Raw genomic sequence first — 57,671 nt, 5'->3', positions numbered from 1 at the left:
CTGTAGGGCTTTCAATGATCGGTCTTTATTGCCACCCGAAAATGATAGCGTTCGCGATGGGAGCTTGGTATTTGGCCTCGTCAATGTCTAACTTAATCTCGGGGCAGTTAGGTAAGTTGGTTGCTGTTCCACAAGGGAGTACGGATAAAATTGGCTCTTTGCATGCCTACGCCGATTACTTTTTTTCGATGGGAGAAATTGCGATCCTTGCAGGTGTGGGCCTTTGCTTTGTGATGTATGTGCTGCAGAATGCGTTACGAAGAAGAAATATCTCTATTGCTTGTTAATTTCTTAAATAATTGTACGTAGTGAATTATGTAGAGCCCCTATATGGGGCTCTTTATGAGCTTTAGGGGATGAAGGGTATTCAAGTCGCTAAGATATAATTGGGTGGATATGAGATAGCCAAAACAAGAAGGTCTTGATACTCAGGAGTTGAACAATAGCGAACAACGTAGCAAAATGCCTTGATTCCAATCGACGAATCTATTCGTGACTGTAAAGGTAAGATACTAACATGGCTAGCACAGCAGCAGCGCTTCACATTCTTGTTAAGCACAAAGAACAAGCCGATGACATCCTAAAGCAACTAAAGAAGGGTGCAAAATTTCAAACACTAGCGAAGAAGTACTCGACGTGCCCGTCAGGTAAACGAGGTGGTGATTTAGGTGAGTTTCGTAAAGGTGCGATGGTTCCTGCATTCGATAAAGCCGTGTTCTCTGGCAAAGTACTAGAAAACCTTGGTCCAGTAAAAACCAAATTTGGTTACCATATCATCAAGGTACTTTACCGCACTTAGCTTGAACGCATACACCTTATCGCTTATTTCGCGATATGGATGAGCCCCTAAGTCAATGGCCTCGCTTTATGCGAGGTTATTTGTTTTTGCATGCCATACTTTGCTATTTCTAGATATAGAAATGGTTGCGTTTTCGCTTGGTTTTGATTAGAGGAAGTGGAGGTTAAAGCCTAAAAACATCGATGGCAGACGCTCTCAGGCTTTAAATAATGCTATACAGATGTCGGCATCATTTTTTGCAGTAAACGGATCATCTCATCTTGTTCTTTAGGTTCAAGCACATCAAGGATCTCTTTATTTACTTTCAAGGCAACAGGTTGCAAAGTGCCTTTCAAATCTCGTCCAGCCTTCGTTAAATAAATACGATATGAACGACGGCTGTTGGGATCGTCACGACGTTCAACGAGCCCTAATACTTCGAGTTTGTCAATAATGCGTGTCGTGGTGGAGTTTTCCACTTTGGCGATTTGGGCAATCTCTCGCTGAGTTACCCCTTCTTTTTCCCATAAGCACATCATGGTTGGCCAGAGTGAACGTGGAAAATCATGCTTTGCAAGCTCAGTTTCGAGGTTTTTGGCTGCTTGGCTTGCGACTACATTGATCATCCAACCAAAACTCTTTTGCCTATCAAATTGTTCGTCCATTATTTTTCTCTTATGCGAATGCAACTATTGCAATAGTAACGAATCCTGCGACAGTTAGCACGAGTAATGCACGTGCGTTAGACGCAAAATACAGTGTGTGAGGTGTTTCTCGTGTTTCTTTTTGATAGCCCGTTAACATAGCCATGACCAGTGGTTTAGCGCGTAATTTGTAGATAAGAATTGCACCAAGGTGCAAAGCGATCAGGACAGGCAATCCATTGGCTAAAAGAAGATGGATACCTTCTAATGCTGCAAAAACACTGTCTGTGAGCCAATAGTCAGAAAAAGGAAGGTTATCGAGCAATCCTGCAAGGGCTAGTCCTGAGATACACTGCAATAACAGAGTCCCTATCATACAAAGAACCATCCATCCTCCCAGTGGGTTATGGCCTGCTTTAGCGTTTTCTTTACCGCGCAAATAACGGAGCACACTTGATGGTGATCGTAGGAAATACGTAAACCGGCTGGTGTCACTGCCAACAATTCCCCAAATTAATCGCCACATAATCAAAGTAAACAACATAAGCCCAAGAGGGATATGTGCGTCTTTACCTGAAAAGCCAGATGCAAGAAGTAAGCAAAATAAAGTGGCTTGCAACCAGTGATAAATGCGTGCGGAAAGATCCCAAATTTTCATTCTATACCCTTAATCAGTGTTCGATGCGTTGATGCTCTATCTATACGATGGAAATAATTTACACAGCAATAGTTGCAATTGCAACTATTGCTGTGTAAATTAAAAAGCAAGCCAGCAGTGGCAACCAATCAAACTTGGAGAGAGTTATGAGAAAGCGAATGAAGAAAAAAGTATGTGCCTTGGTCTTGCTACCGCTGGTTATTAGTTTGCCAGTGCTTGCGAAGGCAGGTATTGATAGTTACGACCAAGCGATCGCCCAGCGTCAAACAGCCTTTAGCAGCATAGAAAGCGATTTGAAAACAGCTTCAAAAAGTATTGATGGTCAAGATTCTGATTGGCAGCAACTTGTTTTGATAAGTGAGCAACTTGCTGATCACAGTAAAGCGTTGATGACATTATTCCCTGAAGGAAGTCAAAGCGGCAGTAAAGCGAAAAAAGAGGTATGGAATAAGCCTGAAAAATTTAATGCTTTGTTGGCTCAAATGGATACGGGCTTTCAACAAATGCATCAAGCAAGCGAACAGCAAAACCTTAGTGAATTAAAAACAGGATTGTCGCAAGCCGAAAAGACTTGCCGCAGTTGTCACCGTAGTTACCGTTCGCGCTTTTAACCAATAGCCGAATTAGAAAGAACGTCAGCAAAATAAATATAATTAACCAAAAGGGTAGAACCATGAAAAAATTAATGACTATTGCCACTGTTATCTTTGCTTCTCTATCGGTAAGTACTGCTGTCTCTGCTGCTGATTACGGGGTTGAACTCGCATGGAACACTAATGACGCGAATGATGTACTAGCGACGATGTCGGAGCAACGTGCTGCTTTTGGCCAGTTAGTGAATAACGGTGAAATTAAAGATATGTTTGTCTTTGATAGCAGTATTGACGGTAAGCCGATGAAACTTATTCGTTTTGTTATTGATGCGACAGATGAAGCCAATGCCAAAGCGAAGTTGGCAAATTTGCCTCTTTATAAAAAAGAACTGGTAAAAATTAATAATGTACGCTTGCTAGGCAATAAATGGCTGGATAATACACCCGTACATAAAAATTATGGGGTGACATTTACATGGCGTGAAGGCATTGATGCACTCGAAATGGATCGTGTTTTAGGTGTCGATTTACAACGTGTTATTGGTTTAAATCAGGCGGGCCTCATTACATCTTCATACTTGAATACCCAAATGCTCGCTGATGGTGTAGAACGTCCAATTTATAATGTTTCCTTTTTAGCAACAGATGCACAGCATGCGCGTGAATTGAGCAAACAATTTGAGGCAGTCAACTTAGGTTATGCTACGGTTGAAGTGATGTATCTTGGCCATAAAGTACAACTTACTCAGTAAGCTATCACGGCATAAATCGCTGTTATATGAGATATAGAAAAACCGCCAACTTAGCCATTGGCGGTTTTTGAAGATTATGTTGTTACTCAGCAGCTGCGGATTAAAGGACTGTGATTACATCTTCAGCTGCTAGGCGAGATTTAGGTAAACCGTAGTTGTAATCACCTTCTGCAAGGCGATAGCCCATAGCTAGTGCAACATCACAAACGTAACCATCAAGCTCGTCTTTAAATACTTCACCAATTAACTTGGAGTCCACGCCTTCCATCGGTGTGGAATCAATACCGAGTCGTGCGAGAGTGTGTAATGTGTTGCCTAGTGCAATATAGGTTTGCGCTTTGGTCCAATCACCATTAAAGCCATTTTCATCTGTATTGGCTTCTGCGAAACCGTAGGCGCCATTGAGCATTGCGTCATATCTGTCTGCAGGTAAGTGCCCAGATGTAACTTCTACATCAACCACTTTCTTGTATTCATCTTTACTATAGTGCGGGTTATAAGCGAACAGTACAGTGTGTGATGCTTCTTTAGCATGCGGTTGGTTGAACTGGTGCATATTGGCAAAAGTATCATGGAAACGCTGCTTTGCTTCATCGCTTTCAATCACAATAAACTTCCAAGGTTGCGAGTTGATTGACGATGCAGATAGACGAATAGCTTCTTTGATGACATCCATATCCGCAGGGGAAATACGCTTGGTTGCGTCGTATTTTTTCGCAGTGTAACGCGTGTTTAGATCGGCGATGATTTGATGAGACATGGTGCTCTCCAGCGTTTTATTTGTACTAATAGAGTGACGGCTGTTTGAGTTATTAGCTTCAACCGTGTTGTTGGCAGCAAGAATAAAGGGAATGATAGAAAGGAAAAATAGCGGTTTGCTCCAATCATTATGGTAATAATTACCCATAATAGAGTGTGCACTTAATCATGTTTAGTGGTGAGTTGGCTTGTAATGGCGACGGTATTCTTGAATTAAGAGCACGCTTTTTCATTGACTGAACGCTATCTAACCACGGATGACGAGTAAAAATAGTGGTAAGAAGATAAAAATTAGGTGTTATTGATTCTTCTATTGTTATTAATATCAATAGAGTGGTGCATCATGACGAGAAAAACGGCATTATGGTGATAACTTCATTTTCAATCGTTTATTTACCCGAGGCGCAAAATGTTTTGTCATTTCCATCCATCTCCTTTAGGTAAGATTCGTTTACTAGCAAATGAACATGGCTTGACGGGGCTAACACTTGCGTCACAGCGTGAAGATGACGATATCGATCCTGATTGGCTATTAACACAAGAACCATTTACTGAATGTTGTTACCAGCTTGACGCTTATTTCTCTGGGACATTGACGCGTTTTACCGTACCTCTTGCCCCTGAAGGCACTGAGTTTCAAAAGCAGGTGTGGCGAGCACTTCGAAGTATTCCTTATGGCGAAACCTGCTCGTATAAGACTATAGCGGATGCGATTAACAACCCTAAAGCCGTGAGAGCTGTCGGTGCTGCGAATGGCAAGAACCCGATCGCTATTATTGTACCTTGCCATCGTGTTATTGGTTCTAATGGGAAATTAACAGGGTATGCAGGCGGCGTGGATATGAAGGCTTACCTATTAAAGCTAGAAGGCTCGCTTGTCAGCGACGATTAGGTGCTATGTAGACATTGTTGAAACTGACCTAGATGATCATCTTGTACATAAAACTGATATATCCCTTGCCGTGCTTTCGTTGAGGGATATTGTTGTTTTGGGGGCTTGTTTTCTAATGGCTTCCTGCTGTTTCTTTTGTTTAAGTTACTGGTAATTATGTTTTTTTTATCGTTATTCACTGTTTGATGATGTTGAGGTTGCAGGGAGTTCAAGGGCTCTAATGAAGACCCTAGTAAAGACTTACTTTGCTGTGGTGACAGCTCGAAATGCCCTTCATCTTGAAACATTAAAGATGTGATTTTATCAAAAGCTTGTTGGTAATTATCACTGCCTAACACCACAAGCCCACCTATTTGATGCTCTTTATTCAGTGGTTGCCAATAGGTTGTGAATACAGCAACAGGTTTATGCGCGCGTTGATATTGAATATTTTCGTATTGGGCTGATGTGTGCTTATTAAGGGGTATTTTGCGTTTTATAGCGACATAACGGCTCTGGCTATTTTTAGTGTACACCATGGCTAGTTGAATAATGGGTTCAAATTCTTGTTGCTGATTTTTCGCTAGATGGAAAAAGTCGAGGCGGCATTGATGGGCATCAATCGTGATTTTACTCGTCGGTAGTACGCCAGCTTGAGCGCCATAGCCGTAAATCGCCACGACGCTGACAGCATAGATGCCAGCGCGTTTTATGTATTTGATGACGACAAACAGAATGAACCACATAAGTGCCACCATTGCGTGAATGAATATTGACAGTGTATGTGGCAGTACGATTTTCCAGTGTATCAGCTGTTAGACAAATCTTACTTTCGGTTAACTCGCGTTATATATTTTTGCTTTTACCATGGTGCGATACTGTGCAGGAGTCATTGCGAAGGCTTGTTTAAATCGGGTCGAAAAATGGTACGCATCTTTATAACCCACTTGCTCGGCGACGTCTTGAATGCTCATTCCAAAATCCCGCAATAACTCTTGTGCCGCTTCCATCCGTATTTGTTGTAAGTACTGATGAGGGGCTTCACCGACTTGATCTTTAAATTTGCGACTAAAGGTTCGCAAGGGAAGTTCACAGGCATCTGCTACTTGCTGCGTGGTGATCACTTGCGATAAATGACGCTTCATCCAATCTTGTGCAAACGCAATAGACTCATCAAACTGTACCTCGCCACCAATTTGGTAAAATGGCTGCTGCGTTGACTTTGATATCTCATGGCCGTAGTGGGTTTCGATTGTGGTTGCGATTTTCTGACCGTATTGTTGCGCAATCAAAAACAAAATCATCTCTGTTTGGGAGTTGATACTGCCCGTGCAATAAAGGCCATTGGCGGCAGTAATCGATGCTTTACGGTTGAGTTTTACGTTTGGATAGCGAGCGGTGAATTTGTCGTAGAAGTACCAATGTGTTGTTGCGACTTGATGATCTAATAGTCCTGTTTCAGCCAGCAGCATAACCCCCGTTCCCGTTGCAACCAATTTAGCCCCTTGACGATACTGCTCAATTAACCAAGGTATTAGTGCGGGAGTATGGCTTAGTGCTGACAAGGGGTTTCCCCACATCGGCGGTAAGATGATTACATCGAAAACAGCGGGATCATCGAAGGTGATATCGGGCTCTAACCGCAACCCAGCAGTTAATTTAGGTGAAGTTAAACTCGGGGCAATTAGCTGAATACTAAAGGGATCACTGCGTTGTAGTCGTCTCTCTCGTAAGCTTGCTGCGCTACTGAGCATCTCAGCGGCGAGAGATACACCTGTGATCAGGGCGCGATGATAGAGTACAAATCCGACTTTCATACATATTGGTACTATTTTGGCGTGAATGACAGTGATTTTGGCATAAATGCAGGGTGATAAACCAGTGCAAATTGGTAACCTAGCCGCAAATTATTGTTTTGTAGTAGGCGTCAAATGACAAAGTTACCGCTTATCGTGGGTTTTGGTGGCATTAATGCTGCTGGTCGTAGTTCTGGTTTCCATAGTTATAAGCGTATGGTGTCGGATGTATTATCTGCTGATGTAATGGCATCAACATGGCAAGATCTTGCGTGTCGAATGGGATTAAGCCAAGAAGATAATCTTACCGATGAGCTTATTGAAGCGATTAAAGCGGGCACACTAATCCGCCGTATTGATTCATTTGACCCTGACAATATTTTGCACCAGTACAAAGCGACGATTAACAGTGGTAGCGATACCATGACGTTCACGGTGCGCAAATCAAAGCTGCCAACGAATATTCCAGAAAACTGGTCGCTAGAGCCGCAAGGTAGCAAAGTGAAAATCACAGTCACAGGTGATCTTGCTGCCTTGTTAGAAGATCGTACAAGTTATCCAGTAACCAGTGGTGGCAACATCCCTGCAGGTTTTGATCCGGGTAGTTTATATAATTCACGTTTTCACCCTCGTGGCTTAAAGCTAACGGTTTACGGTGCATCTGATGCACTGAACTCTATGGGTGTTGATTGGCAAGAAATCTTAAAACACATCCAGCCAGACGAAGTCTCTGTTTATGCAGGGAGTGCATTAGGCCAAATTGACGATCAATCACTCTCTGGCATGATCGCTGCGCCCTTGATTGGCAGCCGTGTGAGCTCAAAAATGATGGCGCTTTCTTTTGCAGAAATGCCTGCAGACTTTATCAATGGCTACATGATCAATAGCGTGGGTACAACGGGCACCAATATGGGCGCTTGTGCGACTTTCCTTTATAATCTGCGCCAAGGGATGTACGACATTCAGCACGGTAAAGCGAAGGTTGTCATCGTCGGTAATGCTGAAGCGCCTGTAGTGGCTGAAGTGATGGAAGGCTTCCGTGTGATGGGTGCGCTAGCAGAAGACGAACAAATTAAAGCGCTGGATCAAAGTGAAACCGTGGATAATCGCCGTGCGTGTCGTCCATTTTCAAGCAACGCAGGTTTCACTATGGCTGAGTCATCACAATTTGTGGTGCTGATGGATGATGAACTCGCGCTATCTCTTGGCATGAATATCTATGGCTCTGTCGCTGATGTGTTTGTGAATGCCGATGGAAATAAAAAGTCGATCTCGGCACCGGGCGTGGGTAACTATGTCACGGTAGCAAAAGCGACAGCACTTGCCAAAGCCATTTTGGGCGAGCAAGGCGTGAAACAAACGTATGTACAAGCGCATGGTACAGGGACGCCGCAAAACCGTGTAACAGAAAGTCATATTCTAAACGAAGTAGCGAAGACATTTGATATTGCGCAGTGGCCTGTAACCGCAGTGAAATCTTATCTTGGGCACTCTATGGGCGCGGCAGCTGGCGATCAACTTATTGCATCGCTAGGGGTGTGGCAGTATGGCTGGGTTCCTGGCATTACTTCGATTGATCACATTGCTGAAGATGTGCACCAGTCAAACCTCAATATTCTGACTAATCACCAATTTGCCGGTGAAAAGGGCGAAGACTACAAAGCCGTTATTCTGAATGCAAAAGGCTTTGGCGGAAATAATGCAACGGGCTTAGTACTTTCACCTGCTCAAACTGCGGACATGTTAGTGAAAAAGTATGGAGCCGAGGCTTTTGCTCAATACCAAGCGAAAAACGTGCCTATCAGCCAAGCTGTGGTTCAGCAAGACCAAGCAGCTTGCCACGGGGCAGAAAATATTCGCTATGATTTTGGTGAAAATGTGATGGATGAAAGCTCAATCACTATGACGCCTGAAAGTATGAATTTGTCAGCATTTGGCCAAGCGATCCAATTACCAACTGAGAATCCGTATAGCGATTACGCGTAAGCGCAAAATTGATGTATAAAAGCCATGTTAAGGAGACTTAGCATGGCTTTTTGCTATTTAAAGCCAGTGCGCTAGATTGAGTTGAATGAGGCCGTTATGAAAGGGTAAAGCGAATGGATGAAAAATTGATAGCACAGGGAATGGCAGAGTTAGCTTTGCTTGATGCCGATATTGCGAAGGCATGGCAGGAATATGGAAACCCGCCACCGCGATCGCTAACGCCACATTTTGTTTCGCTGTTGTCGATAGTGGTCAGCCAGCAAATCTCAACTCATGCCGCAAAAGCCATTATGACCCGCGTCACCGCACTGATGCCGACGGTGACCCCTGAGCATTACTTAAGCTTGAGTGAACAAAGTATTCGCGAAGCTGGCTTATCTGCCCGAAAGGTGCTTTATACACGCGGGCTAGCACAAGCAATTTGTGATGGGCAATTAGATATCGAGCAACTTGCCACCTTAGATGATGCGCAAGCGATAACCAAGATCATGGCCTTAAAAGGCTTTGGTCGCTGGAGTGCAGAGATATTTCTGATGTTTGCACTGACACGAACAGACGTGTTTCCAGCGGATGATTTAGCTTTACAAGTGGCATTAGGGCGGCTAAAAGGGCTTGATGAAAAGCCCACAGCAAAAGAGGCACGCACAATAGTTACCGCATGGGCACCATGGAGAACAGTTGGCTCTTTATTTTTATGGCATTACTACCGTGGTGCGCCTGCTTAGTGTTTTACCCTAATGGGTACCTTGCTGATAGCATGATTTGACCATCTTCCAGTCCGCTGATATTTAAGATAGCGGCAAATGAGAATGTAGGTGTTGGGTGAAAGCGATAATAAGTTTGAAGTTTTAATTTTTTATCATCGTCAGAAATAAGGTAAGAACCCACACTTGCGCCAACCTCTGAAACAGGGTTAACCCATGTCGATGCATCGAGACTTAACTCGGTAAAAAAGCGGCCAAAGGTATTTGTTGTTTCTTTGTTCTTTTGCGAATGTATTTTTAAATATCCACGTAGATCCGCAAATTGTGATATCGGCGCATTAAAACCTGCACCCGCTGTTATTAACCAATCATTTTCGAATGCACTTCGTGCTTCTGCAACAATGTGGGCATTTTGATGGATCAGCATTGAACCGCCTAAGCCAAGGCCACCTGGATTTATCGGAACAAGAACCTCTCCGTAATTGTAATTAAAATTATTAGCATGTGCAGTAGCAGGAGCAATAATATAGACGAAGGTTAATAGTAGGGAGGTGACAGCTTTATACATAATTAAATCAAATCTTATTTATTTTTAGATTTGTAGTTTATATGTATCAAGCCAAAAAATCAGCCATTAGTAAGCATTATGCTGCTTCTTAATAGCTGAGACTTTGAGTTTAGGGTTTTTCTGGGGACACTTAACCGAGTGGGTAACGGGCTGATAGTAACATTTGCCCATCATCTAAGCCGCTGAGGTGAAGTTCAACACCAATGGATATAGCGCTAGTGGCATGATAACGATAGAAGAGGTGGAATTTATCGATCTCTTCCTCTTCTGGCATGAAATAGGTGCCAATTGATGCACCAACTTCAGATTGTTGATTTGCCCAAATAGAAAAATCGATGCTGAACTCTGAAAATGTCTCGCCCCAGTCACCTGTTGTTTCATCGTTTTTGCGTGAGTGCGCTTTCAAATATCCGCGTACATCAGCACGATCTGCGATAGGGGCATTAAAACCAACGCCACCAGTGAGCAACCAATCTGAATTAAAAGCCGTTTGTGCGTTGTAAACAACATGGGCGTGTTCGTGGAAAGGAATACTACCTGCTATGCCAATACCACCAGGATCAGTAATTACCTGCGCTTCAACATAATTGTATGAAAAGTTATTAGCATTGGCATGGGGGATCGTAAAAATGGCGAATAAACCAATAGCATACAGTGAACAAGAATTTCGAAAAGAACGCATGAGTAATAACAGATATTGTTTGATTTATAACTATCTGCATTATGACATAGAACATAATATTTCTGGTAGATAATTAAACAGTTTAGAGGCAGTTTTGTGCAGTGGGTGTGAAGCTAATTCGTAAGTTAAAGTGTGAGGTTTCGTGTCATACATGTTGTTTTCTTCTGCTATTGTTCGTGTTAGTAGTAAAACAGCAAGGATAAAAACGTTCTGCTACTATGCTTGCACACTGCAAACTGGTATTGTGCGCAGCCTTTAATGGGAATAATCCATAAATTATCCATCCTAACTCTTTATACGATAGGACATGACCTTGAGCCAGACCGCCTTCTCTACACTTGAACTGAACCCTGCTTTGCTGGAAAACTTATCATCTATGGGTTATGCCGAGATGACGCCAATCCAAGCGCAAAGTCTGCCACATATGTTGGCAGGTAAAGATGTGATTGCGCAGGGGAAAACTGGTTCAGGTAAAACTGCTGCATTCGGTTTAGGTTTACTTTCTAATTTGAATGTTAAGCGTTTTCGCGTGCAAACCTTGGTTTTGTGCCCAACCCGTGAGTTGGCTGACCAAGTTGCTAAAGAAATCCGTAAGTTAGCACGTACTATCCATAATATTAAAGTATTGACACTTTGTGGCGGTATGCCGTTTGGCCCTCAAATTGGCTCATTAGAACACGGTGCTCACATCATTGTAGGTACGCCAGGTCGTGTAGAAGAACACATCCGCAAAGGTTTCTTAAACTTAGCAGAATTAAATACCCTAGTGTTTGATGAAGCTGATCGTATGATGGAGATGGGCTTCCAATCTTCTATTGATGCGATTGTTGATGAAGCGCCACGCGATCGTCAAACCTTGCTATTTAGTGCGACGTATCCAAAGCAAATTAAAGAAATTGCTGATGATATTATGCATGAGCCGGTAATGGTGAAAGTGGAATCAACCCACGACAACAGCAGTATCACGCAGCACTTTTTCAAAGTGGATGATAATGAAAGCCGCATGACGGCATTGCGTCTTCTACTTCAACAGCACCAACCAGAATCAACCGTTGTTTTCTGTAACACCAAGCGTGAAGCGCAAGAAATTGCTGACTCGCTAGATATGTATGGCTTTAGTGCTGTCGCACTTCATGGTGATTTAGAGCAACGTGAGCGAGATCAGACCTTAGTGCGCTTTGCTAATAAGAGTGCTTCTATTTTGGTTGCGACAGACGTAGCGGCACGTGGTCTTGATATTGATTCACTGGATGCTGTGATTAACTATCACATTGCGCGTGATACTGAAGTACACGTTCACCGTGTTGGCCGTACAGGTCGAGCGGGAAGCAAAGGCATTGCTTGTTCACTGTTTAGCGATAAAGAGCACTACAAGGTTGCACTGCTTGAAGATTACCTTGACCGTCCAATTCACGGTGAAGAATTACCGGCTATGGACTTGTTAGACAAGCCAACACGCCGCCCATTAATGACGACACTGCTTATTGATGGTGGTAAAAAACAAAAAGTGCGTGCTGGTGATATTCTTGGTGCGTTAACGGGTGAAAATGGTATCAACGGTTCACAAGTTGGTAAGATTCATTTGTTCGATAACCGCGCTTATGTTGCGGTGCACAGTGATGTTGCCCGCACTGCTTTGCGTAAGCTAGAAAAAGGTAAAATGAAAGGACGTAGCTTCCGCGTACGCCCTATTAACCGCTAATCGAGCGGTAAAACATGATTTAGCCTGTAAATACCTGTCAGGCTAGCGGTGAGTGACAAAGTTCAGAATAAAACCCCAAACACACAGACGTGTATTTGGGGTTTTTTATTAGCTGTTTCTTTCATTATTTGTGCTGTCTATCGATGATTATTAGCTTGGGATAGTCATGACTTTCTCAATTTCTTCAGTTGAGATTGTTTTTACTGCATATTGCTTATGCCAGCCCCCAATGGCACTTTTTATTCGTAGCTGAAGCCCTTTATGAAGAGGGGCTTCGGCTTTTAGTTTTGTCAGTACTGATGGTGGGACTATGACCGTCATTTTTCCATTTGGTTTACTGGTAAGCACTTCGCTTTGCCAGCCATTGGTACGTGATGACGTGGAGTCACCAGACACGACTAAGCGATAAGTCCGGTTTTCCTGCCACAATTGGAAGTTTGAAAGGGTGAAATCAATGGCAAGATCTGAGCCGTCATTTCGTAGGGAAATGTTGGAGAACTCTGGGTTGAGATTCAGGGATGTTGTTGCTGTAGAATCTTTTGGCGTTTCAATTTGATAAGTGGTTTTATACCATAAATGATCAGAGACAAAATCTCGTTCACCATAAAACGGTGTTCCCTCTGTGTTTACCATTATCCCTGAATGTGGGTCGCTCCATTGATAAGTATCATCTTCACCATGAGGGCCTTTGAAGTAGGTGTTTGGGCGAGGGCCAATAATCGATGCGTCGAGTAATTTAAGGTCGCTATGGTTAGCACTATGATAGATGTAATCAATACGGTCGCGATCGTCTAAAGTTCGACCACACTCTTGGCTATAGGAAGCACCTTGTGTCCAACTATCTTTTATATGGAAAGGCCAAGTAATACCGGGATGAGAGACGGGGTTGGGAAAAAGTGCACGGTAAGAATCAATAAGTCCTGCCTCACGGATCATTTTGTGTGTACTGAAATCGTAAATTGTGCCTTTATGATCGAACATATTGGCGGTGTCTGCTGTCCAATCGAGCCCTGACGCCTCATTAAAGTCACCACCAATGAATATAGGGGTGCCATCGGCAATATAGGGGGCAAGTTTGTCGAGCATGTACTGTGTTTGCGCTGGGCGTTTTGATTGCGCGTTCATGGCATCTAATTGAGCGGTATCAGAGATGGGTAAACAGCCAGTATGGGCTTGCCAAGATACGCCGTTTCCACCTCGTGCATCATAGGTGATGTAATGGGTGTAATCGAGATGGTTTGCCCAAACAACCACATCACGTCCATTTACATCAAGTACAGCCCCAATATTGCCACTTTGATCATAGTTAGCTTCGGGTTTATCGTTGAAAACAGATTTTATAGGGTACTTAGATAAAATTCCCGTCGTGGTATGGGAATCATCGCCTTGCCAATAGTACATTCCCAAAGCTTCAGCGAGGCGCGCGCTGATTCCTGATGCTTCTGACAATAATAAAATGTCAGCGTTTGCATATTTAAATTCTTCAATGGCACGGTGAAACGCACTTTTATGATTGAAATTTTGGCTTAAGCTCAGCCAAAGGTTAGCGGTGACAATATTGAGCTTGGTGATTTCTGTTTCTTTGGGCTTAACGTTTGATGAGTCATCATCATTGTTGCAACCCATTAAAGTTGTAACTAAAACCAACCCTGCAAGTGTATGTGTTTTCATCTTTATGCCTATGAGTGAATGAATGTGCCCATAGATTAAGCAAAGAGCATGACATTGTTATCACGTAGCTACCAACAAATAGCAGGGAGACGCATAACGAAAACTTACTGTCCTTTTCATCTAACTGTTACATGAGTAAATGTTCTGGAGTAGTCACTATTATGTGGGGTGGGTGGGGGAGGGATGTAGTTATGAACTGTCTCGTCCTAAAATACGTTGACGATTTTAGTAAGCCAGTAACGCAAGTTGCTGGCTTTTTTCATGCATTTTATTTGGCGTATCCATGCCAAGGCTAAGATGCGGCCTCATTTCGTTATACGTATATATAGACTCTTCAACAAGCGTTTTTAACTCGTTAAGACCTTTGCACTGAGTAAGCAAGAACTCTTGCTTGAGGATACCATTGACCCGCTCAGCTAACGCGTTTTGGTAACAGTCATATCCATCCGTCATTGATGGTATTATGCCATGCTTTTTAAGCTTCTCTTGATAAAGGCTAGAGCAATACTGAAGTCCTCTATCTGAATGATGGATTGTCGCATGACGATAACATCGAGTCTTTAGCGTCATATCTAAAGCCTTCACAACATCACTCGCTTTCATTTCATTACTGACTTCATACCCCATAATTTTACGACTGAAGGCATCGGTAACTAATGATAAGTAGTGAACGCCCTCGCTCGACTGAACATAAGTGATGTCGCTCACCAGAACCTCTTCTGGTTTTGACGGAACGACTTCTTTTAGCAAGTTCGGATGTTTTTTCATCCAGTGCCTGCTGTTCGTTGTTTTGGTGTAACTCCGTTTCGGCTTAACGAGTAAGCGTTCTTCTCTGAGGTAATTAAACAAAGCATCACGACCAAGTTTTATTCCCTTGGCTATCAGCTTAGGTTTCAGTAAGAAATAGAGCTTACGAGTTCCTAGTCGAGGCATGAAGCGTCTTAGTTCCAGTACCATTCCTCTCACAGGAGCAAGCTCAGCCTGACGAGTTGCCTCACGCTTTTCTCTCTGATAGACACATTGACGAGATATATCGAGCAATGAGCAAGCTTTACTTAAGCTTACTTTCCTCTCTTTTTGAAGGCTTCTTGCTCCTTCGCTATATACTTTTTTCTTAGCGACATCCCATGCTCAGCGTCAAGAATATCGACAACTCTGTTGAGAAGAAGACATCTAAGGCGTTCATCTTCGAGCTCTTGTTCAAGTCGTTTTATTTTCTGGGCCGGCGTTTCATTCGCTCTTGGTGACTTTGGCATCGTGTTCTTCCTTGGACAGGTAGTCCAATCCAATTTTCCATGCTTTCTTAACCAAGTAAGAACGGTCGAACGACCTTGTATGCCGTAAATTGATTGGGCTTGTTTATAGGTCATGTCGCCTTTTTCGATGGCGTCTACAACCTGTAATTTAAAGCCTAGTGTGTAATCACGCTGAGTGCGCTTAACGTAGTGTTTATTTGGAATGGTCATCATTAGTCCTCAATGTGTAAACACATTTCAGGACGGGACAAACTTTAAATATAAGCCACTTTTTATAAAGTGGCTTTATGCTTAGCGGTGAGTATTGGTTATGCTACAAACCCTGTTTTCTAGCCTCTTTTTCTAATAATTTTCTTTCTTCATCAATTACTTTTGTAAGTTGTCCTTGAACTTGTATCAGTTGGGACTGGAATGATTCTTTTAACTGCTTGGTCGCTTCACTATCGAATTTAGATAAGTTTTTTATTTGCTTTACAAGCTCTTCAATTTTCTCATTGAGTCGCTCTTTAAGTTTTTGGAGTTCATCTTTTCGGTTCTCCTCTGGTGTTAAGGCTTGTTTTGCTTTTTCGGCGGTACGTTTCATTTGCGCATGAAGATTTTTATTATGATCGATTGCATGAATCGTCGTTTTGCTACTTTCTACAATAGGTTTAACTAACTGATGCGTGTTTGTGGCGGATGGGCTGTTTGTGTGTGCTTGCTGATAGTCAAGAATCGACATAGAGGGGCTCATTGTTACATCCATTTTTTTTGCTCTTTTTGTATGCTCTATAGCTATATAAAGCGGCAGCAACTGAACGTTGTTAAATTAAACAATGCAGATGGTTGACTGAAAAAGTAAAAATGAACTTGGATGTATTACCAGAGGATTTCTTCCATGTCATAGCTATAAAATTTTCCTGAGTCTTCGGGGCGTAATTGTTCAATCAGTGCGACGAGCCGAATTGCAGTTGTTTTTGCTGAGTGAAGTTGTGATGTAGGGACATTGCGCTGAAAAGGTTTGGAAAATGAGGTATCAGTAGTACCTGGATGAAAAACAACCACGCAACAATGTGGGAGCTTATACCGCCATTCAATACTGATGGTTTTCATGGCCATATTCAATGCTGCTTTAGAGGTTCGGTAGCTGATCCATCCGCCAAGATTGTTGTCTGAAATGCTGCCTATTCGAGCTGATAAAGCGATAAAAAAAGTAGGTGTTGAAGCCTTTAGATGGCGAGAAAAATATTTAGCAATACAAATACTTGGTGTCACATTTGTTTGGATGTTTTTTTGAAAAAACGCAAGATCGCATTCATTCACCGTTTTCTCTGGCGTATGGGCATCATCATATAAGATACCGACAGTATTGATGATGGCATTGAGTTGAGGTAACTGCTCTGCAAGGTTTTTTATCTCTGTTTCTGAGGTGACATCAAGTGCTAACCAGTGCAACTTGGTATCGAGGCTTTGTGATGATTTGTGCTTGAAGGTAGTGGGAATCGCTGTTCGGTATGTGGCGTAAAGCGTCGCTGCTGGGTAAAGTGTGCGAAAGTGAGCAATCAGAGCAGATCCAATCCCACCTGAGCCGCCAATAATCAAAATGTGCATGCTATCTATTACCTGACAAACATTAAATCATGTAATTACTCATACTGGTAAGCATGGGAAACAGTTCATTAGTTGATGAAAATAAACATCACCTTACTTGGCTGTTAGGAGGCGCAGAGTAAACATCTTGATATAGAAAAGCCCTCAATACGAAAGGTAAATACCGTAATATTGAGGGCTTAATATTTAGTTATATAACTGGGAAAGGTTGTTAGCCGACTTTGCTTGCAACATTTTCAGATGTTGCCAAGTGCAGGAAGTGCATATGACGTTCATACTGGGTAATTGCATCAGCAATGATTTGTTCTTGGGTATAACCTAATACATCGTATTGTTGCCCACCTTGTAGCAAGAAGACTTCTGCACGGTAGTAGGTGCTTTGTTCTTCGTTAACATAGGTTGGCAGTACAAAGCGGCGTAGACGAATACCGTAAGCAAAATCTTCAACACCTTCTTTCTCTATCACCATACGTACACGTTCTGGATCTAGAATTTGAATGCGGGCAGCCAAACCTTGTTTCTTCATTTCGTTCGCTAACGATGTCAGTGCAGGTTTCGCCGTATCATCAATAAAGGCTTTTGCTTCTGTTTTCTTCGGGTGGTTAACCAACGAAGAAATCCGATCTTTCCAGCTTACACTTGCTTTCGTGTATTGCACCGATGTGTTGTGGTTTTGCACACTCGATTGCAGTAGATAGTCGTTACGTAATGCAATAAACAAGCAGTAACAGAATACCAAAAGTAGGATCATGATAGGAAAAGCACTGGCTATCGTCATGGTTTGCAGGGCGGATAAACCACCAGCACCAAGAAGAGCTGCTGCGACCAAACCTTCAGTTAATGCCCAGAAAATACGTTGCCATACAGGCGGTTCTTCTGCACCACCAGAGGTTAGGGTATCTATTACCAAAGAGCCTGAATCCGATGAACTCACGAAGAAGGTAATAACCAGTAAAACCCCAACCATGGATAGTAGGCTAGACAGTGGCATGTGTTCGAAGAACTTAAACAGTGCAACGGGTACGTTGCTGCTAACAGCCTCGCTGAGGTAAGTCGCGCCATGATTCATGATTGCATCAATAGCTGTGTTACCAAAAGCGGTAAACCATAGGAAACCAAATAGTGATGGTAGCAGTAGTACACCGATCAAGAATTCACGAATAGTACGACCACGTGAAATGCGCGCGATGAACATACCGACGAATGGTGACCATGAAATCCACCAACCCCAGTACAATAGCGTCCAACCTCCGATCCAATCTTCTTTAGGTGCATAAGCAAATAAGTTAAAAGTCTTATTCACAATATCGCTTAAGTAACTGCCTGTGTTTTGGACGAACGATTGCAGAATAAGTACCGTTGGACCAGCAATAATGACAATAGTGACTAGCAGGATGGCCAATGACATATTGATGTTTGACAGGCGTTTGATACCCCCATCAAGACCCAACACGACGGATACTGTTGCAAACAAGGTGATGACAGCAATTAACCCCATTTGTACTTCGGTCGTTTGCGGCAAGCCAAATAAGTAATTGAAGCCAGCATTAACTTGCATGACACCAAAGCCAAGCGATGTTGCTACACCAAAGAGCGTACCGATGACGGCGAAGATATCGACAGCATGACCAATTGGGCCATAAATTTTATCACCGATCAGAGGGTGTAATACTGAGCGTGGTAGCAGCGGTAGCTTATGGCGGTACGAGAAGTACGCGAGTGAAAGTGCGACAACGGCATAGATAGCCCAAGCATGTAAGCCCCAATGGAAGAAAGTGATCTTCATGGCTTCACGAGCAGCTTCAACCGTTTGCGGATCACCAACAGGTGGTGACATAAAGTGCATGACTGGTTCAGCCACGCCGAAAAACATTAGACCGATCCCCATGCCTGCAGAAAAAAGCATGGCTACCCAAGAACCAAAAGTGTAATCAGGTTCGGAATGATCGGGGCCCAGTTTGATATCGCCCATGCGACTGCACATGACGAATACGAGGAAAATTAGAAAGATGGCGACAGATAAAATGTATAGCCAACTTGCTTGTGTTACGAACCACTTCTGTATCGCACCAAAATAATTTTGTGCGGAGTCAGGCCAAAGTACGCCGACAAATGAAAGTAATGCAATGATTACTAGTGAAATGAAAAAAACGGGTTTATTGATATCTTTTTGAAAACTCATACATCCTTCGATATGACATTGTTACGGGCTTATCCTTCTTGTGTCGAGCCTATTCGACGATGAAACTGGCCGCACCCAGTGAGCGCAAAATGCGCATGATTTTCTCCTGTTAGTTATCAATTTGACAGTATGCTAACAACTAATTGTTTAGAGTTCAAAAGAAATTGAGGTGAATGATTCGTTACAATTTAGGGTTTAAGCAAATTAAATGCTGTGTAGTTGTGGGTGTTTGGGTGTTGATGATGTGTAACAGGAAGAAAATAACTAGCTAATTACTTAGAGTTCGATGCGTTGAATGTTAAAGAGAGCCGTGAGTGAGGATGCAATGGGATGGCAAAGAGGGAATTGGCAGTATCACTATAAAATTCATAGGGATACTGCTGAGATGATTAGGTCGTTGATGGGGGGTTAGAGCTCAGTTGCGGCGATCAATAAATCAAATCGTTCATTGCCGTGTAGCATTTCAAAATCGGCTTCGTCTGCGGCAAGATCGCGCATGAGGGCGCTTTCTGCAATAGAGCGCTCTAAATCAGAGATAGCTTGTTCGTCTACGCCAAGACGGGCATAGGCACAAGCACGTTGATAAAGCGCGTGCGCATTGGAGTCATCAACTTCCAATACACGATTACATAAACTGAGTGCCCAGTGGAACTCGCGAATTTCCATTGCGGCATCGGCTTTGTGGGTTAAGGCTTCTAAATCACCAGGGCGGATTTTTAGAATCTCATCATAGATTTCCATTTTTTGCTCTGGATTTTGGAAGTTTTGTGCGCGAAGCCAGAGGTTATGAACCTCGTTAATTTTCTCAATTTCTTTGTTGTTGTCACTGATGCTTCGTGTTTTACGGCGAAGCTCGCGCTCTAATGCTTGGAATTTTTTCTCATATTGTTCAGCGATTTCTTGTAGCTGTTGATCCGCCATTTTCTTGGTATTTACACGCATCTCTCGTAATGATTGCCAACCTATAAGCGCAATCAGAGAGGCGACACCTGCAATGATATAGAAGAAATAAGTTACCGTGACGTTAGCGTAGTTTAGTGATTTATCAGCAACAGCTAATTCTCGATCCGTGATTTCTATGATCATGCGGCGCTCAAGATCTTGCTGATTTGCACGCAATGTTTTTAATTCATCTAAAACATAGCGCTCCATAAGGGGTTTGTCGTATATGCTGAGCTCAGAATAGGGCGGCTCACTCTTAGGTTCTTGCTGCTTATCTTGGTTAGATTCAGCAAGGGTGGGAAGGGTGATGCCTATCAGGCAAACGGTTAGAAACCATTGTCTTAGTTGCATTGTAGCGTCCTACTTCTGATGTTGAGTGCGTACACACCCTAACAGATTATCAGCATGAGTATCGATGTTTATGCCCGAGAGTCCATAAGTTGCCAGTGGGGTTTGTATTAAGATGTTAATAAGTTCATAACTAGAAGGTAGTTAAGACGTATTGACGTTTCAAGTTCGTACCCTGATGTTTTCAGGGACTATTTGTAGTCAATACGCTTTATTTGGCGGGTTGGTATAGCGTTACTTTTTAGGGGGATTCATGGCTGTTTGTGTTTTAGGCTAAGTTTTTCGCCTCTCGGTATAAAAACATAGGTACAGCGGCTTTATTCTTTTTGGCTATTTTTTGCATTAACTCAAAGCTAGGCTGCTGAATTTTAAAGTCGAGGTGAAGATCCTCAAGCATCTGAATCCACAGCTTTGCCGTCATTTCTGAGTCCGCTAATGCTCGGTGAAAAACGCCGTCTGTTTCTATATTTTTATATTCAACAAGGCTGCCTAATTTATGATTAGGTGCGGATTGATATAAACGACGTGCGATAAGCATAGAACAAGCGAAGCTGCCACCATATTGACGGCCGATAATATCGAGTTCAGCATCCAAAAAGCGCTGATCAAAAGACGCATTGTGTGCAACGAGATTGGCGTCACCTATAAAATCTGCAAACTCGTCCATTACTTGTTCGCAAGAAGGGGCGCTACTTAGCATTGCATTGGTAATCCCCGTATAGCCTTCAATGAAGCTACTGACGCGGCGACCTGGGTTCATGAGTTGCTGGAACTGCCCTGTAACAATACCGTTCTCTAATTTAACTGCACCAATTTCTATAGCGCGATCGCCTTGGTTAGGCGAAAGGCCTGTTGTTTCGAAATCGAGTACGACGACGCTATTGGCGAGAGAGTTAGCCATTATATTCACTTGTTCACTACGTTTAGATGTTCGATATTATATAGATACACAGCCGAGAGGCAAAAACGAATAAACCTAGCATACAAAAGAAGGATAAATGTTATGGCAGAGCAACTGAGTGTTATCCATGATCATGAAGGTCAGGAATACCGCATCGAATTAGCTCCTGATTGCTGGGGGAAGCTGAGTTACAAACGTGTCGGGAATGTAGTGCATGTGGACCATAGCTCGGTGCCTGATGCTTTACGGGGGCAAGGTGCTGGTGGGAAGATGATGGAAGCCGTTTTACCGAAAATCGAATCTGATGGTTTCCTTATTGTGCCTATTTGTAGCTACGTTGTTCATTACCTCAACAAGCATGAAAAATGGCAACATTTACTGGTGAGTAAGTAACGTTATTTACAAGATAAGTACATGATTATGAGTGATTTATAAATTACAAAAGTTAATCCATAATGACGTGATCTTGATCGGTATTTATTCCTCATGAGTATTGACTGGTGCTTTTAAACGCATAGAATTACCACCTGTCAAATTTTTGTCGAGAACTGGTGTGAAAAGTAAAGGTTTTACTCTAATAGAGCTAGTGGTGGTGATTGTCATTCTTGGCATTTTAGCCGTTACGGCGGCTCCTCGATTTATGAACATGCAAGTCGACGCGCGAAACTCAGCCTTACAGGCAATGAAAGGGGCAATTGCTTCATCCTTAGAGATGGGGTATGGCGTATTGGCGATGCATGGTTTGGAGAAAGTTCCTCAGCTTGATAATAAAAAGCAAACTGTACCAATCCCTAAGTGTGAAAGTGGCGTTTCGTGCGATTTTAGATACGGTTATCCAGCACCAGACTCAACAACGATGACGAGCTTGGTAGATCATTTAGGTGACCGTCATGGAAAAGAGGACTGGGCATTAATTCGCACTGCATCTGATAATCAAGATTATTCGGTAACAATTACTACATCTGATAATGTTGAGAAAACTATCAATGGTAATATCGAGTCATTAAAGAATGAAAATTGCTATATCAAATACTATGCAAGCAAAGCTATAGATCAGCCCTACCGTTTAGAAATCACACCTTGCCAATAAGTTGTCGATAGTAAGAAAAAAGCCAGATGCATTCATCTGGCTTTTTTGATTCCTGTTTTTTGCACCATTCTTTAATAACCCTTCCCAAGCAGTCTGATTAGCGCTATTTTACTTCTAATGTTATGAGACTGACTTAGTTTCCTTTCCCTTTAAAATCACTTTAACGATAACTTATTGTACAGAAGGAAAGTGTTGATATGGCTAAGTTTCAGTTTTTCCGTCAAGGTGACAACGAAAAGGCGTTTACATTTTTAAACCCTGAATCAGAGACCTTCTTAGAAGAAAAAGAACAATTACTTGAACAAGGCTTTGAGGTGGAAGGCGACTATATCTACGCTGATACTCAAGAAGAAGCGATAGAGAAGTTTAAGTCTAACTTTGGTTACTTAACAGAGGAGTACGCGGCTTCAACAGAGGCTGGAGGGGTTTATTTCTTCTTTTCTGAAGCTTATAAGTATCTAAAAGCGGCAATTAAGAAGTAAGGCTTGTACGCTAAGTAATGAAAAGCCCCTGTACGAGGATTAGTGGTACAGGGGCTTTGATGTTTTAATCGAGATTAGAGCTAAACCTGTACAGGCTTATTCCCAATCTAGGATTACTTTACCAGATTTGCCTGAGCGCATTGCATCGAAGCCAGCTTGGAAGTCATCAATCTTGTAGTGGTGAGTGATGATAGGTGCTAGGTCTAGGCCTGACTGGATCAAGCTTGCCATTTTGTACCATGTTTCAAACATTTCACGGCCGTAGATACCTTTTATCACCAAGCCTTTGAAGATCACTTGGTTCCAGTCGATACCCATATCTGATGGTGGAATACCTAGTAGGGCAATCTTACCACCGTGGTTCATGCTGGTTAGCATGCTGTTGAATGCTGATGGGTTACCAGACATTTCAAGACCCACATCGAAGCCTTCTGTCATACCAAGGTCTGACATTACGTCTTCTAACTTCTCGTTTGCAACGTTAACAGCGCGTGTTACGCCCATTTCACGAGCAAGATCTAGACGGTATTCATTCACATCTGTGATAACAACGTGACGTGCACCTACGTGGCGTGCAACTGCAGCTGCCATGATGCCGATAGGACCAGCGCCTGTGATCAGTACGTCTTCACCCACTAGGTCAAAAGACAGTGCTGTGTGAACAGCATTACCAAACGGGTCAAAGATAGATGCTAGATCATCAGAGATCTCTGCAGGAATTTTGAATGCGTTGAATGCAGGAATTACCAAGAACTCAGAGAACGCACCAGTGCGGTTTACACCAACACCTGTAGTGTTACGACAAAGATGAGTACGGCCGCCACGACAGTTACGACAGTGACCACATGTGATGTGACCTTCGCCAGATACGCGGTCGCCAATGTTGAAGCCGCGAACTTCTTGGCCAATACCTACTACTTCACCTACGTACTCATGGCCTACAACCATAGGTACTGGAATTGTTTTTTGTGACCATTCATCCCAGTTGTAGATATGAACATCAGTACCACAGATAGCTGTTTTCTTGATGCGAATAAGCAGATCGTTATGACCCATTTCAGGTTTTTCAACCTCGGTCATCCAAATGCCTTCTTCTGGCTTCAATTTAGACAGAGCTTTAATTTTCATGTTATTTCCCTTACTACTATCTGTGATTATTTAATGATTGCCATATCGCGGCCAACTTCGATGAACGCATCAATTGCGCGATCAAGTTGCTCACGGGTATGTGCTGCAGACATTTGGGTACGAATACGTGCCTGACCTTTTGGTACTACAGGGAAAGAGAAACCTACTACGTAGATGCCTTTCGCCAATGAACGCTCAGCAAATTCTGCTGCTACTTTAGCATCACCTAGCATGATTGGAATGATCGCGTGATCAGCGCCGCCCATAGTGAAGCCAGCCGCTTCCATACGAGTACGGAAATGCGTTGCGTTTTCCCATAGTTGTGTACGTAGATCGCCAGACTCAGCAAGCAAATCAAGTACACGAATTGAAGCTGAAACGATTGCAGGAGCAACAGAGTTAGAGAATAGGTAAGGACGAGAACGCTGACGTAGCCAGTCGATCACTTCTTTTTTGCCTGATGTGTAGCCGCCTGACGCGCCACCCATAGCTTTACCTAGGGTACCAGTGATGATATCGATACGGTCGATAACATTGTGGTATTCGTGTGTACCCGCACCGTTTTCGCCCATGAAGCCCACAGCGTGAGAATCATCAACCATCACTAATGCGCCGTGCTTATCTGCAAGGTCACAAATAGCTGGAAGGTTTGCAACAACGCCGTCCATAGAGAATACACCGTCAGTCACGATAAGCATGTGACGTGCGCCTGCTTCTTTTGCGGCGATCAGTTGTTGCTCTAGCTCTTCCATGTTGTTGTTCGAGTAACGGAAGCGCATCGCTTTACATAGACGAACACCATCAATGATAGAGGCGTGGTTTAGGGCATCAGAAATGATAGCGTCTTCTTTACCAAGAATGGTTTCGAAAAGACCCGCATTGGCATCAAAGCATGATGTGTAAAGAATTGTATCTTCTTTACCTAGGAAGGTAGATAGCTTCTCTTCAAGCACTTTATGTGAATCTTGTGTACCACAAATAAAGCGTACAGATGCCATACCAAAACCATGCTCATCCATACCTGCTTTTGCTGCTTTTACAAGCTCAGGGTGGTTAGCAAGGCCAAGGTAGTTGTTCGCACAGAAGTTAAGTACTTCTTCGCCAGTCGAGATTGAAACAGCTGCTTTTTGAGCTGAAGTAATGATGCGCTCAGATTTGTACAAACCTTCACTTTTTACTTCTTCAATTTGATTCTGGATCTGTTGATAGAATGCAGAGGACATAATCCTATTCCTTCCTAGTCATTATAGTAGTAACGTCCTGGTCGTTACTGTGTTGTAGGGACAGCTAAAAATGCTAATACCTAGCGTTTGTCAGCTATTCCACCATTCTAATTCATTGCTATTAAGAGGATTATCCCTCAAGATGGAAAAACATTAATGAATCCAAGGCACAAATAAAAATGTGTACTGAGACGTAGAGCACAGAACATCATGATTAGTACCAAACTCATCGCGTTATTACCCGATTTAGCCGCTTTTATTCTAGTTGTGAATGAAGGGAGTTTTACTGCAGCAGCCAAAAAACTGAATGTAACGCCATCGGCTTTGAGTAAATTGATCACACGTTTAGAAAAAGCCCTATCCGTGAAATTGTTTGAGCGTACTACCCGTAAGCTCATTATCACCCAGTCAGGACAGCGGGTTTATGATCAGAGTGTTTTGATGGTAAATGCTGCCCAACAGGCAGTTGAGTTATCTACCTCAGATCACACAGAACCTGCGGGTTCAATCACGGTTGCGGCACCAGAGGCTTTTTTAAACTCGGTACTACAGCCGTTTGTTGTTCCCTTTTTAAAGCGCTACCCTGAAATTCAGTTAAAATTGCGTGCCGCCGATGGGGATATTGATTTGTTTAAACACAATGTTGATGTTGCGTTTAAGCTAACGGATAAGCCTGATGAAAATTTGGTGTTGAAGGAAATTGGTAAAACGAACCTAGTGCTGTGCGCGAGTCCTGCTTATATCGAGGCGAAAGGGTTTCCTCGTCATCCCACTGAGTTGGTTGAGCATGATTGTTTATACCTTGCTGAAACCGAGCGTGATCATATTTGGGACTTTTTGAAAGATGATGAGTTTCACACGGTTGCGATCAGTGGTCGCTATGCCGTGAACCATTCACAAATGCGACTGAATGGAGTTAAAAATGCATTAGGGATCGGTATTTTCCATGATTTTGTGATAGCGGATGCGTTAGCGTCAGGTGCTGTCGTACCCGTTCTCAGCGATTGGACCATTAAAAGTAATTATCATGGTGCGATTGCCATGCAATACCCGCAAACGAAATATATGCCAGCACGTTTACGGGTATTTATTGATTATATGAGCAGGCATTTACCCCTATAAAGATAGCGCGTTTACCTTATTATTAATCCAGTTCTTAGCCCTGATTTTATATAGGGGCTTACATCTCTAGTACGATTTTTCCTACAGCGGTGCCAGACTCTAAATGTTGGTGAGCTTGAGCGACTTGCCAGATTGAAAAACGTTTTTCGTCTAGCAGCGGTTTGATCTCACCATTGTCTACGAGCTTGGCAATGTTGGCTAATATTTGGCCGTGGCTGGCGCGGTTTTTACCATGTACCAGTGGGATCAACATCAGCACGCTATGGAAGCTGAGGCTTTTTAGTGCGACTTGTAGTACATCTGCAATGGGTAGCGTTGTTGCGACAGCACCATTGAATCGGGCAGCTTCAAAGCTACGCTGAATATTATCGCCTGCAACTGTGTCGAATATTGCGTCGAATCCTTCTCCATCTGTGTACTGGTCGACATAGTCAGCAACACTGGATTGCGTGAAATCAATGATGTTATCTGCACCAAGCTGGTGTGCTATGGCTAGGTTCTGAGGCGCTGATGTCGCAGAAACGTTCGCGCCAAAATGTTTCGCAAGTTGAATCGCGACGTGGCCGACACCACCTGTTGCACCGTGAATAAGCACATTATCATTGGCTTTTACTTTTAATTTATCGTGCAGTGCTTCCCATGCTGTAATAGAAACGAGAGGGAGCGCAGCTGCTTCACGCATTGACAGTGTTTTGGGTTTTAATGCGATTAGGTCTGCATCTACCAGCATGTACTCGGCAAGTGCACCATCTGTACCTGCAATCCCCCCTGCACAGCCATATACTTCATCACCAATATTAAATTGGCTTACCCCTTCACCTACCTCGGTCACTATACCTGCTACATCGCCATGAAGAATACTTGGTAAGTTTTCGGACCAAGGTGTATCGCTAGAGCGGAGCATGGTGTCCAGTGGGTTAACGCTGGTGGCCTTCACTTCAATAACAAGGTGGCCGGGTTTGATACTTGGCATCGGGTAATCGACTTGTTGGAATACGTCGCTAGCGCCTAATGTGTGAACAACCATTGCTTTCATAATATTTGCCTTATAGGTGACTTTGTTCGTTTCGATGGAAGCCATCATACGTTTTGCGTAAAAAACAAAAATACATCTATAGACAAGTCTGTTTTGCTTTATAAGCAATAAATGGGTAGGGTTAACTCAGAATTAAGCATAAATGTAGGTGTAATGGCATGATCACTCGGCTTCAGTATTTCAATTGTGTTGTTGAGACCGGCAGTATTTCTGAGGCCAGTCGACTGTTTGATATTCAGCCATCTTCTATTTCTCGACAGTTAGTTGCTTTAGAGTCTGAGTTGGGTGTGCGTTTATTAAACAGAACGACACGAAGTGTTGGGTTAACAGAAGCAGGACAGACGTTCTATCGTTATTCTCAGCGTGTGGTTGCAGAGCTTGAAGAAGCAAAAAAGGCGGTTAATGATCTTCAAGAAAGCCCAAGAGGGCATTTGAAAGTCAGTATGACGGTAGGGTTTGGTGAGTGTGTTGTCCTGCCTTTGTTAACGAAGTTTCGTCAGCAATACCCAGAGATAAACGTTGAGCTTGAGTTAACAGAGCGTGTTGTTGATTTTGTTGATGAAAATATAGATATCGCCATTCGCAGTGGACGTTTACCTGATTCCAATTTAATTGCGAAACGTTTAGCCGATAATAACTTTTTATTATGCGCATCTCCTGAATATCTGGAAGGTAAAGAAGCACTGAAGTCGCCCACACAATTGATTGATTTTGATTGTATTCGCTATGGTTACGCAGGATGGCGAGATTGGTTCTTAATGGAAGATGACGTACCGACACGCTTAACAATAAACCCAAATTTGACGATTAATACGGTGAATGGTCAAAAGCAGTTGGTATTAAATCACGCTGGTTTGGCGTTATTACCATTATGGGCCGTGCATGATGAGTTACGTAACGGTACTCTGATCCAAGTATTGCCCGATTTTGTTTTTAGTCCTTATGATGTAATGAGTGCTACCTATGCGCTTTATTTAAAGCGTGAATTGGTTTCTCCAAAAATACGGGTATTCATTGATTTTATTAGCTTGCATATTGATGGGTAATATTTGACTCACTTTAAAAGTGAGAAGGTGGCAATATTTAATCCATAAAGGATTTAATTGTTCGTTATTTGTTTACCTTGATATTTTATATTTCAATATCTGGCATAAGCATCACAATTAGTATCAATTAATTATTATTATCAACAGAAAATAGTCGCTATAAGCAATATAGTGCAATGCTATCTAAGGTGATTCAGTCTCCCTGACACCTTTAGACAGTTTAATTCATTGCGTAATCCATTGTGGCAAAATTATGATGCGAGTCTATTTATGAAGAAAATGATATTACCGCTAACTTTCTTTTTTACTACCGCGCTAACAGCAACAGGGGCAACAGCAAGTGATGCTCTTGTTACGCCGGAAAGTATTTCTTATGCGCAAGTTCAAAGCGTTCAAGGTGCTGAAACGTATACTTATGTAAAGTGTTGGTATCGCCCGAGTACAACTCATGATGACGTTGCAACAACATGGAAGTGGGCATTAGATGAAAATGGCGATTACTTTACGCTTCCTGGTTATTGGTACTCTTCTGTCTCATTTAAAAACATGTTTTATACCGATATCCCGCAGTCTGAAATTAAAGCGCGTTGTGACAGTACTGTAGGTATGTCACATGAGACGGCTGATATGACGTATTTCGCCGCCGATACCCGCATGTCTTATAACCACTCAGTTTGGACGAATGACAAGACAGCAAAATCTGGCCATATTAATAAAATCATTAGTTTTGGTGACAGTATTTCAGATACGGGCAATTTATATAATGGCTCTCAATGGATCTTTCCTAATCGCAACTCATGGTTCTTGGGCCACTTTTCAAATGGTTTTGTATGGACTGAATATTTAGCTGAAGCGAAGGATCTTCCACTATATACATGGGCTGTGGGTGGTGCTGCGGGTACAACAAAATATGTTGCTTTGTCTGGTATTCATGATCAGGTTGATTCTTATTTAACCTATATGAAAATGGCTAAGAACTATAATCCACAAAACAGCCTATTCACGATTGAGTTTGGTTTGAATGATTTTGTGAATTACAACCGAAGTGTTAGCGATGTAAGTAATGATTTTGACCGTGCGTTGAAGAAGCTAATTGCTAACGGTGCAAACAATATTGTGGTGTTAAATTTACCTGATGCAACCAAAGCGCCACAATTTAAATACAGCGATCCAGAAGAAGCGAAAGTGATTAAGGCTAAAATCACCGCGTTTAACCAGTTTGTTGCTCAAGAGGTCATGTTATTCCGCATGCAGGGTGTCAATATTACACTGTATGACACCAGCACTTTGTTTGAGAATTTAACGAAAGATCCTGCACAATATGGTTTTAGAAATGCGCAAGATGCTTGTATGAATATTAATCGCAGTTCGTCATTCGATTATTTGATAAGCCATTCTTTAACGAATGATTGTGCAAGTTACGGTTCTGATAGCTATGTTTTCTGGGGTGTTACACATCCTACAACTCAAGCGCATAAAGTGATTGCAGAGCAGGTTGAACAATCTGTTTTTAAATATTTTAACTTTAAGTAGTAAGTATTAGTCAAACAACGGATGGAAAGGGGGAACGTAAGTTCCTCCTTTTGTTTCTATGGAGCTTTCACTGCACCAATCTGTTATTGGTTGGATTGGGGCGCAGGTGAAGGCGTATGTGGTTAGGTTGTACTATGTGATACCGGTTGCGTAAATTGGCTTCCGTTTTGATATTCTTATCATTGAGTTATAGGTTAAACCTACCCAAAAGGAATCGAGGTAGTCACGTAGCGATTGAACGGATATTAGGATTGGCATTACGACAAGGATAGATGTGTGCTTATAACCTTATTTTATACAGCTTTCGGGGCAATGCTTGGCACGCTGTTATTGCTTCCTATGGGGGAGATGTTTGGGGCTATGCTCTTGGTGCTGCTTGCGAGCAAGTACCACCACTCGATGTCTTTACATCATCATGTATTAACGTTTATTCAAATAGTTCTTGGCATCAGTGTTGGTAGCCTCGTGAAAACAGGGGAGTGGCAAAGCCATTTATCACTTGGTGTGTTATTCGGATTGATAACTTGCATGACAATACAAACGCTCGTGGGGTATTGCTGGTTAACTCGAATAGAACAATGGTCGAAAAACGATAGTTTATTAGGTGCTGTACCTGGTGCGATGGCCGCAATTTTGGTGATAACTAATAGCCAAGAGTCCCCCTCTCAAAAGGTCATTTTTACTCATACGGTACGCTTAGTTTCCTTGATGGTTTTAGCGTCAATTATTGCATACACAGCAGAGACGCAAGCCGTCGCTGCTTCATCTTCTTATATTGAAAATTTTTTGCAGACGAATCCTTTAGGGCTGGCTGTAGCAGTATTAGCCGCGATTGGCTTGGGTATTATGTTGGAACGTTTGGGGATACCTGCGCCCTTTATGATTACGGGTCTATTGGTAACCGCTGGTGGCAATACTGTAGTGCCAGCAATGCCAATTGCGATGCCTGATATCTTGGTGTCGATTGCGATGGCTTTACTGGGCGCACTTGTTGGTATTCGCATTAAGTTGGTTACGCTGCAAGAAACACTGGCGTATCTAAAGGCTGGGGTGTTTATTACCGCACTTGGCTTGATAGTCACCTTAGTGATTGCTGGTGTATTTAGTACCTTACTGGATTTGCCGTATTTAGTTTTGGTGATGTCTTGGGTTCCTGGCAGTATTGAGGCGATGACAGTCACTGCTTTATTACTGGGCTTAGAGCCCGGCTTTGTGATGCTTAATCATATTCTTCGTCTGATGCTTTTACATTCGTTACCTGCATTTTTACTGGCGTTAAAAACAAGGCGAAGTGCTGAAAATCGAAAATAAGATCGATATGAAATACGCAGCGCCGAATAACCGTAAATGTTAGCCATTACTTGATTGGTCTTGAGTATTGACGTGCGCATATCGACATACTCCAAGTGCTAAGTAATCTTTACAGCCTTCAAACTCGGCTAAAGACGCAACTTCGGACTCCATTATTTGGTCTTTATTGAACCAGAAGAAACCATCCAATTCGGTATACCACAAGATAAGTCCATTCTGGCGAAACAATATATAAGCCAGTGCGTTTGAATCATTGTTGTAGTCATTATTTATACGTTTTTCTAATTGTCCAGCTGGGCCATCACTTAACTCTTCGATTTCATTATTAGTTAAAAAAGTATGTGTGCAGGTTGAATGGGCAACGGCTTTTGCAATAAAAGGCGCTTTATCTGTTGCTGATAAAGTAACGTCGCCGCCATTAAATGCGAGCGGGGTGAATCGACCTTTATTGTTGAATTTTCGATAATATACAGCAGTATAACGCCAATTCAGAGGGCTAGTTTTTTGAAAGTAATACTGATTGAGGTTTGGGATGAATTTCCCATTATCGATATACAAGTTGTACGACTTAGCGGCATTTTGGATATTCTTCTCATCATAGAGCAGTGGCACGCTTAAGTCCGATGCCGTTCTTTTTTTTGCTAATTCTTGCCAAAATAAATTGATGTCAGTGTGACTAAAAGATATCGCTTTTGCTGTTGATGGAATACACAGGCCAATATCATTTTTGTCACAGTAAGCAATAGAGTAGCTATCATCCATTTTCGTGATAAAGAATAAACGCTGCCCCAATGCCATTGGTGTTATGTATGCATTGCTATTGCTCTCTATGAAATCCAATTTATCTTGCGACTTTGTGAGATAAACAATACTGCTGTTATCTTTGTTATGGCTGACATGATAAAAATAATTGGCTTCAGATTTATTATTCCACGTTGAATATACAACAAGCATAGCGATCAGTAAGGTTAAGCTCAGAAAGCTACCCAGCAATCGTTTTATTTTGTTATTTGAAGGGAGCGGATCTGGGGAGCCTACATTGGGCTCTGTGGTATTTATAGCAGCTTTAGTTGCTTCGATCTGATAGCCCACGCTAGATATAAGCGCAATGAATTCGCCTTTTTCTGTTTCTCTTAATTTTATACGCAGGTTGCGAATCGTCTGAAATAGCGAGGTGCGCGACACAGTTTTATGTGGCCACCCTGCAAGTAGCAATTCATCGAAAGACACCACTCTGTGAGCATTTGTGATTAAGCAATGTAAAACTTCTCGCTCAGCGCGATTTAGGCTTACTTCTTGCTTTGATGTAGAGAGAGTGCGTGTTGAGCAAACATAAACAAACTCAGCACCTACTTGGTAATTATAAATTTCTGGTTCTTTATCAAGCATGTGATTCATATTCTTGTCACGTTAAGGTTTGATGGAAAATGCAAGGATAAGCTCATCATGCAAAATATGAATAATGAGAGCCTTGAATAAACATCTTGTGAATATGATACCACATCAAACCTACATTTGTGTAATGTTATCATTAATGAATCAAAAGTTGTCTTCATCGCTTCGTTTAAGGGCAAAAATATTCAGAGATTTTTGACTTTGTAATTCAGCGCCTTGACATCATATGTCGCCAAAACGAGACGGCTATTCGGGGCTGTTGTTGATGCTGGCAGGCGAGTTTGTAGGGCTGAGACTATGCTTAATATGTTACTTTTGCAGTTAATATTTTCACATGAAGGTGAACATTAAGATGTACCTAATAGGCTCGATCACATCTTAGATTGTTGAAGTAGTTCGATATATATGCACCAAAGAGTGCAAAAAAATTCAATGTGAGTTGAAGTCTTTTTAGGGGCGCGAATATGAACTTTCACAGTGTATACCTGCGTGTACCATTAGCATGGTGTTGTACCCTGTACACAATGGGGGTCGCCGCAGAGGATGATACGAGTATGACTGAAAGTGTCTATAAGGCAATTTCGTTAGGGTTAAAAGGTGCGGTTGCAGACTTTCGGCATGATGAATATCAACCGAGTGCCCAACACTCAACATCTTCGCTCTACAGTCGATCAGGTAACATTAATAATTCACTTTTACCTAGCGATACGTCCTCTCTATTTCCATCGACTTATCAATCGACAAACTTATCAAAAGCTGTGTTGTACAGTGATGGTGGCTATGGGCGTAAAGAACAGTCTCGACTTGGTGCCTATGTGCGCATTGATCAAGATGTCCGCCCCAATCAGTCCTCCACCAATGTGCAATTCGAAGACGGTTACACGGTGACATTAGGAGGGGACTATCTACTGAATGAGCATTATTTATTTGGTGTTGCGCTAGGATTGCCATACTACCAAGGGGATGCGAATCAGAATGATGTTGAAATTGATGCATTAGTTGCATCAGGCTATTTCAGTTACTTTCATGACGACTGGTATATTGATTTTAGTGCAAGTTATGCCGTGGTTGATACGGATATCGAACGTCGAGTATCTAGCTTAGATAACAGTGTTTTTTCTCAACAAGAAAAAGCAGATTCAGATGTCTGGGTGTTTTCATTAGGCGCGGGTTATTTAATTAGCCACCAGTATTGGGATATTGCACTTGAAAGTTCACTGCAACATATACTCTCTGATACCGACCGTTACACTGAACGCCCTTCGCGTGGCAATTCGAATTATCTGCTATCGACGGTTGAAGACGTGAATGCGTTGGGTTCAAGTATGCTGATTTTAGGTGCGAGTTTTACTTATCCTTTCCGCACCAGTGTCGGATTATTCCAGCCTTATGTACGTGGCTATGTACATTATGATTTTGATAATGGTGGACAAAAAATCATTAGCCAACTGCAAACAGAGCAGTATGGGTCATCGTTACCTATAGTGGTTAAGTCAGACGATAAGGTTTTTGGCCGCGTACATGTAGGAATGGCTGGTCGATTTAACGAAGATTGGTATGGATATGTAGAAGCCAGTTCATTGGTTGGTTTAGATGAACTGGATGCACAGCGCTTCACGCTTGGTATCCGCTTTCAACTTAAATAGCATGAATACCAAGCATGATGATTATACGGTTAAGCTGCGATAAGCATACGATCTTGATAGTTTTGCGCGATCAAAATGAATTCACTTTCACAAGCTATAAATGCCTCGACGACAAGTGGATCGAAATGCGTTCCTTTCCCTTGCAGTATAATGTTTCTGGCTTTCTCATGGCTAAAAGCTGGCTTGTACACGCGCTCTGAAATTAAGGCATCGTAAACATCAGCTAATGCCATCAGACGGCCAGAAAGTGGGATGTCATCTGCGCTCAACCCAGAAGGGTAACCACTGCCGTCCCACTTTTCATGGTGGGTAAGGGCTATCTCTCGAGCTAGCGTTAAGAAACTGGAGCTCCCTATTTGCTTTTCAGCTGTCGCTAATGCTTCTGCACCTATTGCGGCATGCGTCTTCATTATTTCAAACTCATTGTCTGTTAACTTGCCTGGTTTCAGCAAAATAGCATCGGGGATACCGACTTTTCCGATATCGTGAAGCGGAGCTGATTTATAGAGTAGTTCAATGCGTTCTTGAGTTAAATAATCACGAAAATTATCGTGATGCTTTAACTTGTTAGCGAGTGCACGAACGTATTCTTGTGTGCGTAGAATATGTGCCCCGGTTTCATTATCTCTGGACTCTGCCAGCGCCGATAGGCCCACAATAGCAACGTCTCGGGTTAGGTTGATTTCGTTATAACTCTGCTCTAATCGGATCAACATTTGGTTGGTATAGTGCGCAATTTCACCCATTTCGCCATGTAGAACGACAGGAACCCGAACTGATAAGTTACCTTGAGCGGCTTGCTGTAATACCTGTTGTTGGCTAACTAAAAGTAAACGTAATAGTTTTAACCATTGATACATGATGGAAATGGTGTAGCCCACTAATACCATGGCTACATAAACAAACTCTTTTACGATGCTAATAATGGCTGCATGGGGACCGGTAATCGCAATATTTTCAACAAGCCAATGTACATCTTTAAACATGAGTAGGCTTAGTACCACTGTAAGTAAAGCCACAACAAATATAACGGTTGCGGCCATTTTGAAGGCGAGTGAGTGGCGATAGCTGCGAATGCTAGCCAACTGCGCAACATCAATTTGTTTCGGATAGTGGATGATTTGCCCGTAAAGAGAAAGATCTAAGCTGATCAATACGCCAAGGCTTGCGATACCAAAGAGCACTTTTAAGCCACTTTCGACAGGAAAGTCATGGAAAATGCGGTACCACAGCGATAGACCTATGGCACCAGCAGAAAAAATGATCATATTTTTAGTCACGCAACGTAGGCTGTCATCATCCTTTAGCCAATGTGAGCGAAATAAAAACATGGCACTAAATGTTACAAATGCGTAAAAGCCTGTTTGCCAACCTGAAAGGGAGTCAAGGAATGGGCACACTCGTTCACCGTATAAGCTAAAAAGACCTGCTGCAAGTGTGTAGTGGAGCGCTGTCCGTGCTGTAAGCTGCTGTTCTTTATTCATTGTTGATTGTTATTAGTATGAAAGCGGGGCAGTTTAACGAAATGTTAACCTGAATGCATGCAATAAACGCCTTTTAAGTACTATTGTCTAACTGGCGAGGTCTGGGCTGAATGGAGGCTAGGGAAGCGTCATATCGGACTTGGCTAATGCTGTCGTGTCATTCTTGTGGCATTTTGCCCAATAAATTCCACATTATTGTTTGAAGGTGGGTACATTCAACTACACTTACCTTTAACAAAAAAAAGCATACACGCAAGTCTATGTTTTTATGGTTGGCATCTACAAAAAGGTACTACCAAACTGTATAAGCCTTTATTTATAGTGTGCTGAAAAGATTGTAGATCAAAGGCTTACTTCACTTGGTGTCGATGGATTTATCGCTGAGGTTAATATGGATAGTTCAGATCATGATGGTATCAAGCGTGACATATCAATAACGGTTACAGATATATTTGATAGTTTTGAGGAGGAGAATAACCGCCTTCCTACCATGGAGGAGTTTAGGACTATTTTCTCAAGTCATGCCGAGCAGTACATAGGTCCAATGGATGAACTAGCAGTAGAGGGCATCCATCAAACATTAGATAAACACCAACATCGAGAACAAAAACTGTGGCGAGCAGCCACTGAACTTGAATCAGAACAGCGCTGTTTACGTTCTGATTAACAAGGCTGAATAACATAGCGACATCTTGGCTCTTGGCGGTACTCCCAGTTACCGCCTTTTTTGATGGAGCTAGATATGGAAAAGCCGAGTAGTAACTCATACTCGGCTTTTAATTTTATGGATTAAGTGTTAAATCTAGATGCTAAACCTTAGGTTAACTGTATTCCATTCATAGACTTTACGAATTTTACTTTGAGCATCCGCATTGATGGACTCTAGGTACCCTTTTTTATCTGCATCTAGTTTATGGTATTGAACATATGAACCACCTGTTGGGGTATCAATAAACTCGCGCTTACCTTCGCGGTAGATAACAAGTGGATTGACTAATTCCCACTCACCAGATGTTAGTAGGCGGCTATCTAGTAGAGTAAACTTAGTAAAATAGTTGGCTCGTTCTCCTTCTGTTTTACAGTCGTTTTGTCCATCAGTATCAAAGTTGATCGCCATATCTGGCATTAATGCACTGCTATCAGAGTAAGTTGATTTACAACCATCATAACGGTTAATTACAACACGAACAGCTTTTCTTGCTCTGATGTCATCGTTGTCAACTGGTTTGACTTTTAGAACGGTATAAATCCCATTACCGTATGTTGCCAATTCAGTCTGTGTTGGTAAGTAATAGCTGTTATAACCTTTTAAATACAACGAACTTCGTAATAGCTGACTATAACGGGGGCTATTGAGTTCACTTTCAATCACTTGAGACTGGTTACTGCTAGAAAATGTTAGTGTGTAATCTTTATCTGAAGCACCTGCTTGTGGAGAGTTAATGCGAATAACACCTTGATCTGCTTGCTCAGATCCATTTATTGCAGCTTGATACTTTTGACTTTCACTTTCTGTGACTGCAAAGCCAATAGAAAATGGATAATCTTGAATGTCAGAAATAGTGCCTAAACGAGTGTTGAAGTTATAACTATAACGCGAGCCCGGTGATCCTGATTGGATAAAGGTTCTTGCACCGTATTGCTGAGACGTCACTTTTACCGATTTCTTTTGCTCTAATGGGGTGTAATACACATCAAGATTTTCCACCTTAATACCAGGGTGCACTTCTTTTAGCACTTTAAGGTAGATTTGCCCACGTACAGCTTGGTAGTTGCGAGAGCTACCATTATAAGAAATATATACATTGCCTGGAGACTTTAATTCGATGTAACCGTTTGAGCTATTGGTTACTTCGGCAACTGAAGTATTATCAATGGTGAAGTTAAGCGTCCATAAATTACGTGAAATTTTAGGGTGAATGAATTTATCACCACCAAGAGCGATCTCTGATGGATATTCAACAACTAAATCAGCTTTAGCTGGATGAACAGTAGCTGTAAAAGTTGTTTTAGACTCAGCAAAGTTTTCATTGCCACTGTCGATAACTTCAATGGTTGTATTACCCGCATTGTTAACTGTCATCAGACCTGATGAGCTGTTAATGCTGACAACATCTTTTGGGCTGCCACTTTTTATACGGTAGGTAACCGTACCTTTTTTACCTTCAACTTTAGGTGCAGCAATCGTTTTTGTATCAATTTGGTAGGTTGCTGATACTGAGCGTGTTGCAAGTTTTAAGCGGTTATCTGCTGGTGTGATATTTATCTCAACAGTTTTTTTGTCTGATTCTTTATATTGGTTATCTTGTGGCCAATATAGCTCCAGTGTTGCTGAACCAGCTTTATTAATCTTTATCGTTTTATTGCTTTGGTTTAATGAAACAGCGCCATCGGTATTAGCTTTTATGTTAATAATTGGTGCCGTCATTACAGCTGCACTATTTTCTGAGTAGTCGTACAGATCCGTAAATTTAATTGAGTTTGCGGAATATTTCTGATTGATCGGCTTAACTGAAAATGTACTGCGGTTTGCATGTTCAACATTAACAGTTAATGTTGTTGTGGCAGTTTTGTAAAAATCAGATGTGTCTGTAACTTCAACAGTCGTTGTACCTGCTTTCAAGCTTGTAAGCTTATTACCATTTACACGTAAGATGCTGGTATCTAGAGGCTTGAGTTGTAATGTGCCTTTCTGGCCAGGAATCGTGACAGAATGCTCAGAGGTTGAGTAAGTGTAATTAGTCACCTGAGGTGCCAAAGATGGATGATCTGCTTTCACTACCTCAAAGGTGATGAGATCAGATGCATCGACATAGTTGTCACTCTTGTCTGTTACTTTTATTTCAACTGTACCCAACCCGGTTGTTAGGAAAGAGCCATTAGTGTTGCTGAAGTTTCTGATGCTATTACCAGATACAAGCTCGTAGCTTAACTTACCAGTTTGATTTGTCAGATGTAGTTTAGGTTGCTGGCTAAGTGTCGAGTAAGGAAGTTCTTGTGCCATTGTTGCGTGAAAAGTAGTAGGACGATCACCTTTTACAATATTGACATAAAAACCATCATGGATTGCTGCTTGGTTTGAATGGATAGATTTATAAGTAACGTCAACATAAGTTCTACCCACTTTTAGAGCTTGGATAGTACCAGATGCCTGATCGATGCTAATAATTTCAGGATCATTTGCCTGGAATGTGTAAGTGGCTTCACTACTTAACGTTTGATGAAGTGGTTGTGCACCAAACTTCATTTCTATATCAGAGAAGTTGTTAGTAATAGCTTTTTTAATATCTATCTTAAATGGGATTTTGTAGCCTGCGTAGTTTTGGTTACCTGCATCAACAATAAACCCAGTAGCAACGCCTGGATTTCTAGGGGTGATTGCAAATCTATAACCACCTACATATTGAAGATCAACAAGTGTACTGGATCCAGAATCAAGCTCTATGCTTAAGTTTCCGCGAGAATTATCAACTGTAAAATATCTCGATGTATCTTTTTGATCAAGGATGACTTCTTTTAATAATGGGGTAGGTGCTTGTGCCTTTTTAACTTTAACAGTAAAGGTCGAGCTAGAAGTTTGGTAGTCATCACTTGTGTCAGTTACTTTATAGGTAAGTTTACCTGCATTAAGTATAGATAATGTATTTGATGAAGGATCAAGCTCAGCAACATTATTACCCTCTGTACTCACTAGTTCGTAGTTCAGGCTTCCCATTTGGTTTTGGATCAAAAGTGTAATGTCACTTTTTTCACCATAGGTGATCTCAACGTCTTTAACATTGAGTTGCATCCGAGGCTGTTTGGATGGCTTAGCATCGGGTGTAGGTAGGGTTGTGGTTGGTTTCGTTGGCTCTGGTGTAACTGATGGTGATGTTGTTTCATCACCGCCTCCACCACCACAGCCGCTAAGGGTAAGGCTGGTGGTTATTAGTACTGCAAGTGTTTTATATTTCATAGAATAAATTTATGTTGTGGAATCGTTGTGTATTTAGAATTGGATGTAACATTTGAACAGTGTTCTTATTGGATGGTGAATTTATTACAAAATGTAAGTATTCTCAATGGGTATACCGCTATTATTACTATTTATTTATAGATAAGTGGTAATATTAATAGGTGCATTATGTATGGTTGTTTTGGTATTTATAAAACTATCGTTACTTTATGACTTTTATTCAGTTATTAGGGCATTATTTAATTCTATTTGCTTAATAATGCTAAAGAGGTATTTGATAGAGGGGATACATCTAATTCTCTACAAATATCCCACCCAGCTTTTGCCACCATTTCTAAATCCACACCTGTTTCTATGCCTAGTCCTTGGCATAAATATAGAACATCTTCTGTTGCGACATTACCGCTTGCTCCGGGGGCATACGGGCAACCACCTAATCCCGCTACACTTGAATCAATGGTCGCCACACCCATAGTAAGTGCTTGATGCACATTGACTAATGCTTGCCCCCAAGTGTTATGGAAGTGCACCGCGACTTGGTGGCGAGGTATGACATTAAGAACGGCATCTAGCATGCGTTGGATTGCGACGGGAGTACCTGTGCCTATAGTGTCACCCAGTGATATTTCATAACAGCCAAGCTGCAAGAGTGCTTGTGCTATTTTTGCCACTTGCTGTGGCGAGGTTGCACCATCGTAGGGGCAGTCAATAACACAAGAAAGGTAACCACGGACTTTAATGCCGTCTTGCTTTGCTTGCTCCATCACAGGGATAAAACGTTCTAGGCTTTCTGATATGGAGCAATGGATATTGGATTGGCAAAAGCCTTCAGAAGCTGAAGTGAATATCGCTCCCTGATCAGCATGATTAGCCTTTGCTTGGTTATAGCCTTGCAGGTTTGGGGTTAAGGCTGAGTAAGTGACATTTGAATGACGAAGGATATGGGTGAGTACTTCTGCTGAATCTGCCATTTGAGGAACACGTTTGGGTGAAACAAAAGCGCCAGACTCTATATGGGTCAGTCCGCTTTGGGATAATGTATTAATGAGGTCGATTTTTGCTTGAGTGCTTACCAAGGGCTCATTTTGCAAGCCATCCCTTGGCCCCATTTCTGCAATATGAACACGGTCTGGGTAATCACTCATGGTTGTTCCCCTTATTTAATTCTTTCGTTTTCAGTTCACTGGACAACTTAAGCTGTTGTTGCCAGCTTGGAGTGCGTTTCTCGAAAAAGGCATTAAGCCCTTCTTGTCCTTCTGGTGATACACGCAATGTTGCTATCATTTCGCTGGTAGTTTGGCGTAGCTGATCATTAATAGGTTCTGCGTTACAGGCGTGACACAAAGTTTTTGCGACTGTGAGGGCAATGGGGGCATTGGCGAGGATCTGTTGAAGCCATTCGTCGCGGGCTTTGTCGATATTGGCTGTTGAAAGGTGGATCACTCCAAGGCTTTGCGCAGCTTGGCTTGTTATTTTTTCTGCAGTAAGCATGTAACGGCGTGCTTGGCGTATACCTATTGAGCGAATGACATAAGGCCCTATAGTGGCGGGTATTAACCCTAGTTTCACTTCACTTAGGCAAAACTGAGCGTCAAGAGTAGCGATTGCCATATCGCAACAGCAAATCAGCCCTAGCGCCCCACCAAATGCCCAACCTTGTACTAGGCACAGCGTGGGGTGGGGGAAAGTATCTAGCATGTGCATGAGTTGGGCGAGTAGCTCCGCATCATCTTGATTTTCTTCGGGAGTTTTATTGGCCATGGATCGCATCCATTGCAAATCGGCCCCTGCAGAAAAGTGTTTGCCATTTGCTTGTAGCACTAGCGCGCGAAGGTTTGGGTAATTGTTCAATAAAGTCAGCTGCTCAATCAAGTCAGCAATAATATGGCTATCAAAAGCATTATGTTTATCAGTACGGTTAAGCGTAAGATAAGCAACGCCAATGTCGTCAATGGTCGCGATAACAGCGGTATTGAGTGGTGATGTTTGGGTATTCATCAAGAAGCCTCGCTACATACGGAATATGCCGAATTGGCTATCTGGGATCGGAGCATGCGCTACTGCATTTAATGCTTGTTTGAGTACATTACGCGTCTGTTTTGGATCTATAATGCCGTCATCCCAAAGCCTGGCACTGGCATAGTAGGGGTGCCCCTCTTGCTCATATTGGTCGATGATAGGTTGTTTAAAGTTGGCTTCTTGCTCATCACTCCAAGCTTCACCTTTGCGTTGTTTTATCTCGCGTGTCACTTGTGCCATTACACCAGCAGCTTGCTCGCCACCCATGACTGAAATACGGGCATTGGGCCACATCCACATCATGGTGGGATTATAAGCCCGACCACACATGCCATAGTTCCCAGCGCCATAAGATCCCCCAACGATAACGGTGAATTTGGGGACATCGGCACACGCAACAGCCATTACCATTTTGGCACCATCTTTGGCGATCCCTTTCGCTTCAGCGCGACTGCCTACCATAAAGCCCGTTATGTTTTGGAGGAAAATCAGCGGAATTTTTCGTTTCGCGCACAGTTCAATGAAGTGAGTCCCTTTTTGAGCGGACTCTGAAAAAAGAATGCCATTATTAGCGACAATCCCAACAGGATGACCATGCAGGTTGGCAAAACCACAAATCAGGGTGTTGCCATAAAGGGCTTTAAATTCATCAAATTCAGAGCCATCAACCACTCGCGCAATAATTTCTCGAATATCAAAAGGTTTTCGCAGGTCGGTACTGGTTATTCCATAGAGCTGCTCAATATCGTATTTGGGTGGAGAAACTGTGTCAGCGGAACCCATAGTTATCGCTGATGGTGAATGGCTGCTTTGAATGGCTTGGCGTGCTAAACGCAGAGCGTCGTGTTCATCATTAGCATAATAATCGGCAACGCCCGATTTCATACAATGAACATCTGCGCCACCAAGAGCTTCAGCAGTAACGACTTCACCTGTTGCAGCCTTAACTAATGGCGGCCCTGCGAGAAATATAGTGCCTTGTTGTTTGATGATAATAGCGACATCTGCCATAGCTGGAATATATGCGCCACCTGCGGTACATAAGCCATGGACGACTGCGATTTGTGGGATCCCTTTGGCAGACATGCGGGCTTGATTATAAAAAATTCGGCCAAAGTGATCGCGATCAGGAAATACTTCAGCTTGATGAGGAAGGTTAGCACCACCCGAATCAACCAGATAAATACAGGGTAGGTGGCAACGTTCTGCAATCTCTTGCGCGCGAAGGTGTTTCTTTACTGTGAGTGGGTAGTAAGTGCCACCTTTTACTGAGGGATCGTTGGCGATCACCATGCAGGTAATGCCTTCAACTGTACCTATTCCCGCGACAACGCCTGCGCAGGGAATACATTGGTCATACACCCGCCATGCCGCAAATTGGCCAATTTCTAGAAACTCGGAGTCGGTGTCGAGCAGTGCTTTGATACGCTGGCGCACCGGAAGTTTCCCTTTACTAATTTGCCGTTGTTGCGCTTTGTCTCCTCCGCCTTTTTCGATATGGCGAAGGTTGGCGTTTAGGTTATCCAACATTACGCGCATTACTTTATCGTTGGTGATGTAAAGAGGATCATCAGGATCGACCTTGGTGTGAATTAGCGCCATATCGGTTTCCTTATCGAGACTCGTCAAATAATTCTCGGCCTATCAGCATGCGGCGTATTTCCGATGTACCAGCGCCAATTTCATACAGTTTGGCATCGCGCAGTAATCGACCTGCTGGAAATTCGTTGATATAACCATTACCGCCGAGTAATTGAATGGCATCAAGTGCGATTTGAGTCGCGAGTTCTGCGCTATATAAAATAACGCCAGCTGCATCTTTGCGGGTCGTTTCACCGCGATCGCAGGCAGCAGCGACGGTATAAACATAACTCCTGGCGGCATTCATGCGGGTGTACATATCAGCGACTTTGGCTTGTACCAACTGGAACTCGCCAATGGCGCGGCCAAACTGTTTGCGGTCGTGAACATAGGGAATGACTAGGTCGAGGCAAGCACGCATGATCCCCAATGGCCCTGCAGCTAAAACTACGCGCTCGTAATCTAAGCCGCTCATTAAAATATTGACGCCTTGGTTTACTTCGCCAAGTACATTGGCGGCAGGAACACGGCAATGATCAAACACTAACTCACAGGTATTTGAGCCGCGCATCCCGAGTTTGTCGAGCTTCTGGGCATGGCTGAAACCGTCAAACCTTCGCTCAATGATAAAAGCGGTAATGCCGTGTGCGCCAGCGGTCGGTTCGGTTTTGGCATACACCACCAGCACATCAGCATCTGGGCCATTGGTGATCCACATTTTACTGCCAGTGAGTATGTAGTCTTTACCTTGCTGCTCGGCTTTCAATTGCATGCTGACAACATCAGAGCCTGCATTGGCTTCACTCATCGCTAATGCGCCAACATGTTCACCAGCGATCAGTTTTGGTAATAGGCGGGCCCGCTGTTCCTCGTTACCGTTGCGAAAGATTTGGTTCACACAAAGGTTAGAGTGGGCGCCATAACTTAGCCCAACCGAGGCGGATGCGCGGCTAATTTCTTCCATGGCAATTACGTGGGCGACATATCCCATACTTGCGCCACCGTATTCTTCGTCAACCGTGACGCCGAGTAGCCCCATCTCGCCCAGTTTTAACCAAAGATGATCAGGAAACTGATTATCACGATCAATATCTGCAGCGAGTGGTGCTATGGTATCGGTGGCAAATCCAGCAACATGTTCACGTAACATGTCGTTGGTTTCCCCAAGGCCAAAGTTGAGTGATGTGAAAGCATCGTTCATGGTGTTCCCTCTGTTTGATACCGTATTAGGGCAGTGAGGAATGTCATTGAATTTGTTATTTATTCATCGCTTGTAGGCAGCGTTGGCGAGCCGCAGTGAGCTCATTCATGACAACGTTGATATCATTAAGTTGTTGCTGCAAAACCGCTTGTTTCTCATCAATAATGATCAGCATTTGGTTAAGTTGATTGTCACTTTGGTCGGTATCGTAGAGATCAAAGAGCTCACGAATTTCAGCCAGTGAAAAGCCAAGTCGTTTACCACGCAGGATAAGCTTTAAGCGAATTTTGTCACGTCGTTGATAGATGCGCGTGGTGCCATTACGTGTCGGAGCGAGTAGACCCATGTCTTCATAAAAACGAATGCTGCGCGTTGTAATATCGAACTCTTTTGCCAGTTCGCTGATTTTGAAGGTTTCCACAGTAGCACTCCTGTATTCCATCGCTTAGCAGGCTTGCACTTAGCATATGCTTTGGTGAAAACCTGTCTAAACAGACTCGATGGCACTCTCTTTCGTGAACCTGTGTGATTGCAAATGTTTGCAATTTGTTTCTTTACGTTAACGTAAATGTTAGTGCTATGCTTACGTAAACGTCAAGAAATCGAAAGGACGATGTCATGACGAAACCTATTTCAATCATCGCGGCTAAACGCACCCCGATGGGTAGCTTCCAAGGTGAACTGAGTGGATTGTCTGCCCCTGAATTGGGCGGCTGGGCAATAGCGGCTGCGCTTGAGCAAGCACTATCCTCTAAGGCCGTTGATGCCGATATTTCCACTGATATGCCCGATGACCCCGTGAGTCGAGCCCCTTCTACTCATGGTCAGCCTAGCTATGATCAATCAGCTCATGAATTGCCTGTAAATGAAGTGCTGATGGGCTGCGTTTTGACCGCAGGCTGTGGACAAGCCCCAGCTCGTCAGGCGGCATTACATGCTGGTCTTTCAAATGCGATACCCGCCACGACAATCAATAAAGTGTGCGGCTCTGGCATGAAAACCGTCATGCTGGCGTTCGATCAGATTCAGTTAGGCGATAGTCATTGCATTGTTGCAGGGGGAATGGAAAGCATGACCAATGCGCCATACCTGCTACAAAACGCACGGAAAGGTTTTAGGCTTGGCCATCAAACGAGTCTCGACCATCTTTTTTTCGATGGATTACAAGACGCGTTTGAAGGACATTTGATGGGTGTTTATGGGCAACAGACCGCGGATGATTATGGCTTTACCCGTGAGCAAATGGATGAGTGGGCAATCCGCTCAGCTAAGCACGCGCTTGAGGCTCAAGGCAATGGCATGTTCATGGATGAAATTGTCCCAATTGTTATGCCCGATGCGCACCAGCCCCATATAGTGGCTGATGATGAACATCCAAGTGAAATTAAACTCGATAAGATCGCGCAACTCAAGCCAGTGTTTGCTAAGCAAGGCACACTGACGGCGGCTAATTCGAGCGCGATATCAGATGGCGCAGCCGCCTTGATCTTAATGGATACAGAGACCGCAAATCAGCAGCATTACCATGAACTTGCTCTTATGCACGGCCATGCGAGCCATGCTCGATCGCCAAATGAATTTACGATAGCGCCTGCTTTTGCATGTCAGCAGTTATTGGAAAAACTGGGGTGGTCGGTTGATCAAATCGATCGCTGGGAGATCAATGAAGCGTTTGCCGTCGTGACTCAAATTGCAATCGATAAGCTTAGGATCAGTGCCGATAAAGTGAATGTGAATGGCGGTGCTTGTGCGTTAGGGCATCCAATTGGCGCGAGTGGTGCACGTATTCTTGTATCGTTAATTTATGCGTTAAAACAATACCAACAGACCTTAATCAACCAAGGTGAAAACCGTGCGGTTTATGGCATAGCTTCATTGTGTATTGGTGGTGGTGAAGCAACGGCGATCGCAATTGAGGTCTCTGCGAGGAAATAACTATGGCTCAGTTAGTCCCCCTTTATATTGAAGGCGAATTTCGTCAATCTGAATCCAATCAATGGATTGATGTCACCAACCCTGCGACCAATGACGTTATCGCTCAACTCCCTTGTGCTACTGAAGCTGAGATTGATCGCGCAATAGCCCATGCTCAAGCTGCGTTTCTTGAGTGGAAAGAAGTTGCGACGCCTGAACGGGCGCGATTAATGCTCAATTATCAGCATCTACTCAAAACCCATCATGATGAACTCGCGAATTTACTTTCATTTGAAACAGGTAAAACCACGGTAGATGCGAAAGGGGATGTGTGGCGCGGGATAGAAGTGGTTGAGCAAGCCGCCAATGTCGCAAGCCTAATGATGGGTGAAACGGTTGAGAATGTTGCTACGGACATCGACAGTTATTCACTCATCCAACCGTTAGGGGTGTGCAGCGGCATAACCCCTTTTAACTTTCCAGCCATGATCCCATTGTGGATGTTTCCAATGGCGATCGCCTGTGGCAATACCTTTGTGTTGAAACCGTCGGAACAAGTGCCGCTCACAGCGATGCGACTGGCTGAACTCTTTGAACAAGCGGGGGCGCCTAAAGGTGTGCTTCAAGTTGTTCATGGCCAAAAGGATCAAGTTGATCAATTGCTTGCTCATCCTGATATTAAAACCGTGTCTTTTGTTGGCTCTGTGCCTGTCGCGCAATATATCTACCAAACGGCCACTACCCATTTTAAGCGTGTACAAGCGTTTGCTGGGGCTAAAAATCATATGGTCATCATGCCTGATGCCAATAAGGAACAAGTCATTAATAACTTGGTAGGAGCATCGGTCGGGGCGGCAGGGCAGCGCTGTATGGCGATTTCTGTCGCTGTATTTGTTGGTGAAGCCAATAGCTGGTTACCTGATCTAAAAGCGGCGATGGCAAAAGTGACTCCTGGCGTATGGGATGATGAATCAGCCGCCTATGGCCCTTTGATCAGTGAGGCCGCAAAGTTGCGCGTTATTAACCTGATCGAGCAAGGCAAGCAGCAGGGGGCGATTTGTGAACTTGATGGGCGTGATTATAGCGTCGACGGGTTTGAGCAAGGCAATTGGCTCGCACCGACCCTATTTAGCGGTGTAACGACGGACATGGCGATTTATCAGCAAGAGATTTTTGGCCCTGTTTTATTGTGCATGACTGTTGATAATTTGGAAGACGCTATTGCCTTAGTTAATGCCAACCCTTACGGCAACGGTACGTCAATTTTTACGGCTTGTGGCGCGGCTGCACGTAAATACCAACACCATATTCAAGTGGGACAAGTAGGGATAAATGTACCTATTCCTGTACCACTGCCTTTCTTTTCATTCACGGGCTGGCGTGGCAGTTTCTATGGTGATTTACATGCTTACGGTAAGCAAGCCGTTCGCTTTTATACCGAAACTAAAACGGTTACCGCCCGCTGGTTTGATGATGATATTCCAGCAGCGTTGAACATGACGATTCAGTTGCGATAGTGCGCGTTGCCGTTACTCGAACTACGCCAGATGAAGTGAGGAGTTACCATGAACTTTGATCTTTCCGATGACCAAGGTGCGTTTGCTGAAGCCGCACAACAGTTTTCGAATCAAGAGTTGTTGCCCATGGCTGCGGAATGGGATCAGAAAAGTATTTTCCCTAAAGATGTATTGAAAGCTGCGGGAGATATGGGGTTCATGAGCCTTTATACACCTGAATCCAGCGGCGGTATGGGGTTAAGCCGTCTTGATGCTTCAATTGTTTTTGAACAACTCTCGATGGGATGTACTTCTACCACGGCTTATATGACGATTCATAACATGGTGACATGGATGATCGCGAGTTTTGGTACCGAGGATGCGAAATCTCAGTATTGCCCACAGCTTGTCACGGGTGAACATCTTGGATCGTATTGCTTAACTGAAGCGAATGCTGGCTCTGATGCCGCGGCATTAGCGACTACCGCCACTAAGCAAGATGATGGTTATGTGTTAAATGGTGCGAAAGCCTTTATTTCAGGTGCGGGTGATACCGATGTATTGGTGGTGATGGCACGAACAGGGGAAGCCGGAGCGAAAGGCATTTCAGCTTTTGTGGTGGATGCGCATGCCGATGGGATCAGCTATGGCAGAAAAGAACCCAAAATGGGCTGGCATAGTCAACCAACGCGTTCGGTTACTTTTGATAAGGTGAAAATACCAGCCTCGGCTTTGTTAGGTAAGGAAGGTGAAGGGTTTATTTTCGCCATGAAAGGGCTTGATGGCGGACGGATCAATATCGCGTCATGCTCGATTGGGACCGCGCAGCAGGCCTTGAATCAGGCGAAGCAATATATGAGCGAGCGTAAGCAATTTGGTCGCTCGTTATCTCAATTCCAAGGGCTGCAATTTAAATTAGCTGATATGGCCACCGAGCTGGTTGCGGCCAGACAGTTGGTACGTTACGCGGCTTTTAAGTTAGATCAAGCCGATCCTGAAGCAACGGCTTACTGCGCCATGGCAAAACGCTACGCGACTGATGTGGGCTTTAAGGTATGCGATCAAGCCTTACAGATTTTTGGTGGTTATGGCTATATTCAAGAATACCCACTTGAACGTTATTGCCGTGATGCCCGTGTACATCAGATCTTAGAAGGTACCAATGAAATCATGCGCTTGATCATCGCTCGCAGGGTGCTAAGTGACGGTGTTGACTTGCTTTAGCCAGATCAGGAACCAAGCATTAAGAATCAGGGCTGCAGAGGGGAAAATAATGAAACCGGAATCTCAATCACAACAAAATATGAGTGCGATAAAGGCAGAGCAGCATGGGCATGTTGCGTTACTCACACTGAATAATCCACCTGCTAATACTTGGACGGCTGACAGCCTGATTCAATTTAAGGCGATCATTGAATCGCTCAATGCGGATAAAAATATCTATGCTTGTGTGATAACGGGTGAAGGCAACAAGTTTTTTTCTGCGGGTGCAGATTTAAAGCTGTTTGCTGATGGTGATAAAGCGGTTGCGATTGAGATGGCACGCCTGTTTGGTGAAGCCTTCGAGACATTATCAGCATTTCGCGGGGTGTCTATTGCGGCCATTAATGGCTATGCGATGGGTGGTGGTTTAGAAGTTGCACTTGCATGTGATATTCGCATTGCCGAGAAGCAAGCGGTAATGGCACTGCCCGAAGCCAAGGTTGGGCTGTTACCTTGCGCTGGTGGGACACAAAACCTGACCTGGCTGGTGGGTGAAGGTTGGGCGAAACGCATTATTCTATGTGGTGAGCAGATAAGTGCCGAGCAAGCCTTAGCAATTAAATTGGTCGAAGACGTGGTGGATACGGGGGAGAGTATGACGACGGCGTTAGCTCTGGCAAATTCGGTCGGTAATCAGTCGCCATCATCGGTCACAGCTTGTAAGACATTGATCCAAAACTGCCGTTCACAGTCTCATCACCATGGTTTAATGAAAGAGCGTGAGTTGTTTGTGGGCTTATTTGATACCGAAGATCAGCAAGAAGGCGTTCAGGCCTTTTTAGAAAAGCGCTCACCCCAGTGGAAAAATCAATAACGGGTAACAAGAACAATATCAAGTCACAGATAACGTGAGGGATAGCGATGGCGGGCACTGTTAATTTTCAACTGCTTGTATCGAAAAGTGGTCATCTGATTGGGGTGGCAGAGCTCGACAATCAAGCATCGTTAAATGCATTAAGCTATGAAATGATTGACTTACTTTATCATCAACTCTTGCAATGGCAGCGTGATGATATGGTTAGCTGTGTTGTACTGTGTGGTGCTGGCGAAAAGGCATTTTGCGCGGGTGGCGATGTAAGAGCGATGTACCATGCCATGTCTGAAGATGAAATGTCTGAAGATGAGTCGCACACCCAGGCGACCGAGTTCCTGACGCGGTACTTCACCCTAGAGTACCAGTGTGATTATCTGATCCATACCTATAGTAAACCTATCATTGCTTGGGGAGACGGTATTGTCATGGGCGGTGGGATTGGTTTGTATGTAGGCGCGAGCCACCGTGTGCTCACTGAGCGCTCTAAACTCGCGATGCCCGAAATTACTATCGGTTTATACCCTGATGTGGGTGGAACTTGGTTCTTAAACCAATTACCGCAGGGCATCGGGCTTTTTTTGGGGCTAACTGGTGCTGTGATTAATGCCTCTGATGCGCTGGCACTTGATATTGCTGAGCATATTATTCCTGCCGATCATAAAGAGAAGTTATTGAATGATCTCATCCAACTACCTTGGCAAGCCAGTGATAATCCTTACTTACTGGTGGATCAAGCGCTCGTGAATTTGAGTGTGGCAGCACAAACGGATCCTCTACTTCCCGACAAGCAACTTATCCCCTATTTCGAACAGATCCAAACCGCCTGTATGGGCGATGATCTTTACCAGATCTCAAGCAATATTCACGGGTTAATCGCTAACGATAAATGGATGGAAAGAGCCAAATCGACCATGGCAGCAGGTAGCCCTATATCGGCACATATCTGTTTTCGTCAAGTAACCCAGTATGCTCACCTAGATCTCGCCGATTGTTTTCGATTGGAACTGAGTTTGTCGGTTCGTTGCGGGTCATTGGGTGAATTTCAAGAAGGTGTCCGAGCGCGCTTAATCGACAAAACAGGCGATCCTAAATGGTTATTTCCTACGGTTGAGCAAGTGGATAACCGTGTTATCGATGTACTTTTTACCTCCTTGTGGTCAGACAATACTCATCCATTAGCAAACTTACAGCAGTAAGAATGATCAGTGATTAATTTAGCTTGATATAACGGGAGTCAACATGAATACGATCGCGTTTATTGGCCTTGGTAACATGGGGTCACCTATGGTGAAAAATTTGCTCAAAGCAGGTTGCTCTGTTCGCGTTTTTGATATTAATGAAGCGGCCGCGAAAGCATTATCGCCTTTGGGGGCGGTCGTTACTCATTCATTAGAAGATGTTGTAAAAGGTGTTGATACTGTCATTACTATGCTGCCTGCGGGCGAACATGTACGGGCTGTTTACTTAGGCGATCACCACGGCGGTGTTGGTTTACTTAATATGGTGAGTGTGAACACCTTCCTCATTGATTCTTCAACGATAGACCCAGACTCTGCAAGGTTAGTTGCCAATGAAGCCCACAATAAAGAGCTGGAGTTTGTTGATGCCCCTGTTTCTGGTGGCGTGACTGGCGCAGAGGCGGGCACACTGACGTTTATTGTCGGTGGGTCGAACATAGGTTTTCAACAAGCGCAGCAAGTGCTCCAACATGTGGGTAAGAATATCTTCCATGCTGGGCAGGCGGGCGACGGTCAAATGGCCAAAATTTGTAATAACCTGATGCTAGGAATACAAATGTCAGGCGCCTGTGAGGCCCTTAGTTTGGGTATAGATAATGGCCTCGATCCTAAAGTGTTGTCCGATATCATGCTACAAAGCTCAGGGCGTAATTGGGCATTAGAACTCTATAATCCTTGCCCTGGTGTTATGCCAAACGTCCCCGCGAGTAACCAGTATCAGCCCGGCTTCATGAGCAAGTTGATGTTAAAAGATTTAGGGCTAGGGGCCGATGCTGCTTTAAAAAGCCAAAGTGCGATCCCGATGGGGAGTTTAGCCCGGAATTTATACGCGTTTCACAATGCGAGAGGAAATGAAGCACTAGACTTTTCGAGTATTTTTAAAATGTATTCAAAGAAATAGTGATAAGGACTTTCGCCCATGGATATTAAAGAGAGCGTGATTGCGATAACGGGGGCAGGACAAGGATTAGGTCAAATGATGGCAATTACATTGGCACAGTTAGGGGCTGATCTCGCCTTAATTGATGTGAATGGAGAAGCCCTTCGATTAACGCAAGACCAATGCCACATACTCAGTGCTCGCGCCATGATTTACAAAGCAGACGTGACCAATGAGGCCGATGTTGAAACCGCATTTAGCAATATTGTTGAAGACTTTGGTCAGCTTGATGGCTTAATCAATAATGCCGGTATATTGAGAGACGGGTTATTGGTAAAGCAAAAAGAAGGTGTCTTGTCGAAGATGTCATTAGAGCAGTTCACGACTGTGATGAATGTGAACGTGAATGGTACCTTTCTGTGTGGCCGCGAAGCTGCTGCGAAAATGATAGAAACTCAGCGCCAAGGGGTGATCATTAATATTTCAAGCGTGGCACGGGCGGGTAATATCGGTCAAACCAACTACGCGGCCTCTAAAGCTGCAGTAGCTACTATGGCAGTGTGTTGGGCAAAAGAGTTGAGTCGGTACGGGATCCGTGCTGCTGCGATTGCACCAGGGGTTATCAAAACGGCCATGGCCGATCAGTTAAAACCAGAAGCCATAGAACGGCTTGAGCAAATGGTGCCACTAGGGCGTATTGGTGATGCTGCCGAGGTTGCTCATACCGTTAAATTCATTCTTGAAAATGATTACCTAACGGGTCGCGTCATTGAAGTGGATGGCGGTATGCGAATGTAAGGTTGGAATGAGCAAACTGAGTGAGATTGGTATAACAGGGCAATTATATAACGATGCCATTCAGAAAACGGCCTAAAGGATTTATCCTCTAGGCCGTTTCTCATAAATAACGCTTTAGTTTCTATGTAATGAACTGTGCGGTCTAGCTGTTTCGTTGTGCATTTTTAGTAGAAAATAAACATTAACACAGGCGATAAAACCATTGGTTACCGCGACAGGCCATGCGTTAATCAGCAACGCATAGGTAGTGAAAAGCATGCAACCAATAAAATTGAGTACTCGCAGTTTCACGATATTTTTCATTGTTAGCGACAGCGCTATCATCAGCGATGCGATATAACCTAATACTTCTACTGTGTTCATCATTTATTCCTAGGCGGTCATTCTATTTAATCGCATGTATTGAGCGGTAATACAGAATTAGTGCTGCATTTTGGTCGCAAGCGCAAAGCGATTCCACGCGTTAATCGTGATGGTTTGCATCATAGCTTCAGCTGTTTGTTGCTCACCAAAGTGATTAATACAGGCTTGGTAAGTTACATCAGACACACCGGCTTGATGAATGAGTGTCATTTCATCGATTAATTGCAGCAGTGCTTGCTCTTTTGGGTCAAAACGTGGTGATTCTTTCCATGCGGAAAGTGCAAAAATCTTTTGTTGTTCCACACCCAGCTCTAATGCCGCTTTTGTATGCATTTCAATGCAATATGCACATTGGTTAATCATTGAGGCTCTTAGTTTGATTAGCTCTTTTAATTCAGCCGCTAATTCGGTAGTAGCAAGGTAACTTTCCAGACCTAGCATAGCAGTTAGTGCTTTAGGTTGAATTTCTGAGATAGTAATACGGTTATTCATAATGTTACCTTTAATGTAATTTCTGTATGGAGTTGCTTTATAAGTTGATACGTCTTATCGACGAGATGAATTGTGCGCTAAAATACCTAAGTGCAGAATAGTGCTTGAACCTAAATAAGTTTTGCGTAATTCGCAAAGGTGGGGAATGTTAAATCAAATAAAAATACTGGCGCAGGTTGTTGAGTCGGGTAGCTTTTCCAAAGCAGGGCAGGTCCTGAATATGGCCCCGTCCTCTATTTCTCGTGCAATTGATAATTTAGAACATACGCTGCAATCAACACTATTTAGGCGTAGTACACGTAGCCTGTCTTTAACCGAAGAAGGCGAATATTTTTATCAAGAATCGATAAAAATATTGTTTGATGCTAATAAGTTAATATCAGAAATGAAGGGTGACCGTGCCGAACCGCAAGGCATGCTACGTATTTCAGTGTTTGAAAGTTTTGGTAATTTGGTGCTCGCGCCTCTACTACCGCGCTTTTTAGCGCAATACCCCAAAGTGAAAGTGGAAATTGATTTAGATAATCACATGGTTGATTTGCACAGCGAGAATATAGATATCGCGATTCGCATTGGTACACCACAAGACAGTAATTTGAAAGCGCGTAAGTTAATGCCAAACCTTACGTCTTTGGTCGCAACGCCTGAATATCTGGCCGCTCATCCAGAAATTAAACAGCCAGAGGACTTACAACACCACAATTGCTTATTAATAAGTCATGCACGGCAGCGCAATTATTTCTACTTTTCGAATGATACAGAGCAGCGTCGAGTACCTGTTAGCGGTAATCTAGCGTCGAGAGGCGGATCGCCATTGTTAAGTGCGGCGTTATGCGGATCGGGTGTATTACTTCTCTCTACATGGATGGTAGAACCGTATTTGAAATCTCAGCAGCTGGTAGAAGTACTACCTAGCTGGACGGCGAGATCTTCTGAGCATGATAGCGGTGAAATTTTTGCTGTTTACAAGGGCATGGAATATCCCAAGCCCCATATAAGAGCGTGGTTGGATTTTTTGGTTAAAGAGCTTAATGGCAGCTAATTTAAATATATAACAAAAAATTATTATTCTGATTAATTTTGATAATTTCAAGTAATTACCACACTTCCATATACTCACTCCATCGAAACAAAACGCGAACCGAATATTGAATCTGGAGCTAGTTATGAAAATGAATCACGTAGGTATCATGGTGGGTGATATGGATAAAGCCGTTGAGTTTTATACTCGTGCGCTAGGCCTTAACATCGTGATGGGCAATACCAAAGTTGAAGAAGAACGTGAAACTGCAATCGGCCGTATGTGTATCGCTGTTTTCGGTGAAGGGTTTAAAGGGTTTAACATTGCGCATTTAGTCACAACCGATGGCATTGGTGTTGAACTGTTTGAAATGAAAGAGCGCCAAGAACGACATGAGGTTGATTTTTCTCGCATCGGTATCTTCCATTTCTGCCTGCAAACCGATGATTTTGAAGGAGTGATTGCACGTACGGAAGAATTTGGCGGCAAAGTACGCATGGATATTATGCGCTACCACCCTGAAGATGATAACAAGCAAGCTAAAATGGTTTATCTAGAAGACCCGTTTGGTAACTTGTTCGAGCTTTATTCTCACACCTATGAAGAAACTTATGCATCTGAGTATGAGTAATCGACTGAGGTGTAAAAATTGAAGTTGTATACCAAGAAGGATTGGCCGTAATGCCAATCCTTTTTTGATCGAGTTTGCTGCTGTTTTAGGCGTGTGTTTTAGGCTTTTTTAATACAACCGTGAAATCGTCATTAGAATATTGGTCTTCGATATAGCAGTCGCTTGATAAGGTACGGCAATAAGCGAGGACATGTTCTGAGTGATAACTTTTTAACAGGGTATCTTCAGGAAATGTTTTTGCATTGAGAAGGTTAAAGATCACGGCATCATTCGCGGCTTGATACATTTTACTGATCATATTGACGAGATAATTTGAGTCACTGCTATGGTAGTTCAGTGAGCCTGAAGCAATCACTATGTCGTGCTTTGGCAAAGTATCTCGGGCAAAGTCAGCGTCAAAGAATTCACTTGCCGTTAGTTGGCGTTTCTTCGCTTCCTTTATGAAAGCTTTATGCTGGTCGATGCCAGTGTAATACGCAATATCGTAGTGCTGATCAATAAAGGGTTTAAAGTCACCGTAGCCGCACCCTAAATCGAGCACAGTTTTATGATTGAAGTCGTGCTGTTTCGCTATGATACGAAAGCGTGAAAGCTGCGACTCTTCATCTCGCCAGCCAAGAATTTTGGGCGGATTATCTGGCCACTTTTTATTTCTGTCTTTGTGATAAAAATAAATGTTGAGGCGATCAAGAAAATTCACATTGTTTCCTTTAACCAAGTTGTAGGCCCACAGTCATAAACTATGGTCCATAGAAGGCAACGTACAGTGCCATGCCACCGCCAATCACAAACATGATCATCGCCAGAAATGCGGCAATCTTGTTTAATACTGCAAATAGCTTATCCATGATAACTCCTCGTACTTTGGCGCTAATGTGCCACAAAAGCCTTTGCGTTTCGAGTGGGAAGTTACAACAAAATGAAAAAGTGCAGTAAAGTCTTCACTGTCTTAAGGCTAATGGCGGTATACCTTTTCTCACCGTTGTGAAAATTGGCTTAGAATCGTTATATTTTTTAGAATATTTGTTATAAAACCTCGGTCTCACTTCTGCTTAGTTTCATGATTGAATGCATTTATGCTTAGGTTGATTATTGAGGTTGAATGCATAATATTTCAGTTGGTAAAGCTTGTTTTACTAATATTTAAATGTCCACCATTAGGTTATTACTCTTCCATTTCATCACACTGACGGCGCAGCCATGCTCCCAGTTTGCGGATATTCGGTTGATCGGCACTGCTATCTTTATATGTGAAATAAAAGCTGTCTCCAGTGGGAAGATCGTGTAATGGAATACGTACTAGGTCGTGCTGATTTTCTTCTTCAGTCATGAAATAGTGATTTAATAGTGCGATGCCTTGGTTGTAACGTGCGGCCTCTGCTGAGAGGAGTAGATGACTAAAATAATGCATCTGCGCATGATGAGGTAACTGAAAGTGTCCTAACTGACACCATGTGCGCCAATCATCACCTTCTTTGCCTGCTGGAAGTACGGATTTAACGGATAATAGCGGGAACTGCCAAAGCGCATCAGGCATAGTCTGGTCTTTAATTTTCTCCCATAACTGTTTACTACACACAGGGTAAATGCGTTCGTTATACAAGAGGTCGCTGGTGTATTTGGCTTTTGGCGGCTTGCAAGTGATAAAGCAATCGGCAGTTTGATCGTTAAAGTCGGGTTCGTCTGCAACCATGGTCAATGAGAGATCGATCTCTGGGTATTCTTGCCTCAGTTTATCAAGGCGGGGGATAAGCCACTTAACGGCTAAAGTGCTGTACATTGCTAACCGTAATTGCCCTTTTTTACCTTCTTTTACGATATGGCTGGCATGTGCGATATCTTGTAGCGCATTGCTGATCGTATCGTAATAATGTTTACCGTCCTCACTGAGAGAAAGCAGGCGACCTTGACGAATAAACAGCGGTTTTCCTAAATAATCTTCCAGTAATTTTACCTGGTGACTCACGGCACTTTGAGTGACATTGAGTGCCTCAGCTGCTTGCGAAAAACTGTTATGACGGGCTACGGCCTCAAAGCAGTGAACAGCTCGGAGTGGTGGAAGTTTCATTATCGAAATAACTCATACTAAAGTAATATTTATCATTATACTTCATTTTGAATATTGA

At 43.2% G+C, this 57,671-nt stretch carries 56 protein-coding genes (1 of these 56 only partly in view); 26 read left to right on the top strand and 30 right to left on the bottom strand.

Annotation, left to right across the window (positions count from 1 at the left end; all coding sequences use genetic code 11):
- Nucleotides 1-287, top strand: the 3' end of a protein-coding gene (locus OCU77_RS21255; RefSeq protein WP_048897624.1) for a peptide MFS transporter. Its footprint begins 1,210 nt before the window's first position; the window shows 287 of its 1,497 coding nt (coding positions 1,211-1,497); the start codon falls outside the window, past its left edge; the stop codon is at nucleotides 285-287.
- 230 nt (nucleotides 288-517) lie between these two features.
- Entirely contained in the window at nucleotides 518-799 is a 282-nt protein-coding gene (gene ppiC, locus OCU77_RS21250) for a peptidylprolyl isomerase PpiC (protein WP_048897625.1), read from the top strand.
- Between the two features lie 212 nt (nucleotides 800-1,011).
- On the opposite strand, the gene OCU77_RS21245 is transcribed toward ppiC, so the two are convergent.
- Both OCU77_RS21245 and OCU77_RS21240 read right to left on the bottom strand, forming a co-directional pair.
- On the bottom strand, nucleotides 1,012-1,443 hold the full coding sequence (locus OCU77_RS21245; RefSeq protein WP_048897626.1) for a MarR family winged helix-turn-helix transcriptional regulator: 432 nt from the start codon (nucleotides 1,441-1,443) through the stop codon (nucleotides 1,012-1,014).
- 10 nt (nucleotides 1,444-1,453) lie between these two features.
- Complete coding sequence (locus OCU77_RS21240; protein ID WP_048897627.1) at nucleotides 1,454-2,080, bottom strand: cytochrome b/b6 domain-containing protein; 627 nt, start codon at nucleotides 2,078-2,080, stop codon at nucleotides 1,454-1,456.
- Between the two features lie 146 nt (nucleotides 2,081-2,226).
- Here OCU77_RS21240 and OCU77_RS21235 point away from each other — a divergent pair, with 146 nt between their 5' ends.
- Together OCU77_RS21235 and OCU77_RS21230 are read left to right on the top strand one after the other, a co-directional pair.
- On the top strand, nucleotides 2,227-2,691 hold the full coding sequence (locus OCU77_RS21235) for a c-type cytochrome (RefSeq protein WP_315972521.1): 465 nt from the start codon (nucleotides 2,227-2,229) through the stop codon (nucleotides 2,689-2,691).
- Between the two features lie 62 nt (nucleotides 2,692-2,753).
- Nucleotides 2,754-3,425 (top strand): PH domain-containing protein, encoded by a 672-nt coding sequence (locus OCU77_RS21230; protein ID WP_048897628.1) that lies wholly within the window; start codon nucleotides 2,754-2,756, stop codon nucleotides 3,423-3,425.
- 100 nt (nucleotides 3,426-3,525) lie between these two features.
- On the opposite strand, the gene OCU77_RS21225 is transcribed toward OCU77_RS21230, so the two are convergent.
- Nucleotides 3,526-4,185, bottom strand: coding sequence for a nitroreductase family protein (locus tag OCU77_RS21225; RefSeq protein ID WP_048897673.1), 660 nt, complete (start codon nucleotides 4,183-4,185; stop codon nucleotides 3,526-3,528).
- A 408-nt stretch (nucleotides 4,186-4,593) separates the two neighbouring features.
- Here OCU77_RS21225 and OCU77_RS21220 point away from each other — a divergent pair, with 408 nt between their 5' ends.
- A complete protein-coding gene (locus OCU77_RS21220) occupies nucleotides 4,594-5,076 on the top strand; it encodes a methylated-DNA--[protein]-cysteine S-methyltransferase (RefSeq protein WP_048897629.1) in 483 nt (160 codons plus the stop codon).
- On the opposite strand, the gene OCU77_RS21215 is transcribed toward OCU77_RS21220, so the two are convergent.
- Together OCU77_RS21215 and OCU77_RS21210 are read right to left on the bottom strand one after the other, a co-directional pair.
- A complete protein-coding gene (locus OCU77_RS21215) occupies nucleotides 5,073-5,801 on the bottom strand; it encodes a hypothetical protein (RefSeq protein WP_048897630.1) in 729 nt (242 codons plus the stop codon). The genes OCU77_RS21220 and OCU77_RS21215 overlap by 4 nt on opposite strands.
- Before the next feature lie 90 nt (nucleotides 5,802-5,891).
- Nucleotides 5,892-6,872, bottom strand: coding sequence for a GlxA family transcriptional regulator (locus OCU77_RS21210; protein WP_048897631.1), 981 nt, complete (start codon nucleotides 6,870-6,872; stop codon nucleotides 5,892-5,894).
- A gap of 114 nt (nucleotides 6,873-6,986) precedes the next feature.
- Here OCU77_RS21210 and OCU77_RS21205 point away from each other — a divergent pair, with 114 nt between their 5' ends.
- Both OCU77_RS21205 and OCU77_RS21200 read left to right on the top strand, forming a co-directional pair.
- Complete coding sequence (locus tag OCU77_RS21205; RefSeq protein WP_048897632.1) at nucleotides 6,987-8,837, top strand: beta-ketoacyl synthase; 1,851 nt, start codon at nucleotides 6,987-6,989, stop codon at nucleotides 8,835-8,837.
- Between the two features lie 113 nt (nucleotides 8,838-8,950).
- The gene (locus OCU77_RS21200) at nucleotides 8,951-9,562 is read left to right on the top strand and encodes a DNA-3-methyladenine glycosylase family protein (RefSeq protein ID WP_048897633.1); all 612 of its coding nucleotides are present in this window, start codon (nucleotides 8,951-8,953) and stop codon (nucleotides 9,560-9,562) included.
- A gap of 4 nt (nucleotides 9,563-9,566) precedes the next feature.
- Here OCU77_RS21200 and OCU77_RS21195 read toward each other — a convergent pair whose 3' ends face one another.
- Both OCU77_RS21195 and OCU77_RS21190 read right to left on the bottom strand, forming a co-directional pair.
- Complete coding sequence (locus tag OCU77_RS21195; RefSeq protein WP_048897634.1) at nucleotides 9,567-10,109, bottom strand: hypothetical protein; 543 nt, start codon at nucleotides 10,107-10,109, stop codon at nucleotides 9,567-9,569.
- A 130-nt stretch (nucleotides 10,110-10,239) separates the two neighbouring features.
- Nucleotides 10,240-10,791: a hypothetical protein gene (locus OCU77_RS21190; protein ID WP_048897635.1), complete on the bottom strand. Its 552-nt coding sequence runs from the start codon at nucleotides 10,789-10,791 to the stop codon at nucleotides 10,240-10,242.
- A gap of 313 nt (nucleotides 10,792-11,104) precedes the next feature.
- Here OCU77_RS21190 and dbpA point away from each other — a divergent pair, with 313 nt between their 5' ends.
- Nucleotides 11,105-12,493, top strand: coding sequence for an ATP-dependent RNA helicase DbpA (gene dbpA / locus OCU77_RS21185; protein ID WP_048897674.1), 1,389 nt, complete (start codon nucleotides 11,105-11,107; stop codon nucleotides 12,491-12,493).
- A gap of 150 nt (nucleotides 12,494-12,643) precedes the next feature.
- Here dbpA and OCU77_RS21180 read toward each other — a convergent pair whose 3' ends face one another.
- From OCU77_RS21180 to OCU77_RS21150, 7 genes are all read right to left on the bottom strand, one after another.
- Complete coding sequence (locus OCU77_RS21180) at nucleotides 12,644-14,164, bottom strand: endonuclease/exonuclease/phosphatase family protein (RefSeq protein ID WP_107302615.1); 1,521 nt, start codon at nucleotides 14,162-14,164, stop codon at nucleotides 12,644-12,646.
- A gap of 225 nt (nucleotides 14,165-14,389) precedes the next feature.
- Nucleotides 14,390-15,630 (bottom strand): IS3 family transposase gene (locus OCU77_RS21175; RefSeq protein ID WP_390624771.1). Its coding sequence is split into 2 segments (ribosomal slippage): nucleotides 14,390-15,258 and nucleotides 15,258-15,630, totalling 1,242 coding nucleotides; the frame shifts between segments, so codons are not numbered across the junction.
- A 103-nt stretch (nucleotides 15,631-15,733) separates the two neighbouring features.
- Nucleotides 15,734-16,165, bottom strand: a complete 432-nt coding sequence (locus OCU77_RS21170; protein ID WP_048900510.1) for a hypothetical protein — start codon at nucleotides 16,163-16,165, stop codon at nucleotides 15,734-15,736.
- A 113-nt stretch (nucleotides 16,166-16,278) separates the two neighbouring features.
- Nucleotides 16,279-17,010: an SDR family NAD(P)-dependent oxidoreductase gene (locus tag OCU77_RS21165; protein ID WP_048900511.1), complete on the bottom strand. Its 732-nt coding sequence runs from the start codon at nucleotides 17,008-17,010 to the stop codon at nucleotides 16,279-16,281.
- Nucleotides 17,011-17,221: 211 nt separating this feature from the next.
- The gene (locus tag OCU77_RS21160; RefSeq protein ID WP_048900512.1) at nucleotides 17,222-19,192 is read right to left on the bottom strand and encodes a BCCT family transporter; all 1,971 of its coding nucleotides are present in this window, start codon (nucleotides 19,190-19,192) and stop codon (nucleotides 17,222-17,224) included.
- A gap of 408 nt (nucleotides 19,193-19,600) precedes the next feature.
- A complete protein-coding gene (locus tag OCU77_RS21155; protein ID WP_084711880.1) occupies nucleotides 19,601-20,485 on the bottom strand; it encodes a tetratricopeptide repeat protein in 885 nt (294 codons plus the stop codon).
- 265 nt (nucleotides 20,486-20,750) lie between these two features.
- Nucleotides 20,751-21,383 (bottom strand): 3'-5' exonuclease, encoded by a 633-nt coding sequence (locus tag OCU77_RS21150; RefSeq protein WP_048900513.1) that lies wholly within the window; start codon nucleotides 21,381-21,383, stop codon nucleotides 20,751-20,753.
- A 102-nt stretch (nucleotides 21,384-21,485) separates the two neighbouring features.
- Here OCU77_RS21150 and OCU77_RS21145 point away from each other — a divergent pair, with 102 nt between their 5' ends.
- From OCU77_RS21145 to OCU77_RS21135, 3 genes are all read left to right on the top strand, one after another.
- Nucleotides 21,486-21,776, top strand: a complete 291-nt coding sequence (locus OCU77_RS21145) for a GNAT family N-acetyltransferase (protein ID WP_048900514.1) — start codon at nucleotides 21,486-21,488, stop codon at nucleotides 21,774-21,776.
- A gap of 160 nt (nucleotides 21,777-21,936) precedes the next feature.
- The gene (locus OCU77_RS21140; protein WP_084711883.1) at nucleotides 21,937-22,473 is read left to right on the top strand and encodes a type II secretion system protein; all 537 of its coding nucleotides are present in this window, start codon (nucleotides 21,937-21,939) and stop codon (nucleotides 22,471-22,473) included.
- A gap of 197 nt (nucleotides 22,474-22,670) precedes the next feature.
- On the top strand, nucleotides 22,671-22,955 hold the full coding sequence (locus OCU77_RS21135) for a hypothetical protein (protein ID WP_048900515.1): 285 nt from the start codon (nucleotides 22,671-22,673) through the stop codon (nucleotides 22,953-22,955).
- 96 nt (nucleotides 22,956-23,051) lie between these two features.
- Here OCU77_RS21135 and tdh read toward each other — a convergent pair whose 3' ends face one another.
- Both tdh and OCU77_RS21125 read right to left on the bottom strand, forming a co-directional pair.
- Nucleotides 23,052-24,083: an L-threonine 3-dehydrogenase gene (tdh, locus tag OCU77_RS21130; protein WP_048900516.1), complete on the bottom strand. Its 1,032-nt coding sequence runs from the start codon at nucleotides 24,081-24,083 to the stop codon at nucleotides 23,052-23,054.
- A gap of 26 nt (nucleotides 24,084-24,109) precedes the next feature.
- Nucleotides 24,110-25,306 (bottom strand): glycine C-acetyltransferase, encoded by a 1,197-nt coding sequence (locus tag OCU77_RS21125; RefSeq protein WP_048900517.1) that lies wholly within the window; start codon nucleotides 25,304-25,306, stop codon nucleotides 24,110-24,112.
- Between the two features lie 210 nt (nucleotides 25,307-25,516).
- Between OCU77_RS21125 and OCU77_RS21120 the strand changes: the two genes are divergently transcribed.
- A complete protein-coding gene (locus OCU77_RS21120) occupies nucleotides 25,517-26,428 on the top strand; it encodes a LysR family transcriptional regulator (RefSeq protein ID WP_048900518.1) in 912 nt (303 codons plus the stop codon).
- A 58-nt stretch (nucleotides 26,429-26,486) separates the two neighbouring features.
- Here the strand turns inward: OCU77_RS21120 and OCU77_RS21115 are convergent, their stop codons facing one another.
- The gene (locus OCU77_RS21115; protein WP_048900519.1) at nucleotides 26,487-27,464 is read right to left on the bottom strand and encodes a zinc-dependent alcohol dehydrogenase family protein; all 978 of its coding nucleotides are present in this window, start codon (nucleotides 27,462-27,464) and stop codon (nucleotides 26,487-26,489) included.
- Between the two features lie 158 nt (nucleotides 27,465-27,622).
- Between OCU77_RS21115 and OCU77_RS21110 the strand changes: the two genes are divergently transcribed.
- The 3 genes from OCU77_RS21110 to OCU77_RS21100 all read left to right on the top strand — a co-directional run bounded on the left by OCU77_RS21110 (nucleotide 27,623) and on the right by OCU77_RS21100 (nucleotide 31,354).
- Entirely contained in the window at nucleotides 27,623-28,510 is an 888-nt protein-coding gene (locus tag OCU77_RS21110; protein WP_048900520.1) for a LysR family transcriptional regulator, read from the top strand.
- Between the two features lie 279 nt (nucleotides 28,511-28,789).
- On the top strand, nucleotides 28,790-30,043 hold the full coding sequence (locus OCU77_RS21105; protein WP_390624784.1) for an SGNH/GDSL hydrolase family protein: 1,254 nt from the start codon (nucleotides 28,790-28,792) through the stop codon (nucleotides 30,041-30,043).
- Nucleotides 30,044-30,319: 276 nt separating this feature from the next.
- A complete protein-coding gene (locus OCU77_RS21100; protein WP_048900522.1) occupies nucleotides 30,320-31,354 on the top strand; it encodes an AbrB family transcriptional regulator in 1,035 nt (344 codons plus the stop codon).
- Between the two features lie 39 nt (nucleotides 31,355-31,393).
- Here OCU77_RS21100 and OCU77_RS21095 read toward each other — a convergent pair whose 3' ends face one another.
- Entirely contained in the window at nucleotides 31,394-32,743 is a 1,350-nt protein-coding gene (locus OCU77_RS21095; RefSeq protein WP_160314738.1) for a winged helix-turn-helix domain-containing protein, read from the bottom strand.
- A 470-nt stretch (nucleotides 32,744-33,213) separates the two neighbouring features.
- Here OCU77_RS21095 and OCU77_RS21090 point away from each other — a divergent pair, with 470 nt between their 5' ends.
- Nucleotides 33,214-34,395, top strand: a complete 1,182-nt coding sequence (locus OCU77_RS21090; protein ID WP_084711881.1) for an autotransporter outer membrane beta-barrel domain-containing protein — start codon at nucleotides 33,214-33,216, stop codon at nucleotides 34,393-34,395.
- Between the two features lie 29 nt (nucleotides 34,396-34,424).
- Here the strand turns inward: OCU77_RS21090 and OCU77_RS21085 are convergent, their stop codons facing one another.
- Nucleotides 34,425-35,879: an HD-GYP domain-containing protein gene (locus OCU77_RS21085; RefSeq protein ID WP_048900524.1), complete on the bottom strand. Its 1,455-nt coding sequence runs from the start codon at nucleotides 35,877-35,879 to the stop codon at nucleotides 34,425-34,427.
- A 391-nt stretch (nucleotides 35,880-36,270) separates the two neighbouring features.
- On the opposite strand from OCU77_RS21085, the gene OCU77_RS21080 reads away from it, so the two are divergent.
- Complete coding sequence (locus OCU77_RS21080) at nucleotides 36,271-36,546, top strand: hypothetical protein (RefSeq protein WP_048900525.1); 276 nt, start codon at nucleotides 36,271-36,273, stop codon at nucleotides 36,544-36,546.
- Between the two features lie 135 nt (nucleotides 36,547-36,681).
- Here the strand turns inward: OCU77_RS21080 and OCU77_RS21075 are convergent, their stop codons facing one another.
- The 6 genes from OCU77_RS21075 to OCU77_RS21050 all read right to left on the bottom strand — a co-directional run bounded on the left by OCU77_RS21075 (nucleotide 36,682) and on the right by OCU77_RS21050 (nucleotide 45,056).
- Entirely contained in the window at nucleotides 36,682-39,834 is a 3,153-nt protein-coding gene (locus OCU77_RS21075; RefSeq protein ID WP_048900526.1) for a hypothetical protein, read from the bottom strand.
- A 245-nt stretch (nucleotides 39,835-40,079) separates the two neighbouring features.
- Nucleotides 40,080-40,979 (bottom strand): hydroxymethylglutaryl-CoA lyase, encoded by a 900-nt coding sequence (locus tag OCU77_RS21070; RefSeq protein ID WP_107302743.1) that lies wholly within the window; start codon nucleotides 40,977-40,979, stop codon nucleotides 40,080-40,082.
- Nucleotides 40,972-41,832 (bottom strand): enoyl-CoA hydratase-related protein, encoded by an 861-nt coding sequence (locus tag OCU77_RS21065; protein WP_107302742.1) that lies wholly within the window; start codon nucleotides 41,830-41,832, stop codon nucleotides 40,972-40,974. The genes OCU77_RS21070 and OCU77_RS21065 overlap by 8 nt, the downstream gene beginning before the upstream one ends.
- Before the next feature lie 12 nt (nucleotides 41,833-41,844).
- Nucleotides 41,845-43,455, bottom strand: a complete 1,611-nt coding sequence (locus tag OCU77_RS21060) for a carboxyl transferase domain-containing protein (RefSeq protein WP_107302741.1) — start codon at nucleotides 43,453-43,455, stop codon at nucleotides 41,845-41,847.
- A gap of 10 nt (nucleotides 43,456-43,465) precedes the next feature.
- Complete coding sequence (locus OCU77_RS21055; protein WP_048900527.1) at nucleotides 43,466-44,635, bottom strand: isovaleryl-CoA dehydrogenase; 1,170 nt, start codon at nucleotides 44,633-44,635, stop codon at nucleotides 43,466-43,468.
- 55 nt (nucleotides 44,636-44,690) lie between these two features.
- Nucleotides 44,691-45,056: a MerR family transcriptional regulator gene (locus tag OCU77_RS21050; RefSeq protein ID WP_048900528.1), complete on the bottom strand. Its 366-nt coding sequence runs from the start codon at nucleotides 45,054-45,056 to the stop codon at nucleotides 44,691-44,693.
- 197 nt (nucleotides 45,057-45,253) lie between these two features.
- On the opposite strand from OCU77_RS21050, the gene OCU77_RS21045 reads away from it, so the two are divergent.
- The 7 genes from OCU77_RS21045 to OCU77_RS21015 all read left to right on the top strand — a co-directional run bounded on the left by OCU77_RS21045 (nucleotide 45,254) and on the right by OCU77_RS21015 (nucleotide 53,038).
- On the top strand, nucleotides 45,254-46,570 hold the full coding sequence (locus OCU77_RS21045; RefSeq protein ID WP_107302740.1) for a thiolase family protein: 1,317 nt from the start codon (nucleotides 45,254-45,256) through the stop codon (nucleotides 46,568-46,570).
- Nucleotides 46,571-46,572: 2 nt separating this feature from the next.
- Complete coding sequence (locus OCU77_RS21040; protein ID WP_107302739.1) at nucleotides 46,573-48,066, top strand: CoA-acylating methylmalonate-semialdehyde dehydrogenase; 1,494 nt, start codon at nucleotides 46,573-46,575, stop codon at nucleotides 48,064-48,066.
- Nucleotides 48,067-48,114: 48 nt separating this feature from the next.
- The gene (locus OCU77_RS21035; protein ID WP_107302738.1) at nucleotides 48,115-49,269 is read left to right on the top strand and encodes an acyl-CoA dehydrogenase family protein; all 1,155 of its coding nucleotides are present in this window, start codon (nucleotides 48,115-48,117) and stop codon (nucleotides 49,267-49,269) included.
- Nucleotides 49,270-49,348: 79 nt separating this feature from the next.
- Nucleotides 49,349-50,122: an enoyl-CoA hydratase gene (locus OCU77_RS21030; RefSeq protein ID WP_048900555.1), complete on the top strand. Its 774-nt coding sequence runs from the start codon at nucleotides 49,349-49,351 to the stop codon at nucleotides 50,120-50,122.
- A gap of 47 nt (nucleotides 50,123-50,169) precedes the next feature.
- Nucleotides 50,170-51,318 carry an enoyl-CoA hydratase/isomerase family protein gene (locus tag OCU77_RS21025; protein ID WP_107302737.1) on the top strand — a complete coding sequence of 383 codons (1,149 nt, stop codon included), beginning with the start codon at nucleotides 50,170-50,172 and terminating at the stop codon, nucleotides 51,316-51,318.
- Nucleotides 51,319-51,361: 43 nt separating this feature from the next.
- Nucleotides 51,362-52,261, top strand: coding sequence for a 3-hydroxyisobutyrate dehydrogenase (mmsB, locus tag OCU77_RS21020; RefSeq protein WP_107302736.1), 900 nt, complete (start codon nucleotides 51,362-51,364; stop codon nucleotides 52,259-52,261).
- A gap of 18 nt (nucleotides 52,262-52,279) precedes the next feature.
- The gene (locus OCU77_RS21015) at nucleotides 52,280-53,038 is read left to right on the top strand and encodes an SDR family oxidoreductase (protein WP_048900529.1); all 759 of its coding nucleotides are present in this window, start codon (nucleotides 52,280-52,282) and stop codon (nucleotides 53,036-53,038) included.
- Nucleotides 53,039-53,152: 114 nt separating this feature from the next.
- On the opposite strand, the gene OCU77_RS21010 is transcribed toward OCU77_RS21015, so the two are convergent.
- Nucleotides 53,153-53,401, bottom strand: a complete 249-nt coding sequence (locus tag OCU77_RS21010; RefSeq protein ID WP_048900530.1) for a YgjV family protein — start codon at nucleotides 53,399-53,401, stop codon at nucleotides 53,153-53,155.
- A 57-nt stretch (nucleotides 53,402-53,458) separates the two neighbouring features.
- Nucleotides 53,459-53,893 carry a carboxymuconolactone decarboxylase family protein gene (locus OCU77_RS21005; RefSeq protein WP_048900531.1) on the bottom strand — a complete coding sequence of 145 codons (435 nt, stop codon included), beginning with the start codon at nucleotides 53,891-53,893 and terminating at the stop codon, nucleotides 53,459-53,461.
- 145 nt (nucleotides 53,894-54,038) lie between these two features.
- Between OCU77_RS21005 and OCU77_RS21000 the strand changes: the two genes are divergently transcribed.
- Together OCU77_RS21000 and OCU77_RS20995 are read left to right on the top strand one after the other, a co-directional pair.
- Nucleotides 54,039-54,935 (top strand): LysR family transcriptional regulator, encoded by an 897-nt coding sequence (locus tag OCU77_RS21000; protein WP_048900532.1) that lies wholly within the window; start codon nucleotides 54,039-54,041, stop codon nucleotides 54,933-54,935.
- 124 nt (nucleotides 54,936-55,059) lie between these two features.
- Nucleotides 55,060-55,545: a VOC family protein gene (locus OCU77_RS20995; RefSeq protein WP_048900533.1), complete on the top strand. Its 486-nt coding sequence runs from the start codon at nucleotides 55,060-55,062 to the stop codon at nucleotides 55,543-55,545.
- Nucleotides 55,546-55,630: 85 nt separating this feature from the next.
- On the opposite strand, the gene OCU77_RS20990 is transcribed toward OCU77_RS20995, so the two are convergent.
- The 3 genes from OCU77_RS20990 to OCU77_RS20980 form a co-directional block, all read right to left on the bottom strand.
- A complete protein-coding gene (locus OCU77_RS20990) occupies nucleotides 55,631-56,245 on the bottom strand; it encodes a class I SAM-dependent methyltransferase (protein WP_048900534.1) in 615 nt (204 codons plus the stop codon).
- Between the two features lie 40 nt (nucleotides 56,246-56,285).
- Nucleotides 56,286-56,393, bottom strand: a complete 108-nt coding sequence (locus OCU77_RS20985) for a hypothetical protein (RefSeq protein WP_048900535.1) — start codon at nucleotides 56,391-56,393, stop codon at nucleotides 56,286-56,288.
- Between the two features lie 317 nt (nucleotides 56,394-56,710).
- Nucleotides 56,711-57,613, bottom strand: a complete 903-nt coding sequence (locus OCU77_RS20980; protein WP_048900536.1) for a LysR substrate-binding domain-containing protein — start codon at nucleotides 57,611-57,613, stop codon at nucleotides 56,711-56,713.
- Between the last annotated feature and the right edge of the window lie 58 nt (nucleotides 57,614-57,671).

It is taken from the genome of Photobacterium swingsii, from assembly GCF_024346715.1.
GTDB lineage: Bacteria > Pseudomonadota > Gammaproteobacteria > Enterobacterales > Vibrionaceae > Photobacterium > Photobacterium swingsii.
This window is presented reverse-complemented; position numbering and strand designations above follow the sequence as displayed.

Coding starts and splice junctions, on each gene's coding strand:
- ppiC (WP_048897625.1), top strand. CDS start 518: ATGGCTAGCACAGCAGCAGCGCTTCACATTCTTGTTAAGCACAAAGAA.
- OCU77_RS21245 (WP_048897626.1), bottom strand. CDS start 1,443: ATGGACGAACAATTTGATAGGCAAAAGAGTTTTGGTTGGATGATCAAT.
- OCU77_RS21240 (WP_048897627.1), bottom strand. CDS start 2,080: ATGAAAATTTGGGATCTTTCCGCACGCATTTATCACTGGTTGCAAGCC.
- OCU77_RS21235 (WP_315972521.1), top strand. CDS start 2,227: ATGAGAAAGCGAATGAAGAAAAAAGTATGTGCCTTGGTCTTGCTACCG.
- OCU77_RS21230 (WP_048897628.1), top strand. CDS start 2,754: ATGAAAAAATTAATGACTATTGCCACTGTTATCTTTGCTTCTCTATCG.
- OCU77_RS21225 (WP_048897673.1), bottom strand. CDS start 4,185: ATGTCTCATCAAATCATCGCCGATCTAAACACGCGTTACACTGCGAAA.
- OCU77_RS21220 (WP_048897629.1), top strand. CDS start 4,594: ATGTTTTGTCATTTCCATCCATCTCCTTTAGGTAAGATTCGTTTACTA.
- OCU77_RS21215 (WP_048897630.1), bottom strand. CDS start 5,801: ATGTGGTTCATTCTGTTTGTCGTCATCAAATACATAAAACGCGCTGGC.
- OCU77_RS21210 (WP_048897631.1), bottom strand. CDS start 6,872: ATGAAAGTCGGATTTGTACTCTATCATCGCGCCCTGATCACAGGTGTA.
- OCU77_RS21205 (WP_048897632.1), top strand. CDS start 6,987: ATGACAAAGTTACCGCTTATCGTGGGTTTTGGTGGCATTAATGCTGCT.
- OCU77_RS21200 (WP_048897633.1), top strand. CDS start 8,951: ATGGATGAAAAATTGATAGCACAGGGAATGGCAGAGTTAGCTTTGCTT.
- OCU77_RS21195 (WP_048897634.1), bottom strand. CDS start 10,109: ATGTATAAAGCTGTCACCTCCCTACTATTAACCTTCGTCTATATTATT.
- OCU77_RS21190 (WP_048897635.1), bottom strand. CDS start 10,791: ATGCGTTCTTTTCGAAATTCTTGTTCACTGTATGCTATTGGTTTATTC.
- OCU77_RS21180 (WP_107302615.1), bottom strand. CDS start 14,164: ATGAAAACACATACACTTGCAGGGTTGGTTTTAGTTACAACTTTAATG.
- OCU77_RS21170 (WP_048900510.1), bottom strand. CDS start 16,165: ATGGATGTAACAATGAGCCCCTCTATGTCGATTCTTGACTATCAGCAA.
- OCU77_RS21165 (WP_048900511.1), bottom strand. CDS start 17,010: ATGCACATTTTGATTATTGGCGGCTCAGGTGGGATTGGATCTGCTCTG.
- OCU77_RS21160 (WP_048900512.1), bottom strand. CDS start 19,192: ATGAGTTTTCAAAAAGATATCAATAAACCCGTTTTTTTCATTTCACTA.
- OCU77_RS21155 (WP_084711880.1), bottom strand. CDS start 20,485: ATGCAACTAAGACAATGGTTTCTAACCGTTTGCCTGATAGGCATCACC.
- OCU77_RS21150 (WP_048900513.1), bottom strand. CDS start 21,383: ATGGCTAACTCTCTCGCCAATAGCGTCGTCGTACTCGATTTCGAAACA.
- OCU77_RS21145 (WP_048900514.1), top strand. CDS start 21,486: ATGGCAGAGCAACTGAGTGTTATCCATGATCATGAAGGTCAGGAATAC.
- OCU77_RS21135 (WP_048900515.1), top strand. CDS start 22,671: ATGGCTAAGTTTCAGTTTTTCCGTCAAGGTGACAACGAAAAGGCGTTT.
- tdh (WP_048900516.1), bottom strand. CDS start 24,083: ATGAAAATTAAAGCTCTGTCTAAATTGAAGCCAGAAGAAGGCATTTGG.
- OCU77_RS21125 (WP_048900517.1), bottom strand. CDS start 25,306: ATGTCCTCTGCATTCTATCAACAGATCCAGAATCAAATTGAAGAAGTA.
- OCU77_RS21120 (WP_048900518.1), top strand. CDS start 25,517: ATGATTAGTACCAAACTCATCGCGTTATTACCCGATTTAGCCGCTTTT.
- OCU77_RS21115 (WP_048900519.1), bottom strand. CDS start 27,464: ATGAAAGCAATGGTTGTTCACACATTAGGCGCTAGCGACGTATTCCAA.
- OCU77_RS21110 (WP_048900520.1), top strand. CDS start 27,623: ATGATCACTCGGCTTCAGTATTTCAATTGTGTTGTTGAGACCGGCAGT.
- OCU77_RS21105 (WP_390624784.1), top strand. CDS start 28,790: ATGATATTACCGCTAACTTTCTTTTTTACTACCGCGCTAACAGCAACA.
- OCU77_RS21095 (WP_160314738.1), bottom strand. CDS start 32,743: ATGCTTGATAAAGAACCAGAAATTTATAATTACCAAGTAGGTGCTGAG.
- OCU77_RS21090 (WP_084711881.1), top strand. CDS start 33,214: ATGAACTTTCACAGTGTATACCTGCGTGTACCATTAGCATGGTGTTGT.
- OCU77_RS21085 (WP_048900524.1), bottom strand. CDS start 35,879: ATGAATAAAGAACAGCAGCTTACAGCACGGACAGCGCTCCACTACACA.
- OCU77_RS21080 (WP_048900525.1), top strand. CDS start 36,271: ATGGATAGTTCAGATCATGATGGTATCAAGCGTGACATATCAATAACG.
- OCU77_RS21075 (WP_048900526.1), bottom strand. CDS start 39,834: ATGAAATATAAAACACTTGCAGTACTAATAACCACCAGCCTTACCCTT.
- OCU77_RS21070 (WP_107302743.1), bottom strand. CDS start 40,979: ATGAGTGATTACCCAGACCGTGTTCATATTGCAGAAATGGGGCCAAGG.
- OCU77_RS21065 (WP_107302742.1), bottom strand. CDS start 41,832: ATGAATACCCAAACATCACCACTCAATACCGCTGTTATCGCGACCATT.
- OCU77_RS21060 (WP_107302741.1), bottom strand. CDS start 43,455: ATGGCGCTAATTCACACCAAGGTCGATCCTGATGATCCTCTTTACATC.
- OCU77_RS21055 (WP_048900527.1), bottom strand. CDS start 44,635: ATGAACGATGCTTTCACATCACTCAACTTTGGCCTTGGGGAAACCAAC.
- OCU77_RS21045 (WP_107302740.1), top strand. CDS start 45,254: ATGACGAAACCTATTTCAATCATCGCGGCTAAACGCACCCCGATGGGT.
- OCU77_RS21040 (WP_107302739.1), top strand. CDS start 46,573: ATGGCTCAGTTAGTCCCCCTTTATATTGAAGGCGAATTTCGTCAATCT.
- OCU77_RS21035 (WP_107302738.1), top strand. CDS start 48,115: ATGAACTTTGATCTTTCCGATGACCAAGGTGCGTTTGCTGAAGCCGCA.
- OCU77_RS21030 (WP_048900555.1), top strand. CDS start 49,349: ATGAGTGCGATAAAGGCAGAGCAGCATGGGCATGTTGCGTTACTCACA.
- OCU77_RS21025 (WP_107302737.1), top strand. CDS start 50,170: ATGGCGGGCACTGTTAATTTTCAACTGCTTGTATCGAAAAGTGGTCAT.
- mmsB (WP_107302736.1), top strand. CDS start 51,362: ATGAATACGATCGCGTTTATTGGCCTTGGTAACATGGGGTCACCTATG.
- OCU77_RS21015 (WP_048900529.1), top strand. CDS start 52,280: ATGGATATTAAAGAGAGCGTGATTGCGATAACGGGGGCAGGACAAGGA.
- OCU77_RS21010 (WP_048900530.1), bottom strand. CDS start 53,401: ATGAACACAGTAGAAGTATTAGGTTATATCGCATCGCTGATGATAGCG.
- OCU77_RS21005 (WP_048900531.1), bottom strand. CDS start 53,893: ATGAATAACCGTATTACTATCTCAGAAATTCAACCTAAAGCACTAACT.
- OCU77_RS21000 (WP_048900532.1), top strand. CDS start 54,039: ATGTTAAATCAAATAAAAATACTGGCGCAGGTTGTTGAGTCGGGTAGC.
- OCU77_RS20995 (WP_048900533.1), top strand. CDS start 55,060: ATGAAAATGAATCACGTAGGTATCATGGTGGGTGATATGGATAAAGCC.
- OCU77_RS20985 (WP_048900535.1), bottom strand. CDS start 56,393: ATGGATAAGCTATTTGCAGTATTAAACAAGATTGCCGCATTTCTGGCG.
- OCU77_RS20980 (WP_048900536.1), bottom strand. CDS start 57,613: ATGAAACTTCCACCACTCCGAGCTGTTCACTGCTTTGAGGCCGTAGCC.